Source organism: Marinobacter sp., assembly GCF_048269445.1.
Taxonomy (GTDB): Bacteria; Pseudomonadota; Gammaproteobacteria; order Pseudomonadales; family Oleiphilaceae; genus Marinobacter.
The window spans coordinates 57,672-115,342 of sequence record NZ_JBLXIQ010000010.1; the positions used below are offsets into that span (position 1 = coordinate 57,672).

47 protein-coding genes and 1 riboswitch (2 of these 48 cut by a window edge) are annotated in these 57,671 nt (G+C 56.7%); of the genes, 18 read left to right on the plus strand and 29 right to left on the minus strand.

What is annotated here, in order from left to right; genetic code table 11:
* The 9 genes from gltB to ACN0XM_RS18170 form a co-directional block, all read right to left on the minus strand.
* A protein-coding gene (gene gltB / locus ACN0XM_RS18130; RefSeq protein ID WP_417568340.1) for a glutamate synthase large subunit crosses the window boundary here: on the minus strand, window positions 1-1,964 show its 5' portion. 2,485 nt of this gene lie to the left of the window's left edge; only the first 1,964 of its 4,449 coding nucleotides appear in the window; its start codon is at window positions 1,962-1,964; its stop codon lies off the left edge, out of view.
* Window positions 1,965-2,172: 208 nt separating this feature from the next.
* Window positions 2,173-3,603, minus strand: coding sequence for an SPOR domain-containing protein (locus ACN0XM_RS18135; protein WP_417568341.1), 1,431 nt, complete (start codon window positions 3,601-3,603; stop codon window positions 2,173-2,175).
* 67 nt (window positions 3,604-3,670) lie between these two features.
* On the minus strand, window positions 3,671-4,765 hold the full coding sequence (gene aroB, locus ACN0XM_RS18140; protein WP_417568342.1) for a 3-dehydroquinate synthase: 1,095 nt from the start codon (window positions 4,763-4,765) through the stop codon (window positions 3,671-3,673).
* Window positions 4,758-5,324, minus strand: coding sequence for a shikimate kinase AroK (gene aroK, locus ACN0XM_RS18145; protein WP_417568343.1), 567 nt, complete (start codon window positions 5,322-5,324; stop codon window positions 4,758-4,760). Before aroK ends, aroB begins: the two co-directional genes overlap by 8 nt.
* Before the next feature lie 138 nt (window positions 5,325-5,462).
* Window positions 5,463-7,532, minus strand: a complete 2,070-nt coding sequence (gene pilQ / locus ACN0XM_RS18150) for a type IV pilus secretin PilQ (protein WP_417568344.1) — start codon at window positions 7,530-7,532, stop codon at window positions 5,463-5,465.
* Between the two features lie 65 nt (window positions 7,533-7,597).
* Window positions 7,598-8,146, minus strand: coding sequence for a pilus assembly protein PilP (locus tag ACN0XM_RS18155; protein ID WP_417568345.1), 549 nt, complete (start codon window positions 8,144-8,146; stop codon window positions 7,598-7,600).
* Between the two features lie 2 nt (window positions 8,147-8,148).
* Window positions 8,149-8,760 (minus strand): type 4a pilus biogenesis protein PilO, encoded by a 612-nt coding sequence (locus tag ACN0XM_RS18160; protein ID WP_417568346.1) that lies wholly within the window; start codon window positions 8,758-8,760, stop codon window positions 8,149-8,151.
* Window positions 8,760-9,323: a PilN domain-containing protein gene (locus ACN0XM_RS18165; RefSeq protein ID WP_417568347.1), complete on the minus strand. Its 564-nt coding sequence runs from the start codon at window positions 9,321-9,323 to the stop codon at window positions 8,760-8,762. Before ACN0XM_RS18165 ends, ACN0XM_RS18160 begins: the two co-directional genes overlap by 1 nt.
* Window positions 9,323-10,387 carry a pilus assembly protein PilM gene (locus ACN0XM_RS18170; protein ID WP_417568348.1) on the minus strand — a complete coding sequence of 355 codons (1,065 nt, stop codon included), beginning with the start codon at window positions 10,385-10,387 and terminating at the stop codon, window positions 9,323-9,325. Before ACN0XM_RS18170 ends, ACN0XM_RS18165 begins: the two co-directional genes overlap by 1 nt.
* Window positions 10,388-10,579: 192 nt before the next feature.
* Between ACN0XM_RS18170 and ACN0XM_RS18175 the strand changes: the two genes are divergently transcribed.
* Window positions 10,580-13,102, plus strand: a complete 2,523-nt coding sequence (locus ACN0XM_RS18175) for a penicillin-binding protein 1A (protein WP_417568349.1) — start codon at window positions 10,580-10,582, stop codon at window positions 13,100-13,102.
* 69 nt (window positions 13,103-13,171) lie between these two features.
* Here ACN0XM_RS18175 and ACN0XM_RS18180 read toward each other — a convergent pair whose 3' ends face one another.
* Together ACN0XM_RS18180 and rpmE are read right to left on the minus strand one after the other, a co-directional pair.
* Window positions 13,172-14,437 (minus strand): malic enzyme-like NAD(P)-binding protein, encoded by a 1,266-nt coding sequence (locus ACN0XM_RS18180; protein WP_417568350.1) that lies wholly within the window; start codon window positions 14,435-14,437, stop codon window positions 13,172-13,174.
* 216 nt (window positions 14,438-14,653) lie between these two features.
* Window positions 14,654-14,875 (minus strand): 50S ribosomal protein L31, encoded by a 222-nt coding sequence (rpmE, locus tag ACN0XM_RS18185; RefSeq protein ID WP_417568351.1) that lies wholly within the window; start codon window positions 14,873-14,875, stop codon window positions 14,654-14,656.
* A 275-nt stretch (window positions 14,876-15,150) separates the two neighbouring features.
* Here rpmE and ACN0XM_RS18190 point away from each other — a divergent pair, with 275 nt between their 5' ends.
* From ACN0XM_RS18190 to hslU, 6 genes are all read left to right on the plus strand, one after another.
* A complete protein-coding gene (locus tag ACN0XM_RS18190) occupies window positions 15,151-17,325 on the plus strand; it encodes a primosomal protein N' (RefSeq protein ID WP_417568352.1) in 2,175 nt (724 codons plus the stop codon).
* 203 nt (window positions 17,326-17,528) lie between these two features.
* Window positions 17,529-19,415 (plus strand): Ig-like domain-containing protein, encoded by a 1,887-nt coding sequence (locus ACN0XM_RS18195; RefSeq protein WP_417568353.1) that lies wholly within the window; start codon window positions 17,529-17,531, stop codon window positions 19,413-19,415.
* 145 nt (window positions 19,416-19,560) lie between these two features.
* Entirely contained in the window at window positions 19,561-21,246 is a 1,686-nt protein-coding gene (gene argS, locus ACN0XM_RS18200; RefSeq protein ID WP_417568354.1) for an arginine--tRNA ligase, read from the plus strand.
* Between the two features lie 6 nt (window positions 21,247-21,252).
* On the plus strand, window positions 21,253-21,894 hold the full coding sequence (locus tag ACN0XM_RS18205) for an SPOR domain-containing protein (RefSeq protein WP_417568355.1): 642 nt from the start codon (window positions 21,253-21,255) through the stop codon (window positions 21,892-21,894).
* Between the two features lie 90 nt (window positions 21,895-21,984).
* Window positions 21,985-22,515, plus strand: a complete 531-nt coding sequence (gene hslV / locus ACN0XM_RS18210) for an ATP-dependent protease subunit HslV (protein WP_008170810.1) — start codon at window positions 21,985-21,987, stop codon at window positions 22,513-22,515.
* A gap of 12 nt (window positions 22,516-22,527) precedes the next feature.
* On the plus strand, window positions 22,528-23,856 hold the full coding sequence (gene hslU / locus ACN0XM_RS18215) for an ATP-dependent protease ATPase subunit HslU (RefSeq protein ID WP_417568356.1): 1,329 nt from the start codon (window positions 22,528-22,530) through the stop codon (window positions 23,854-23,856).
* An 83-nt stretch (window positions 23,857-23,939) separates the two neighbouring features.
* Here the strand turns inward: hslU and ACN0XM_RS18220 are convergent, their stop codons facing one another.
* The 3 genes from ACN0XM_RS18220 to ACN0XM_RS18230 form a co-directional block, all read right to left on the minus strand.
* Complete coding sequence (locus ACN0XM_RS18220) at window positions 23,940-25,181, minus strand: patatin-like phospholipase family protein (RefSeq protein WP_417568357.1); 1,242 nt, start codon at window positions 25,179-25,181, stop codon at window positions 23,940-23,942.
* A gap of 119 nt (window positions 25,182-25,300) precedes the next feature.
* Complete coding sequence (ptsP, locus tag ACN0XM_RS18225; protein ID WP_417568358.1) at window positions 25,301-27,607, minus strand: phosphoenolpyruvate--protein phosphotransferase; 2,307 nt, start codon at window positions 27,605-27,607, stop codon at window positions 25,301-25,303.
* 15 nt (window positions 27,608-27,622) lie between these two features.
* Window positions 27,623-28,153 (minus strand): RNA pyrophosphohydrolase, encoded by a 531-nt coding sequence (locus ACN0XM_RS18230; protein ID WP_417568359.1) that lies wholly within the window; start codon window positions 28,151-28,153, stop codon window positions 27,623-27,625.
* A gap of 173 nt (window positions 28,154-28,326) precedes the next feature.
* On the opposite strand from ACN0XM_RS18230, the gene ACN0XM_RS18235 reads away from it, so the two are divergent.
* Entirely contained in the window at window positions 28,327-28,983 is a 657-nt protein-coding gene (locus ACN0XM_RS18235; RefSeq protein WP_417568360.1) for an HAD family hydrolase, read from the plus strand.
* Between the two features lie 8 nt (window positions 28,984-28,991).
* Here the strand turns inward: ACN0XM_RS18235 and ACN0XM_RS18240 are convergent, their stop codons facing one another.
* The 3 genes from ACN0XM_RS18240 to ACN0XM_RS18250 form a co-directional block, all read right to left on the minus strand.
* A complete protein-coding gene (locus ACN0XM_RS18240) occupies window positions 28,992-30,188 on the minus strand; it encodes a class I SAM-dependent rRNA methyltransferase (protein WP_417568361.1) in 1,197 nt (398 codons plus the stop codon).
* 194 nt (window positions 30,189-30,382) lie between these two features.
* Window positions 30,383-30,775 (minus strand): glycine cleavage system protein GcvH, encoded by a 393-nt coding sequence (gene gcvH / locus ACN0XM_RS18245; protein ID WP_417568362.1) that lies wholly within the window; start codon window positions 30,773-30,775, stop codon window positions 30,383-30,385.
* A 45-nt stretch (window positions 30,776-30,820) separates the two neighbouring features.
* Complete coding sequence (locus ACN0XM_RS18250) at window positions 30,821-31,711, minus strand: LysR family transcriptional regulator (RefSeq protein WP_417568417.1); 891 nt, start codon at window positions 31,709-31,711, stop codon at window positions 30,821-30,823.
* Window positions 31,712-31,830: 119 nt separating this feature from the next.
* On the opposite strand from ACN0XM_RS18250, the gene metE reads away from it, so the two are divergent.
* Window positions 31,831-34,116 carry a 5-methyltetrahydropteroyltriglutamate--homocysteine S-methyltransferase gene (gene metE / locus ACN0XM_RS18255; protein WP_417568363.1) on the plus strand — a complete coding sequence of 762 codons (2,286 nt, stop codon included), beginning with the start codon at window positions 31,831-31,833 and terminating at the stop codon, window positions 34,114-34,116.
* Here the strand turns inward: metE and cpdA are convergent.
* From cpdA to thiC, 4 genes are all read right to left on the minus strand, one after another.
* The gene (cpdA, locus tag ACN0XM_RS18260) at window positions 34,110-34,916 is read right to left on the minus strand and encodes a 3',5'-cyclic-AMP phosphodiesterase (RefSeq protein ID WP_417568364.1); all 807 of its coding nucleotides are present in this window, start codon (window positions 34,914-34,916) and stop codon (window positions 34,110-34,112) included. The genes metE and cpdA overlap by 7 nt on opposite strands.
* A 204-nt stretch (window positions 34,917-35,120) precedes the next feature.
* Entirely contained in the window at window positions 35,121-35,606 is a 486-nt protein-coding gene (locus ACN0XM_RS18265) for a DUF1249 domain-containing protein (RefSeq protein ID WP_417568365.1), read from the minus strand.
* Window positions 35,606-36,223, minus strand: coding sequence for an NUDIX domain-containing protein (locus ACN0XM_RS18270; RefSeq protein ID WP_417568366.1), 618 nt, complete (start codon window positions 36,221-36,223; stop codon window positions 35,606-35,608). The genes ACN0XM_RS18265 and ACN0XM_RS18270 overlap by 1 nt, the downstream gene beginning before the upstream one ends.
* A 433-nt stretch (window positions 36,224-36,656) precedes the next feature.
* A complete protein-coding gene (gene thiC, locus ACN0XM_RS18275) occupies window positions 36,657-38,534 on the minus strand; it encodes a phosphomethylpyrimidine synthase ThiC (RefSeq protein ID WP_417568418.1) in 1,878 nt (625 codons plus the stop codon).
* An 87-nt stretch (window positions 38,535-38,621) separates the two neighbouring features.
* Window positions 38,622-38,743: riboswitch (TPP riboswitch) on the minus strand.
* A 183-nt stretch (window positions 38,744-38,926) separates the two neighbouring features.
* On the opposite strand from thiC, the gene ACN0XM_RS18280 reads away from it, so the two are divergent.
* Entirely contained in the window at window positions 38,927-40,285 is a 1,359-nt protein-coding gene (locus ACN0XM_RS18280; RefSeq protein WP_417568367.1) for a TolC family outer membrane protein, read from the plus strand.
* Between the two features lie 48 nt (window positions 40,286-40,333).
* On the opposite strand, the gene waaA is transcribed toward ACN0XM_RS18280, so the two are convergent.
* Window positions 40,334-41,587 (minus strand): lipid IV(A) 3-deoxy-D-manno-octulosonic acid transferase, encoded by a 1,254-nt coding sequence (gene waaA / locus ACN0XM_RS18285; RefSeq protein ID WP_417568368.1) that lies wholly within the window; start codon window positions 41,585-41,587, stop codon window positions 40,334-40,336.
* 122 nt (window positions 41,588-41,709) lie between these two features.
* Between waaA and lpxL the strand changes: the two genes are divergently transcribed.
* From lpxL to ACN0XM_RS18305, 4 genes are all read left to right on the plus strand, one after another.
* On the plus strand, window positions 41,710-42,657 hold the full coding sequence (gene lpxL, locus ACN0XM_RS18290) for an LpxL/LpxP family Kdo(2)-lipid IV(A) lauroyl/palmitoleoyl acyltransferase (protein WP_417568369.1): 948 nt from the start codon (window positions 41,710-41,712) through the stop codon (window positions 42,655-42,657).
* A 50-nt stretch (window positions 42,658-42,707) separates the two neighbouring features.
* Window positions 42,708-43,700: a mitochondrial fission ELM1 family protein gene (locus ACN0XM_RS18295; protein WP_417568370.1), complete on the plus strand. Its 993-nt coding sequence runs from the start codon at window positions 42,708-42,710 to the stop codon at window positions 43,698-43,700.
* On the plus strand, window positions 43,697-44,812 hold the full coding sequence (locus ACN0XM_RS18300; RefSeq protein WP_417568371.1) for a glycosyltransferase family 4 protein: 1,116 nt from the start codon (window positions 43,697-43,699) through the stop codon (window positions 44,810-44,812). The genes ACN0XM_RS18295 and ACN0XM_RS18300 overlap by 4 nt, the downstream gene beginning before the upstream one ends.
* A gap of 62 nt (window positions 44,813-44,874) precedes the next feature.
* Window positions 44,875-45,864, plus strand: coding sequence for a glycosyltransferase (locus ACN0XM_RS18305; protein WP_417568372.1), 990 nt, complete (start codon window positions 44,875-44,877; stop codon window positions 45,862-45,864).
* A gap of 28 nt (window positions 45,865-45,892) precedes the next feature.
* On the opposite strand, the gene ACN0XM_RS18310 is transcribed toward ACN0XM_RS18305, so the two are convergent.
* Window positions 45,893-46,690: a glycosyltransferase family 2 protein gene (locus ACN0XM_RS18310; RefSeq protein ID WP_417568373.1), complete on the minus strand. Its 798-nt coding sequence runs from the start codon at window positions 46,688-46,690 to the stop codon at window positions 45,893-45,895.
* A gap of 135 nt (window positions 46,691-46,825) precedes the next feature.
* Here ACN0XM_RS18310 and ACN0XM_RS18315 point away from each other — a divergent pair, with 135 nt between their 5' ends.
* From ACN0XM_RS18315 to ACN0XM_RS18325, 3 genes are read left to right on the plus strand one after another with little or no spacing between them, the layout of a single operon-like run.
* On the plus strand, window positions 46,826-48,247 hold the full coding sequence (locus ACN0XM_RS18315) for a mannose-1-phosphate guanylyltransferase/mannose-6-phosphate isomerase (RefSeq protein ID WP_417568374.1): 1,422 nt from the start codon (window positions 46,826-46,828) through the stop codon (window positions 48,245-48,247).
* The gene (locus ACN0XM_RS18320) at window positions 48,244-49,149 is read left to right on the plus strand and encodes a lysophospholipid acyltransferase family protein (RefSeq protein WP_417568375.1); all 906 of its coding nucleotides are present in this window, start codon (window positions 48,244-48,246) and stop codon (window positions 49,147-49,149) included. Before ACN0XM_RS18315 ends, ACN0XM_RS18320 begins: the two co-directional genes overlap by 4 nt.
* A gap of 44 nt (window positions 49,150-49,193) precedes the next feature.
* Window positions 49,194-51,218, plus strand: coding sequence for an O-antigen ligase family protein (locus ACN0XM_RS18325; RefSeq protein WP_417568376.1), 2,025 nt, complete (start codon window positions 49,194-49,196; stop codon window positions 51,216-51,218).
* Here the strand turns inward: ACN0XM_RS18325 and ACN0XM_RS18330 are convergent.
* From ACN0XM_RS18330 to ACN0XM_RS18345, 4 genes are read right to left on the minus strand one after another with little or no spacing between them, the layout of a single operon-like run.
* Window positions 51,210-52,208, minus strand: a complete 999-nt coding sequence (locus ACN0XM_RS18330) for a hypothetical protein (protein ID WP_417568377.1) — start codon at window positions 52,206-52,208, stop codon at window positions 51,210-51,212. The two genes, ACN0XM_RS18325 and ACN0XM_RS18330, sit on opposite strands and share 9 nt — an antisense overlap.
* Window positions 52,205-53,281: a CDP-glycerol glycerophosphotransferase family protein gene (locus ACN0XM_RS18335; protein ID WP_417568378.1), complete on the minus strand. Its 1,077-nt coding sequence runs from the start codon at window positions 53,279-53,281 to the stop codon at window positions 52,205-52,207. Before ACN0XM_RS18335 ends, ACN0XM_RS18330 begins: the two co-directional genes overlap by 4 nt.
* Window positions 53,282-54,400, minus strand: coding sequence for a glycosyltransferase family 4 protein (locus ACN0XM_RS18340; protein WP_417568379.1), 1,119 nt, complete (start codon window positions 54,398-54,400; stop codon window positions 53,282-53,284). It abuts the gene before it with no gap.
* Complete coding sequence (locus tag ACN0XM_RS18345) at window positions 54,397-55,113, minus strand: 3-deoxy-D-manno-octulosonic acid kinase (protein WP_417568380.1); 717 nt, start codon at window positions 55,111-55,113, stop codon at window positions 54,397-54,399. The genes ACN0XM_RS18340 and ACN0XM_RS18345 overlap by 4 nt, the downstream gene beginning before the upstream one ends.
* A gap of 158 nt (window positions 55,114-55,271) precedes the next feature.
* Here ACN0XM_RS18345 and ACN0XM_RS18350 point away from each other — a divergent pair, with 158 nt between their 5' ends.
* Window positions 55,272-56,336 carry a glycosyltransferase family 9 protein gene (locus ACN0XM_RS18350; protein ID WP_417568381.1) on the plus strand — a complete coding sequence of 355 codons (1,065 nt, stop codon included), beginning with the start codon at window positions 55,272-55,274 and terminating at the stop codon, window positions 56,334-56,336.
* Window positions 56,337-56,403: 67 nt separating this feature from the next.
* On the opposite strand, the gene ACN0XM_RS18355 is transcribed toward ACN0XM_RS18350, so the two are convergent.
* The gene (locus ACN0XM_RS18355; RefSeq protein WP_417568382.1) at window positions 56,404-56,811 is read right to left on the minus strand and encodes a DUF6165 family protein; all 408 of its coding nucleotides are present in this window, start codon (window positions 56,809-56,811) and stop codon (window positions 56,404-56,406) included.
* Window positions 56,812-56,896: 85 nt separating this feature from the next.
* On the minus strand, window positions 56,897-57,671 hold the 3' portion of the coding sequence (locus tag ACN0XM_RS18360; protein WP_417568383.1) for a branched-chain amino acid transaminase. The gene runs 152 nt beyond the window's last position; only the last 775 of its 927 coding nucleotides appear in the window; its start codon lies beyond the right edge, outside the window; it ends in the stop codon at window positions 56,897-56,899.

Sequence of the window (57,671 nt, forward strand, 5' to 3'; positions counted from 1 at the left end):
CAGCCGGTTTCCACTATGATGTTGGAATCACAGCGCAAACCCTGTTTGACCAGATGATGGTGAACCGCACCGGTCGCCATCATGGCATTGACCGGCAACTCACCTTCCTTCAAATCCTTGTCGGTCAGAATCAGCAGAACCTTTCCATCACGAACTGCCTGCTCGGCTTGGTCGCACACCTGACGGACAGCCTGCTCAAGGCCCTGCTCCGGGCGGTAGCTCATGGAGATGCGGGCGACTTCAAAGCCAGGCCGATCATTATTGGCAATCTTGAGGAATTTCGCCGGCGACAGGACCGGGGTGGTCAGAATGATCCGATCTGCGTGGTCTGCGGTTTCCTCGAATACATTTCGCTCGGCTCCGAGGCAGGTCTCCAGTGACATAACGATCGCCTCTCGCAGAGGGTCAATCGCCGGGTTGGTGACCTGGGCAAACTTCTGGCGGAAGTAGTCCGCCACGTGGCGGACTCGGCTGGACAGAACCGCCATCGGAGTGTCGTCACCCATGGAGCCGACCGCCTCCTGGCCATTCTCGGCCAGCGGACGCAGAATCTGATCACGCTCCTCAAAGGACACCATGAACATTTTCTGATGCACCAGCAGTTCATCAGCATCCATCAGCCTGAAGTCAGGTGTGTCCTGGTTCAGAGTGGTTTCAACCCGCAGTGCATTCTCACGAAGCCAGCGCTTGTAGGGTTGCGCGGTCTTGAGGCGCTGATCGATGTCCCGGGTATGCAGGACCTCACCGGACTCAGTGTCTATGGCAAGCATCTGGCCCGGGCCGACACGACCCTTGGCAACCACATCATCAGGCTGATAGCCGTAGGTACCGATCTCGGAAGCCAGAGTGATGAAGTCGTCCTTGGTGATCACCCAGCGTGCAGGGCGCAGACCGTTGCGGTCCAACATACAGACGGCGTAGCGACCATCGGACATAACCAGGCCAGCGGGACCATCCCAGGGCTCCATGTGCATGGAGTTGTATTCGTAGAACGCCCGAAGCTCTGAATCCATGCTGTCCACATTCTGCCAGGCCGGCGGAATCATCATCCGGACGGCTCGGAACAGGTCCACACCACCGGCGAGCAGCACTTCCAGCATGTTGTCCATGCTGGAAGAGTCAGAACCGGTAAGGTTAACCAGCGGCTGAAGGGTCTGCAGGTCCGGAAGCTCCGGGGAACTGAACTTGGCGGCGCGGGCTATGGCCCAGTTACGGTTACCATCGATGGTATTGATCTCACCATTATGGGCCAGGTACCGGAACGGCTGGGCCAACGGCCAACGGGGCATGGTGTTGGTGGAAAAACGCTGGTGGAAAACACAGATCGCCGTTTCCAGATCAGGGTCGCCCAGATCCTTGTAGAAATTGGCAAGATCCGCCGGCATCATCAGGCCCTTATAGGCCAGAGTCCGGTGGGAGAGGCTGCAGATATAGAACTCCGGATCATCCGCCATATCGCCTTCGGCGTGGCGGCGACCAACAAACAGGCTGATCGCAAACTCACGCTCCTCCTTGCCGGCCGGAACGACGAACACCTGTTCGATCCGGGGCAGGCAATCAAGAGCCATGGGCCCGAGGCAGCTGTCATCCACCGGCACTTCACGCCAGCCGAGAACCTCCAGCCCCTGGTCCGTCAGCCGCTTTTCAAGAGCTTCTCGACCAGCGGCGGCCCTGGCCTCATCCGGGTTCAGGAACACCTGGCCCACGGCAAAGAGGTCGCCTGGCTCCTTGCCAAAAGCTTCCTTGGCGGCTTTCTTCAAGAAGCCGTCCGGGCTCTGGATCAGCAGACCACAACCATCGCCGGTCTTTCCGTCTGCAGCGATACCACCGCGGTGGGTCATGCAGGTCAGAGACTCGATGGCAGTTTGCAACAACTTGTGGCTGGCCTCGCCCTTCATGTGGGCGATCAGACCGAACCCGCAGTTGTCCCTGAATTCGTCGGGATGATACAAACCTGTCATCATAAGCGTTCTCTCACGTAGAAATGCTTTCCAATCAAAGGGTTAATTGGCACTAGGCCACACAACCGCCCTTTGACGCTGAAAATGGGGGCTGGCTATTTTACACACGTAGAAATACGTACTCAAATCTGAGTTGAATTATTGTGGGAAGCCAAAAACGGAATTACCAGTCGACAGGTTATGGAACAATGAGTTAGCGCCGGACAAGATCCTACTGCAAACTGTCGATAGATCGAACCCATGGCGACCGGGAGACCAGTTCCTGGGGTAAATCTGATACCGCCTCATTCGCCGCCTCTCGGGTGGGGAACTCACCATAGAATACCATAAACCAGGGCTGCCCCTGTCTTTCGCCAAGCGTGTAAACAATCTCACCAAGCTGAGAGTGGCGCTCTACGATGCTAAGTGCCGTTTGTTCCAGGTTGCCGGCCACAAGCTGAATCGTCCATCCTTCGCGGGTCCTCACCTGCTCAAGCGGTACAAAATACTCAGGATTTTCAGGTGTGAATGCTGGCTCAGCGTTGGCCAGAGCCTCAGCCAGAGTCTCAGCCAGAGTCTCAGCCTCTGGCTCTGGCTCTGGCTCTGGCTCTGGCTCTGGCTCTGGCTCTGGCTCTGGCTCCATTACAACCTCTGTCAACGGGGGCTCAGGTTCTGAAAGTGGCTCCGCCAACGGTCGATCCACATTCCCGGTTTCTGGGCCAATGGTGACGCTCTTGCGAACCGGCTCAGGCGCCTTCACTGACTCCTCAGCAATCGACTCATCGTACTGGCGGGAAACAAACCACCACGAGCCTGCGAGAAGCAACAGGGCGAACGCCGGCCAGCCGACCTGTTTCCAGGGCAGCTTCTGGGAACGCGTCGAAGGAGAAGTAGCTACCATATCCAGCCAGACCCCCGGCGTTACCCGCTTGAGCCTTGCAAAGCTGCCCTGGCTCAGCGCGTGAATTTTCGCCACCCGTGCGGGACTGAGCAGCTCACTGGCCTTACCCCCCGCCGCATGAACTCTCGGCTCAAGATAGGCAAGCACTTCGTCTTGTGTCAGCGGGCGCAGGTGAATCTGGTGTACGGAGGTCGAAGCGTCATCCAGAGCTAACATTTCCACCAGAGTATCGCTTCCCGAGAAAACTGGAACCGCTGAAGACCCGCGTTCCGACGCCAGATAGGCCGCAAGAACGAGCCTGAGCAACTCCTCTGGCGCCCGGTCGGCATCGTCAATCAACAACACCATTCGCTGGCCTTTGCGGACCCGGGATTCCGACCATTTGAAAAAGCGGTAGACCAGTTGCTGGGGGCTCCCATCTGAACCCATTCCGGACCGGGCAACCGTTTTCAGGTCCCTGGCAAGGGCCTGCGTACTGGTCAACGCTGACGCGGGGATCCTGTGAAAGTCGAGACGGGACGATTCGCTCCGCACCAGCTCCGCCAGAATTCGGCTCTTGCCGGATCCTGTCGCACCGGTGAGCAAAAGCGCCATGTCTCCGAACCCACAGAGATGGCGTAATGTCTCCAGCGCATGATGACGCATGGCATCCGGAAAAAATGGCGTCTCCATGTCCAGCGGATTGGCGCGAAGGCCATAGCGTTGCTGCAGCCTGGGAAACAGGCCGCCGCCATCAAGACTGCTCAAGCTTTCTTCGATCATGGATCTTCCCTGTCTGGCATTCCTTGATCACAAGCCACCCAAAATCATTGAAGCCAATGGCCTGATCTCACATCGGCCTGCAAAAGCGGGCCAAGGTTAATGCCAGATTTTCCGGGCTTGCCTCCGAGGTTACGACAGCATCACCAACGGAGCGGAGCAAAACAAGCCGGAGCTCGCCGTCGACATTTTTTTTATCGACCGCCATCAGATTCGTGAAATCATCCGCGGTCATCCCGGCCGGCGGCTTGCCGGACAACCCCGCCCTCAGAATGAGGCGGGATATCCGGTCGCAATCGGCCCGGGAAATCATACCTTCGAGAACCGAAAGCTCTGCCGCCATAACCATGCCGGTCCCAACCGCTTCGCCATGGAGCCAGTTGCCATAGCCGGCAAAGGTCTCTATGGCATGACCAAAGGTGTGACCAAGGTTCAGTATCGCCCTCAGGCCACCTTCACGCTCGTCCAGGGCAACAACTTCCGCCTTGCAGGCACAGGACCGATAAATTGCTTCTGCAAGCGCATCGGGATCTAGGGCAACGAGCGCATCCACCCTGTTTTCAAGCCAGGCAAGAAAATCCAGATCCCGGATGAGCCCATACTTGATCACCTCAGCCAGGCCGGCCGACACTTCACGTGGAGGCAGGGTCTGAAGGCTTCCGGTATCAATCAACACCGCCTGCGGTTGGTGGAAAGCACCGATCATGTTCTTGCCCAAGGGGTGATTGATTCCGGTTTTACCACCGACAGAAGAGTCCACTTGTGACAAAAGCGTGGTCGGTATCTGGATAAACGGAACCCCCCGTTGATAGCAGGCCGCAGCGAAGCCTGCCATGTCACCGACCACACCTCCTCCTAGCGCGACAAGGGTCGTTTTCCGGGTATGCCGGCGCTCAAGAAGGCCGTCGAAGATCCGGTTAAGGGTTTGCCAGTCTTTGAATTTCTCACCATCAGGAAGCACAACCGTATCGATTCGCTTCCCGGGAAAGCAGCCCTTCGCTCTCTCAAGATACAGCGGTGCAACGGTTTCGTTGGTCACAAGCATGACTTGGGAGCCGCCGACAAAACGCGACAGGTCGAAGGTACCGAGCAGATTCTGGCCGATAAAAATAGGGTAGCTGCGATCCCCCAGTTCGACCGAGAGCTCACGAATCAGGTTAGACATGATTACGACCTTCCTTCCGGATCTGCCTTTTGTGACGGGGAGTTCTGGGATTAAGCCGGTTAACCAGCTGGCGAACCACAAGCCTTGGACTTTTGCGATCTGTGTACATGATGATGTCGGCCAGGCGTGAATACAGCGGATCCCGGATCGAGAAAAGGTTTCTCAGGACGGCTTCCGGGTCATCGTTCTGCAGCAATGGCCGGTTACGGTCTTTCCGCGTTCGCTCAACCTGCTGCTCAATCGACGTTTTCAGGTAAATCACCATCGCGTCCCTTTTTAGCAGGGGGTGATTCTCGGGCCGCATCACCGCACCACCCCCGGTGGCAAGAACGGTATTGTCCTCATTCGCCAATTCGTCAAGCATCGCAGTTTCCCGCTGGCGGAATCCATCCTCACCTTCGACATCAAAAATCCACGGTATGTTGGCCCCGCAACGCTGTTCAATGATGCGATCCGAGTCGAGAAAACGATAGCCCAGCTCCTTGGCGAGCATCCGACCAATCGTGCTTTTCCCGGCCCCCATGGGGCCAATGAGGACAACGCGTTTTGGCAAAGACATAACTTCCGCTCAGTTTCGTTCAGGCGGGTGAGAATATCACAGGGCCGGGGCTTGCATAAGTTCCGCACCTAACCTGTGGGAAATTCGGGCACAAAAAAAGCCGCCGGTTCGACGCGGCGGCTTTTTTCGGGGCCTCTGTTACCGGACAAGATCGCTCTTGATGATCTTGGGCGTTATAAAAATCAACAGTTCACTGCGCTCATCAATTTTCTCGGTACGCTTGAAGAGACGACCCAGGTAGGGAATATCCCCAAGGAACGGGGTCTTAGTGGTCTGGGTTGCGACCTCGGACTGGAAGATACCGCCCAGCACCACCGTCTCGCCATTGCCAACCAGAACCTGGGTGGTTACCTGGTTGGTATTGATCGAAGGGATACCGGCAGTAACTTCGCCACGGGAGTCCTGGTTAACCACCAGATCCATAATGATCTTATCATCCGGGGTGATTTGCGGAGTCACTTCCAGGGATAGCACCGCTTCCTTGAAAGATACCGATGTCGCACCGCTGGAAGACGCTTCCTGATAAGGAATTTCCTCACCGGATTTGATGGAAGCTGTCTGGCGGTCGGCAGTCACAACGCGCGGCTGAGAAACCACTTCGGCCTGACCGTCACTCTCCAGAGCCGACAGCTCCAAGTCAACCAGGAAGTCATCGCTGCCCCAGCCAATGGCGAAGGATGACGCCCCTTCGCCGGTTACGCCCAGATCCACAGCGAGGGCACCGGGGAACGTAATGGTGTTATTGCTCCCACCGGCAGCCTGGCGAGCTTCCTCAACCGCGCTCTGAGAACCACCGATGGCGAATACGTTGTCGCCACTGACGTCGTAGGCCGCACCACCCCAGCGAATACCAAGGTTTTCCGCCACATTGGTCTGGGCCCGGACAATTCGTGCCTCGATGGACACCTGGCGCACCGGCACATCCCATGTGGACACGAGCCGACGAATTTCCTCAAGTTTTTCCGCGGTTTCACGAACACTGATGGTATTGGTACGAACGTCCGAGGAGATAAATCCGCGGTCTGAAATCAGCTCCTCATCTTCCTTGATCAGAGCAACAATGTCTGCGGCCTTGGCGTAGTTGACCTGAACAATATCAAGCCGTACCGGCGCCAGCTCCGCAATCTGCTTATTGGTTTCCAACTCCAGCTTTTCACGGGCAGCAATCTCATCTGCTGGAGCGACCAGCAACACGTTACCGATCTGCCGTTTGTCGAGACCCTTGGTCTTGAGAATCAGATCCAAAGCCTGGTCCCAGGGAACATTCTGCAAACGCAGGGTAATGCTGCCACCTACCGTGTCACTGGCAACCAGATTCAGGCCAGTGAAGTCCGCAATCAGCTGAAGCACTGAACGAACCTCGATATCCTGGAAGTTCAGGGAGAGCTTCTCACCGGTGTACGGGAACTTCTCTTCACGGCGCGACTCTGCCTCTTGTTCAGTAAGCTTTTCCACACTGACCGTGAACTGACTGCCGGACTGGTAGGCAATGTAATCGTAACTCCCTTCCGGGCTGATCTCGACCACGGCATTACCACCCTCGACAAAGGTATCGATGCGGGTAACCGGCGTTGCAAAATCAGTAACGTCCAGCCGGCGACGCAGGTTGGCAGGAACAGAAAGGCCATCCATCGTCAGCCGGATCTTGCCGGCCTGTTCCGACAGGTCAACGGATGTGCTGGCGCTGCCCAGATCGACGAGAACCCGGCCTTCGCCATCTTTGCCTCGACGGAAATCCACACCGGCAAGGGCATTGGCCGAAGAAGAGCTCGATGCTACCGAGCTACTCTGGGAGGACGAAGCAGGGGCGGTAGCCACGGCGCTCTGAGCCGCGCCACCAATGGTCATAACCAGCGAATCACCGCGGCGAACCGTGTCGTATGGAACCAGCTCAACGAGATTGAAAATCAGCCTCGTTCGATCCTTGGTCTCCACCACCGTCATACTCTGGGCGTTTCCAGACCCCAGAGGAATGCTGCGACTGTCCAGACCACTGGTCGTGTCCCGCAGGTCGACAGCGATGCGAGCAGGACGCTCAATGGTGTAACCGGTGGGTTCCGGCGGTGGCCCATCAAATTCCAGTGTCACTTCAAGCCGTTCGCCCGGTAGCGACGAAAACGACACGTCTTCCAGCGTGACCGCGTTGGCCAGGCCGGAGAACAACCCAAAAGCAATCACGCTGACGTATACATTGAGTTTTCTGAACATCGCTAGCCTCGACCCTAAACTTTTTTGTACGTGCATGTTTCTTTCAACTTTCATCCAGCCGCTCCTTAGCCTGCGCCTTCTTCGAGGGTCAGGGAGCGGGGACGCTCGACCCAGCCACCCCGGCCATTGGGAACGATTTCAATCAGTTCGATACGGGTTTCACTGATGCCGACGATACGGCCATAGTTCTGCCCCATATAGTTTCCGGCACGCACCCGGTGGATTCCGCCAGTGTCATCTTCGACAAGGGCGAACAGATTACCTGATGCGCCCTGAAGTGTACCGACCATCTGAAGGGACTTGAGATCAAAGTTCTCAAGTACCTCTCTCGGCCGATCCAAATCGGGCTCGACATCACTGACCGGCTTCTCATCCACCATGGTCAGCTGAACGTCGATCGGCGGCTCAAACGGTGCCCGTCTGTCTGCAGCCGAATAACTGAATGCTTCATAGGCCTTGAACTCCGGCAGAGGCTCCACGTATCCCCGTGGCTTTGCCCTCGTTTCGGCCATGAACTTGTCAAGGTCTGAAAACCCGCTGCCCTGGGAGCAGGCCGTCAGGAGAGAGACCAGGCACACACCCATCCAGGCTTTTACCGCATGCTTCGCTGCCATGCTCATTCTCCAGCCCGGTAGCGGTAAGTACGAGCCACAACCTGCATATCAAGCCGCTCTCCGTCTCCGCCAGTTGGTTTGATGGTCAAGTCGTGCAGTGTCACGATCCGAGGAAGACTTGCGACACTGCTGACAAAGGACGCCAGCTCATGATAGGAACCAGACACCCGGATATTGATCGGCAATTCGGAATAGAAATCCCTGCGCTGCTCCGGCTGAAGCGCCACTTCCTGGAGCGCCAGACCACTGCCCAGCGCAGTATTGGTGATGTCTTCCAGCAAGCCCGGCACTTCCGTCTCACTGGGCAACTGCCGCACCAGAGCCCCGAAGGTTTCTTCCATCTCCGCCATCTGGGCCTTGAAGACTTCAAGATTCGCCACTTGGTAGGCCTTCTCTTCGTATTTCTTCCGAAGTTCCAGCTCTGTTTTCTCGACGCGCTCAAGCTGGGCGTACTGATCCTTGATAAAGAACCAGTATCCGCCGCCGACGATGAGCCCGAAGATGATCAGCACCACAATGGCTTTGATCGGTGCCGGCCAGATACCCGCGTTATTCACGTCGAGATCATTGATATCAAATTCGTTAAGGCTTTTTAGTGAGTCCGCGAGGCTCATTACTTATCCTCCCCTTCGGGCTCAGGTGTTTTTTGTTGTACCGAGAGGTTGAACTGGCTGTAACCGGCCCGGCGACTATCAGCTGCAGAAACGTTGGACAGATTGGGACTCGTGAACCAGTCGGACTCTTCAAACTGACGCATCAGCGTCGAGACCCGGCTGTTGGACTCTGCCATACCTACGATATCGAGGCGGTCTCCGGCGCGCTTGAGATCGGTGTAGAAAAGCCCGTCAGGCAAGGTTCTGACCAACTCATCAAAAACGCGAACAATGACCGGGCGCTTACCCTGAAGGTCCTGAATGACCTGCATTCGCGCCAGCAGCTCATCTCTTTTGCGCTTGAGGTTCTCGATCTCCTTGATCTGCTGGTCCAGCTTCTTGGCCGCTGTTTCAATATAAGCGTTCCGCGATTGCTGGTAAGCGATCCGGCTGTCCATATCGGACTTCCAGAGGAATACCAGGCCACCGGCAATAATCGCCGCACCAAGGATCATCACTACGAATTGTTTCTGCTTTTCGGCACGAAGTTCTTCACGCCAGGGTCGGAGGTTAATCTTTGCCATCAGTCGAAGCTCCTCATTGCCAGGCCGCAGGCAATCATCAGAGAGGGAGCATCATTACTCAGCGCCGATGCATTAACCCGTGATCCCACTGCCATGTCGGCAAACGGGTTTGCCACCAGCGTCGGTGTTCCTGTTTTTTCTTCGACCATTTCCGTCAGCCCCTGGATAGAGGCAGTACCTCCGGCCAGAACCACGTAGTCGACAGCGTTGTACTGGCTGGCACCGAAGAAGAACTGAAGCGCGCGGGCAACCTGCTGCACCACAGCTTCACGGAAGGGCGTCAGAACCTCTGACTCATAGTCATCGGGCAACCCGCCCTGTTTCTTGGCAAGCCCTGCCTCTTCAAGAGACAACCCGTATCGCCGCTGGATTTCTTCAGTCAGCTGTTTGCCACCGAAAATCTGCTCGCGGGTATACACGGTCTTGCCGCCGGCAAGTACACTGAGCGTTGTCATGGTTGCACCAATGTCAACAATCGCGACCACAAGCTCTTCACCCTGTGAATCCAGCTGCGACTCGATCAGCGCGTAGGCCCGCTCCAGGGAGTAGGCTTCGACATCAACAACTTTGGTTGTCAGTGAGGCAATCTCGAGAGCGTCTTCCCGTATGTCGACGTTTTCCTTCCTGCATGCAGCCAGAAGCACATCAACCTGATCGGGATTGCTTTCGGAAGGGCCTTGGACTTCAAAGTCGATGGCCACCTCATCCAGCGGGTATGGTATGTACTGATCAGCCTCAAGGGCGATCTGATCTTCCATCTCAAATTCGTTGAGGCCACCATCCATCTGGATGACCTTGGTGATAACCGCCGAGCCGGAGACTGCGACCGCAACCTGCTTCACGCCGGTACGGGACTTGGAGGCAACGCGCTTCAGCACTTCGCCGACCGCCTCGACATCCGTGATATTTTTCTCAACCACAGCGTTCGCCGGTAACGGCTCCACTGCGTAGCTTTCGACCTTGTACCGGTCGCCCTGCTTCGACAGTTCCAGAAGTTTGACCGAGCTGGAGCTTATATCCACGCCCAGCACTGCACTGGATTTCTTTCCTAACAATCCGAACACGCGCTCACCCTATACCTGGTCAGATGCACCGGGTTACGTAACTTATGTGTTTTTTATTTAAGAGAATTTCTTCAGCATTCCGTCTACAATGCGTGTTCTTCGTTAAATTGAGAACCATTGCAGCGGTGAAGCGACCCTTCCTAAAGCAATTTCTCAAATGATAGACCTATATCCAACAGTTGTCAGAAAAAAATGTCTCATTTGTTGCGTACATCTCGCCTTCTTGCCTGGCTGTTTCTTACCGGCCTGAGTGCCGCCGTTATCGTAACCTCAGGCTTCTATCTGTATCTTCGCCCCGGACTTCCACCGGTTGCGCAGCTGCTGGAAATAAAACTCCAGACACCTCTGCGGGTGTACTCCGAAGACAAGAGATTAATAGCAGAATTCGGTGAAAAGAGAAGGGCACCGATCACAATAGAACAGATCCCAACAATTCAGTTACAAGCCTTTATGGCCGCTGAAGACTCGCGCTTTTACGAGCACTTCGGGGTCGACATCAAAGGCCTGGCGCGGGCTGCCATCGAACTGATCTCAACCGGGGAGATCCAGTCAGGGGGCAGTACCATCACAATGCAGGTTGCAAAAAATTACTTTTTGTCACGCGACAGAACCTTTATACGGAAGTTCAACGAGATACTTCTGGCTCTTCAGATAGAACGTGAACTCGATAAAAACCGGATTCTAGAGCTCTATCTGAACAAGATCTATCTCGGCAACCGCGCTTACGGGATTGCCGCCGCAGCCCAGGTTTATTACAACAAGCCCGTCGCCCAGCTTTCGCTCGCCCAGATGGCCATGCTCGCGGGCCTTCCAAAAGCTCCGTCTGCCTTCAACCCGCTGGCCAACCCCGAGCGCGCAATGATTCGCCGGAACTGGATCTTGGGCCGGATGAAGGATCTGGGATACATCACCCCGGACGCCCATGAGCTTGCACTTTCAGCCCCGCTCACGGCCAGCTACAACAGTACTGACACGGAAGTTGACGCTGATTATGTTGCCGAAATGGCCCGCTCCGAACTGGTTCGTCGCTTTGGCGAAGACGCCTATACAGATGGCTACACCGTCACACTCACCGTTGACAGCAAGAAGCAGCAGGCTGCCACGGAAGCTCTCAGGGATGGCCTGGAGGCTTACGATCGGCGCCATGGATTCCGGGGCCCGATCGGTCAGATTGATCCGGAGACTCTGACCGAGGCCAACCTGTCGGAGCTTGTGCAGAACTACCCCCGGGTGGAATCCCTGATTCCTGCCATCGTTACCAGCGTTGACGACAAGACCCAAAATGTCCGGGTACACGCTCGGATGCTGGGCTCCGCCATCATGCCTTTCGAAACCATGACATGGGCAAGGCGATATAAAACCGAAGACCTCACTGGCCCAGAGCCGGAAAAGCCCTCAGATGTGATCGCAGCGGGGGACGTTGTCTACGTGCGAACTCAGGCGCCGAGGCCCATGGCGACAACTTCCGAAAAGCAAGAAGACAGCAGCGGGAACGCAGAGAATGCGCAGCCGGCCGGACCGGCAATCGTATCACTGGCGCAAATACCCCGGGTTGAAGGCGCACTTATCTCTCTGGACGCCCAAACCGGGGCCATTCAGGCCCTCACTGGGGGCTACAGCTTCGGCCAGAGCAAATACAACCGGGCCATCCAGGCGCAACGACAACCCGGCTCCACCTTCAAGCCCTTTCTTTACCTCAGCGCACTTGAAAGCGGCATGACACCAGCCACTATCTATAATGACGCGCCGATTGTGTTTGATGATTCCGAACTCGAGTCCGCCTGGCGCCCCCAGAATTCATCCGGGCAATTTTATGGGCCAACCCGACTTCGTGAAGCCCTTTATCGCTCGCGGAACCTGGTTTCCATCCGGCTACTGCGTGACCTTGGCATCGAGAATACAATTAATTTTCTCGCAGAGCTGGAAATTCCCGTCGAAAACATGCCAAACAACCTCTCTCTGGCACTCGGCAGCGGCTTGCTCACCCCCATGGAGCTTGCCAGAGGCATGGCTATCATTGCCAATGGCGGATATGACGTTCAACCTTACCTGATCGAAACCATTAAGGACGTCCGCGGCGAGACCATCTACCAAGCTCCGAAAACCGTCCTGTGCGACCAGAACTGCGACAAGATCGCGGAGAAGAACGAAACCAGTAGAACGAGCACGGAAGCAGAGCCTGCTTCGGAAGATACCGATAACACACAGCAGGTGCGAGTGATGCGCCGGCTCGCGGATGAACGCTCAGTATTCATTCTTCACTCGATGATGCGGGATGTCATCCGCCTTGGCACAGGTCGCCGGGCCCGGGCCTTGGGACGCGATGACATTGCAGGCAAGACAGGCACTACCAACGAGCAAAAAGACACCTGGTTTGCAGGCTTCAATCATGAACTGGCCACAACAACGTGGGTTGGACTTGATCAACCGGCACCCCTGGGCAGAGGCGAGTTTGGCGCGAGCACGGCATTACCCGTCTGGCTGGACTATATGAAAGTCGCCCTTGACGGCGAGCCACCGTCCTTCATGCCCCGACCCAATGGCATCGTGAACATCCGGATCAACCCGGAGACCGGACAGCGGGCAAGACCGGGAGAAGACGGTGTATTTGAAGTCTTTCGGGAAGAGGATGCACCACCGCCACTGTTGTCCGAAGAAGAGAGCGACCGCAATGGGAGCTCCGGAGAAAACGATCTTTCGCGCAGAATTTTCTGATTAAAGCAGCACAGATATAAAAAAACCGGCGGGATCACCGCCGGTTTTTTTATTGCCTAGAACAACGTATCAGATGATGTCGTCCATGGACTTGAGCGGGTAATGCGCAGGGTAAGGGTTACGAGCAACCCCGGAATCCACGGCGGCCCGGGCAACCGCCGCAGGCACTACCTCAAGCAAACGGACATCCATCGGCTTGGGAATGATGTATTCCTTGCCGAACTCAAAGCTCTCGACACCGTAAGCCTCACAGATCTCCTGCGGCACCGGCTCCTTGGCCAGTTCGCGAATTGCGTTTACGGCTGCCACTTTCATCTCTTCGTTGATCACCGTGGCGCGAACGTCCAGCGCTCCGCGGAAGATGAACGGGAAGCCCAACACATTGTTGACCTGGTTCGGATAATCGGAACGGCCGGTCGCCATGATCAGATCACTGCGAGCTGCCCGAGCAACTTCCGGATTGATTTCCGGATCAGGATTAGAGCATGCGAACACGATCGGGTTCGGAGCCATTTTCTTGAGCTGGTCGCCGGTCAGAAGGTCCGGGCCGGAAAGGCCAAGGAATACATCCGCACCGTCGATGGCATCATCAAGCGTACGCTTGTCCGTATCATTGGCGAACATCGCCTTGTACTGATTCAGATCATCGCGACCAGAGTGGATCACACCCTTACGATCAAGCATGAAGATGTTCTCAGAGCGAATACCGCAGCTGATCAGTAGCTTCATGCAAGCAATGGCGGCTGCACCGGCACCCAGGCAAACCACCTTCGCCTCTTCAATCTTTTTGCCCTGCAGTTCGAGGGCATTGATCATGCCGGCTGCAGTGACGATAGCGGTTCCGTGCTGGTCATCATGAAAGACGGGCACGTTGCATTTTTCAATCAGAGCGCGCTCAATTTCAAAGCACTCCGGCGCTTTGATATCTTCTAGATTGATACCACCGAAGGTATCCGCAATACGCTCGACCGTTTCAATAAACGCCTGCGGGCTTTCGGAATTGACTTCAATGTCGAAGACATCAATTCCGGCAAAGCGCTTGAACAGTACGCCTTTGCCTTCCATAACCGGCTTGCTCGCCAGCGGACCCAGGTTGCCCAAGCCAAGAATCGCAGTACCGTCAGAGATGACAGCCACCAGGTTGCCCTTGGCGGTGTACTTGTATGCATTCTCCGGGTCCTTAGCGATCTCTCGGACCGGCTCGGCAACCCCGGGGCTATACGCCAGGGAAAGGTCGCGGGAAGTCTTGGTTGGCTTGGTGATTTCAACACTCAGCTTACCAGGCCGCGGCTTGGCGTGATATTCAAGGGCTGCTTCTTTCAGATCTTGAGACATTGCCACTGTTCCGTTTGTCACGTTTAAAGGTAATAAGCCGCCGGAGCTTGCCCAACGGAGCGCGACATTATGGCCCGCCAGACCCAAAACGACAAGTGGCTGGTGAACATTTTGCAAACAGTCAATAGGGCTAATTGCGTATGCACTCTTAAGCTACACACATTACCAAAGGCCACAAAAAAAGCGCCCGGAGGCGCCTTATCGAATCTGCAGCAATCAGTCTTTCTTGCCACTGATACGTCCGCCGAAACGCTTCTGGAAACGGTCGATACGGCCACCGGTGTCCATGACTTTCTGCTTACCGGTGTAGAATGGGTGACACTGTGAACACACATCCAACTGCAAATCGTTCGTGTAGGTAGAACGTGTCTTGAAGGTGTTACCGCAGGAACAGGTAACGGAAATATCTTCGTACTTGGGGTGGATACCTTCTTTCATGGCGAACCTCGTTAGGTCATGCCGCTACCTGATCACGGGGTATCTGATCTACCCTGGCGCCAGGCACCGCATGTTTGAATCAATTGAGAAGACGGGGCACAATCATGCCCTGCCGGAAACAGACCGCGAATCTTACTTGCAATTACCGCGGCAGGCAAGTACCAGCCTGATTTCCGGACCCGCCGAACAGTGATTTCGCGGCAGGCCGCCGATTACTAGCCGATCACTACAGGATAGGGAAAAACCGTGACACTCGTTTTCCAGTGGAGCATTCAGTGCCGTTGATTGCACGCATTGCCCTTAACCGTCCTCTGCGCCGGCTCTTCGACTATATTATTCCTGAAGACATCCAGCTTGTCGCCGGGCAGCGGGTACGAATTCCTTTTGGCCGCCAACAGACAACAGGCCTTATTGTACAAACGGGGGTGGAGCCCCCTTCGGGAGTCCGCCTTAAACCTGTGTTCGCGGCTATGGAGGACTGGCCGGCATTGCCGGAGGAGACCGTCAACCTTCTCAGCTGGGCCAGCGACTACTATCAGCATCCTCTGGGCGAGTGCCTGTTCACTGCCCTGCCCCCCGCCCTAAGGCGAGGACGCAAAGCGGAAGAGAAGTCTGTGGAGTGGTGGGTGGCCAGCGACCACGGCGATTTCCTTCCAGCCAACGCCCACCGCCAAAAAGAATTGCTTGAATGGCTCAGCCAGCAAACCCGGGGCGCAGCCGGCAGCGACATCATCAGGGCCGGATTTACCCGCGCCCAATTGAGGGCCCTCAACGACAAACAGTTGATCAGAACCATCTCACCACCCATTTCGGGCTCGAAGCCCGAGGCACCTGAACTACTGGCGAGGAGACCAACCCTCTCCGCTGCCCAGGCGGCCGCGGCCGAAGAGCTGGCCGCCCCCGGAGAAGGATTCACTGCCTCCCTTTTATACGGAATTACCGGCAGCGGAAAAACGGAAATCTACCTGCACTACCTGAAACAGCAACTTGGGGCAGGCGACCAGGCTCTTGTACTGGTTCCGGAAATCAACCTTACCCCACAGACCGTCGCCCGCTTCAGGCAATATTTTGGTACGCGCATTGTAGTGTGGCATTCCGCGCTTAATGATAGCGAGCGCCTGACCACCTGGTTGAAGATTCGCGAAGGCGAGCCCATCATCCTGATCGGCACACGGTCGGCTGTTCTGCTGCCGTTTACCGGGTTACGCACAATCATTGTTGATGAAGAGCATGACAGCTCCTATAAACAAGGCGAGGGCTTCCGGTATTCCGGCCGCGACGTGGCGGTTTACCGCGCGCACCTGAACCGCTGCCCGGTCATCCTCGGATCGGCCACGCCGTCACTTGAATCCGTTTACAACGCGGAACAGGGCAAATACCGCCTTGTAAAACTCGAAGAGCGCGCGGGCAATGCGGCCCCACCGATCATCAGCCTGCTGGACATTCGCAGCCGCCCCCTGGAAGGCGGGCTTTCCCGGCCTGCCCTGAACGCCATTGAACAAACGCTCGCCCGGGGTGAACAGGCATTGGTTTTTGTCAATCGCCGCGGCTTTGCGCCGGTCATGATGTGCTTTGACTGCGGCCACATGGTCGAGTGCCCCCGCTGCGACACCCGGCTTACCTATCACCGCCGGGACCGGGCCATGAGATGCCACCACTGCGACTACCAGACGGCAGCCACCGACCATTGTCCGAAATGCCAGAGTGAGGCCTTCAAACCCGTTGGCCAGGGCACTGAAAGAACCGAGGACATTCTGGCATCGGCCTTCCCGGATATTCCCGTTGTGCGGGTCGATCGCGACAGCACTCAGCGCAAGGGCAGCATCCAGAGCATCCTGAGCCAGGTTAACAGTGGCAAACCATGCGTACTCGTTGGCACGCAAATGCTGGCCAAAGGCCACGATTTCCCCAACGTCACTCTCGTGGTGGTGGTCAACGCCGATGGCGGTCTGTTCAGTGTCGACTTCCGGGCGCCTGAGCAGCTCATTCAGACCCTGCTGCAGGTCAGCGGCCGCGCTGGCCGAGGCACGAAACCGGGAAAGGTGCTGGTGCAAACCTGCCACAGCGACCATCCATTGTTGAGAACCCTCTGCGAGGGGCATTATCTGGACATCGCCGAACAGCTCCTCAGCGAACGCAAGGAAAGCCAGTTCCCGCCATTCCGCGCCATGGCCATTTTTCGGGCAGAAGCCGACACCATGGAAAAGAGCCTGCAAGTTCTGGACGCCATCAAACCGCTCACCAACGCCCCCGGCATTGAAACCTGGGGCCCACTACCCGCAATGATTGCCCGACGCGCCGACAAACACCGCGCGCAACTGATCCTGAATGCCCAAAACCGAAAGCGACTGAACACCCTTTTGACCGGAGTGTGCCAGGAACTGGACCAGAGAAAGCTACCGGCTGGCGTGAGGTGGATGATTGATGTTGATCCTCAGGAAACAGGGTAAACGTGGACCCGCCCACATATCTGCAAACCGTTACAAAGTTTTTCAGAAATGAATACCAATCAGCCTTGCTGTGATAGATCCTATGCTATGATTTTCAGCAAACTAACAACGAAACCTGAAAACATACCTGAGCTTGCGTTTCTCGTGCAGGGAATGCGCATTTAAAAGGCTTTTGCTGTAAACGAAGACTGGAGAAAAATATAATGTCCGGGAATATATTTGCGCGTGTCGCAGCACTTATCCTGACCCTGGCTCTCGCCGCCTGCGGTGGGGACAGTGGGTCAAGCTCTTTATCGGGCGTGGGAGATAGTAATACCGGAGGAACAGACACCCCATCCGAGACCGTTTCCGTAGGTTCAATTCAGCTGGTTAATGAATCTCCTCAGATTTCCACGAACGGCAGCGACAACTCTCGCATCACTGCATTTATCAAAGACAGCAATGGTCGGGTTCTCGAAAACGTAAACGTATCCTTTGCCGCGAACAACAATGGCACCGTCCTTGTTGAAAACGCCATAACCGGCGCAAACGGAGAAGCTACCGCTCTGGTCTCCGCAGAGGGTGACGCTCAAAACAGAACGATTACAGTGACTGCTTCCGCCGGGAGCATATCTCAGACAACAACCGTGACCGTTACCGGCACATCCATCTCGGTAACCGGCCCTTCTTCCATTGTGGCCGGCGCGTCTGCAACCTACACCGCGAGACTCCTTGACGCTGACGGGCGCCCAATAACAGGCGAAAACGTATCGGTGTCAACAGCCCTTGGCAACCAGATAACAAATGCTGCGTCTTTCTCAACTGCAGCCGACGGCACCGTAACATTTGATCTGGTTGCACAATCCGGCGGCTCCGAAGTCATCACTGTTAACGCATACAGCGGGGCTGGCTTGGTAACAGCAGAGAAGTCGATTTCCATTTCTCCCGATGCGTTCAGTTTCTCGTTACCAGGTAGCAACGCCGAGATCGAACTGAACACAACCCAGCAGATTGAGATCGAATGGCTGTCTAGCGGCACCCCAGTTGCAGACGGGACCGGCGTTGTCTTCGAAACCACACGAGGAACTTTTTCGCAAAGCGCCTCCAGCACAGCGACTGTTACAACGTCCGGAGGCACAGCGACTGTAGACATTTCTTCAACAAACGTGGGTCCCGCATCGGTCACCGCCCGGAGTCAAGCAGCCGGAGGTCCCTCAGCGCAACGTACTTTTGAGTTCGTTTCGACAACCCCTGCGCAACTAAACCTTCAGGCTGACAAGACACAAATTGGTCAAAACGAATCGGCAGTAATCCTGGCTACCGTGCGTGACAGCAATAACAATCTTGTAAAAAATGCTACCGTTAACTTCACCCTTGACGATATCACCGGCGGCTCGCTTTCCGCAGGTTCAGGTGAAACTGACAGCCAGGGACAAACCCAGGTTACCTATACGTCGAGCTCAATCTCCAGCTCTCTGGACGGGGTCACCATAACGGCAACCGTGCCGACCACAGCTATCTCGCAAAACTTGTCTCTCACAGTGGGCGGGCAAGCCCTGCGCATCAATATCGGCACAGGTAACGAGATCGTCGAATCCGGCTTAACCCTATACAAACAACCTTGGACAGCCATTGTAACCGACGCCAACGGTAACGCCTCGGCGAACCGTTCCGTACAGGTTAGCGTTATTCCAGTGCGTTATTTTAAAGGCTTCTACACCAGGCTGACTGATGCCGACCCATGGGTACCAACCTACACAGTAGCCGACGGTTGCGCGTCCGAAGATGTCAACAACAATGGTATCCTGGACGACGCTGATATTGATGCGAACAACAACGGCTCACTGGAGCCCGACCCATCAGCGACGGTACCAAGAAATCTCACTACTGGAACCGACGGGACGGTAACCTTCGACCTGACCTATCTGAAGAGCGAATGTTCCTGGATCGAAGTTGATCTTATTGCTACAACGAGCGTCCAGGGTACTGAATCTCAGGCACGCCAAAGATTCACCCTATCCTGCACAGCAGACGACCTGGATTCGGATGCTCCTCCAGGAAGTGGTGACAGCCCTTACGGAATCGCGACCAGCTGCGCGGATCCTGATTAACCAAATCAAGGGAGGGGCACCTTACCCCTCCCTTGATTTCATTGTTTGAGTCTCCCCTACCTTTCCGCGATAATACTCGCCTTCTATTTCTGACGGGCGCCCTGCCCCAACACCAATTCTCCTGTAAACCGAGTCACCTGACAGCATGAAAGAAACCGTTTCCGACCTGCTCCAGTCTGCACTGGCTGCGCTGCAATCCGAAGGCACATTGCCTGCCGACCAAACCTTTACGCCGCAAGTGGGCAATACCAAGGACAAGTCCCACGGGGATTACGCCTGTAACATTGCCTTGGTAGCGTCCAAAGCAGCCGGATGCCCGCCCCGTCAGTTGGCGGAAGCGCTGATTGGTAAACTGCCAAAGAGTAAGGCAGTGGAGAAGGTGGAGATTGCCGGACCAGGCTTTATCAACTTCTTCATGAGCACCGCCAGTGCCTTCGAAGTCGTTAACACCATCCTGGATGAGGGCGAAAGCTTCGGCCGCAACGATCAGGGCAAGGCCGAGAAAGTACAGGTTGAGTTTGTATCCGCCAACCCTACCGGCCCTCTGCATGTCGGCCATGGGCGCGGAGCGGCGATCGGCGACTGCCTGAGTCGATTGCTGGAAGCCAACGGCTACGACGTCACCCGGGAGTTTTACTACAATGACGCCGGCGCCCAGATCAACAACCTGGCGCTCTCGGTCCAGGCACGCGTGAAAGGCCTTACACCGGAAGACGAGAGCTGGCCGGCCGATGGCTACCGTGGTGATTACATAGTCGATGTCGCCAAGGCGTATCTGGCCGGTGAGACAGTGACAGCGGATGACCGGGAAGTCACGGCCAAGGCGGATCCGGAAGACCGCGACGCCATCCTGGAGTTTGCCGTGGCCTACCTGCGCCGGGAGCAGGATCTGGACCTGAGAGCCTTCGGTGTTGAGTTTGATGTCTACTTCCTGGAATCTTCCCTCTATAAGGAAGGCAAGGTTGAGGCAACGGTGAAGCGCCTGCAGGAAAGCGGCTACACCTACGAGCAGGACGGCGCCCTGTGGCTCAAAACCACAGAGTTTGGTGATGACAAGGACCGTGTCATGCGCAAGAAGGACGGTGGCTACACCTACTTCCTGCCGGACGTGGCCTACCACCTGGACAAATGGCAACGGGGCTTTACCACCGTTATAAACGAACAGGGTGCTGACCATCACTCCACCGTTACCCGCGTTCGCGCTGGCCTGCAGGCCCTGAACGCCGGCATTCCGAAAGGCTGGCCGGATTATGTTCTACACCAGATGGTAATGGTCACCCGCTCCGGCCAGGAGGTAAAGATCTCCAAACGGGCCGGTAGCTATGTCACCATCCGGGACCTGATTGATGAAGTTGGCCGCGACGCCACCCGTTTTTTTCTGGCCGCCCGGAGAGTCGACTCCCAGTTGACCTTCGACATTGATCTTGCCCGGTCCCAGACCAATGAAAATCCGGTGTATTACATCCAGTACGCCCATGCGCGGATCTGCAGCGTACTTCGGAAGCTTGCCGAGGAAGGCGTGCAGCGTGGCCGGAACGAATGTGTAGGCGATTTGGAGCTACTGACTCTGGACGAGGAAAAAGAGCTGGCCAATCAATTAGCAAAATATCCGGAGCTGATCATCAACTCCGCCGCCCAGCGTGAGCCGCACCACCTGACCCACTACCTGCGAGACCTCGCGGGGCAGTTTCACACTTATTACAACGCCCATAAGGTATTAATCGAAGACACAGCCACCCGCGATGCCCGTGTCAGCCTTTACCTTGCAATCAGGCAGGTCATCGAAAACGGTCTGGATCTGCTGGGCGTCAGCGCCCCGGAAGAGATGTAGAACCCAATGTCCCGAGATTACGCCCGTAAAGACAGGTCACCCAAGGGTTCAGCCACTCCGCGCCGCGAGCCTGTGAAACAGGCCAGGGCGAAGGCGGCCAGAGCAAAACCGGCGGCAACAGCCCGCTTGCAGCAAGGAGGGCTGTCGTTGAAATGGATTTTGTCTCTGGCAACCGTCGGCGGGTTCATCGGGTTTATTGTCTACCTGAACTCCCTGCCGCCCGGACAGGGCGGCAATGTTCAGCCGGGGACTGAAAAGGCGGCCCAACAAACAGCCAGGAAACCGGCGGAAACGGCCCGCCAAGAAGACAAGAAACCGGCATTTCGTTTTTATGACATGTTGCCGGAATCCGAGGTCGTGCCTCCAAAGGTTGACGAATACACGCCTGGCCCAACCCAACAGAACTTCAACTACCTGGTGCAGTCAGGCTCATTCCGCAGCAAGGAAGACGCCGAACGCCAGCGGGCCCAAATTGCCTTCCAGGGCCTGCGTGCCAGCATCCAGCGGATTGATCTGGACAGTGGCTCCATCTGGTACCGGGTCAACGTTGGGCCGTTCACCTCCCGCAGCCAGATGAATTCCGCAATCGACAAGCTGGTCTCGCTCAACATTCAGCCTTTGGTTCGAAAAATCCCCAAAGAAGGTTGATCTTCAGGGCTCGGGGCAAGCACCTTGAATTCCGATCATGCGCCTCCATAACTTGCGGATACCAAGTTTAACCAGGCAATTGGAGCCCCAATGACTACCATTCTTTCCGTCAGACGCGATGACGAAGTTGCCATGGGTGGCGACGGCCAGGTTTCCCTGGGCAATACCGTAATGAAAGGGAATGCCCGAAAGGTTCGCCGCCTCTACAATGGCCAAGTGATCGCCGGTTTTGCCGGCGGCACGGCCGATGCCTTCACGCTGTTCGAGCGATTCGAGGCCCAGCTTGAAAAACATCAGGGCAACCTGACGAGGGCCGCCGTGGAGCTGGCAAAAGATTGGCGAACCGACCGGGCTCTGCGCCGACTGGAGGCCTTGCTGGCGGTAGCTGATAAAACCGCCTCGCTGATTATTACCGGCAACGGTGATGTTATTGAGCCGGAACAGGGGTTGATTGCCATCGGCTCAGGCGGTCCTTTTGCCCAGGCCTCGGCTCGGGCACTGCTCGAGAACACCGATTTGTCAGCCCACGAGATTGTCGAGAAGGGCCTGGATATCGCCGCCGATATCTGCATCTATACCAATCACAATCGCACCCTTGAAGTGCTCTCCAAAAACGACTGATCCGGAGCAACCATGTCTGCAATGACACCCCGTGAGATTGTCCACGAACTCAACAAGCACATCGTGGGCCAGCAAGAAGCCAAGCGGGCGGTAGCGATCGCCCTGAGAAACCGCTGGCGCCGGATGCAGCTGGACAGCAGCCTGCGCGATGAGATCACCCCCAAGAACATTCTTATGATCGGCCCCACCGGCGTCGGTAAGACCGAGATTGCCCGGCGCCTGGCCAAGCTGGCCGATGCACCGTTCCTGAAAGTCGAAGCCACCAAATTCACTGAGGTGGGTTATGTCGGCCGTGACGTCGAATCCATTATCCGGGATCTGGCGGATATGGCTGTGAAAATGCTGCGTGAAGCCGAGATGAAGCGCCATGAAAGCCAGGCCCTGGATGCCGCGGAGGACCGGATTCTGGACGCGCTCATTCCGCCACCGAGGGATTTAAGTGAAGACAGCCAGCGCAGCTCGGACTCATCCACCCGCCAGCTGTTCCGGAAAAAGCTTCGGGAAGGCGAGCTGGATGACAAGGAAATTGAAATCGACTTGCGCAGCTCCAGTGCCGGGGTGGAGATCATGGCACCTCCGGGCATGGAGGAGATGACCAATCAGCTGCAAAGCATGTTCTCCAACCTTTCCTCAGACAAGCGCAAGACCCGCAAGATGAAGGTCGCGGATGCGCTGAAGCGGGTCAAGGAAGAGGAGGCCGCCAAGCTTGTGAACGAAGAGGAGATCAAGCAGAAGGCAGTGCTGGCAGTGGAACAGAACGGCATCGTGTTCATTGATGAAATTGACAAGGTGGCCAAGCGCTCGGAGAACACCTCATCGGATGTGTCTCGCGAGGGTGTCCAGCGTGACCTGTTGCCGCTGATCGAGGGCAGCACGGTAAGCACCAAATACGGTACAGTGCGCACCGATCACATCCTGTTCATCGCCTCCGGCGCGTTCCATCTGTCCAAGCCTTCGGACCTTATTCCGGAACTTCAGGGCAGACTGCCAATTCGGGTGGAGCTGCAGGCTCTCAGCCCTGAAGACTTCAAGCGTATCCTGACCGAACCTGATGCATCGCTGGTTCAGCAGTACGAGGCGCTGTTGTTAACCGAAGGCGTAGAACTGACGTTCCGCGAAGACGCCATCGCCCGCATTGCCGAGATTGCCTGGAAAGTTAACGAGAACACCGAAAACATTGGTGCTCGGCGGCTTCATACGGTGCTTGAACGGTTGCTTGAGACCCTGTCCTTCGATGCCGGTGACAAGGTCACCGATGGCTTTGAGGTTACGGCCGAGTATGTGGATGAACGACTTGGAGAACTGGCTGAGGACGAGGATCTGAGCCGGTACATCCTCTGAATGCAATGCCATGTCAAAAGGGCCCAGATGGATCATCATCTGGGCCCTTTTTATTGGCTTGTCCGAAAGGTGCTCCCGGAGCCTTACTCGGCTTTCGAGAAAAGATGGGTGACATTTCCCAATCCTGCTACCAACTTTCCCTTGTCCGCTTTCTTCTTTCTGCCCTTGGCGACATACAGAGGCAGCATCTCGCCGTAAAGGCTGGTACTGATCGTGCGTTGTTCGTCTTCCAGACGATCCCGCCGCAGTTTGATGCCGTATTTTGCCAGCTTGGGCTCCAGCTGGTCTGCGCGGTTCAGGAGATCCCGTCGGGTCATCTGGTAGGCATGTTCACAGACCATACGCCGGGACTGGAAGCTGAACACATTGGAGAAGAAAAGCTTGGCATCGTCACGGGTAGGCTCGAACAGCAGAATGTCCTTGTCCGGGTAGTCTCGGGCGTATTGAGCAATTCCGGACTGCATTCGTGAGTAAACCATGGTCCGGAACATTTGCGACAACAGGTTGGGCATACCGGAACGTGTCAGCTCACCCGGCTTCATTGATCCGGCACGGACCGCAGCACTGGCATCAATAGGCACTTGGGGATTCACGGCAAACACAAGGTCCGCGCCATCCTCAAAAGCAACGGATGCGTGCAAACCCTTGCGCAGGGTACCATCCACGTAATAGCGGCCATCAATCTCCACGGGCACATACAGACCAGGCGAAGAAGTGCTTGCCTGAATTGCCTTGGAAATGGGCACATGATCAAACCCTGGAGCGCCAAAACAGACCGCCTCCGTACTCTCGACATCTGCCGCCACAATATAAAGACTGCGTTTCAACTGACGGAAATCGTTAGTTCGCCCCAGCATGGTAAAGGCACGCTTGAGGTACTCATGCAGGCCTTCATTATCAAACAATCCCGCTGGAGCCGCCTGCGCCAAAATGGTCATGGCTTCCAGCAGACTCTGATCGTAGGGGTTATTGACAAACCGCCGGACTGCAGTTGAAACCAGCCCGGGCACCGCCAGCAAACGGCTGCCAATTTCCCGGAACGCAGGACGGAAAAATACTTCCGGATGAAAAGGATGAACTTCCGCCTCATTGCGCACAAAAATACGACACAGTTGTGCGGTGGTCATCTGGTTGGCCAGATTCGCCGCCACAAAAGAACCGGCATTTACCCCGACATAAACATCGATATTGTTGAAGTCGAGGCCGTCCAGAGCTTCGTCCAGGGCGCGCAATGCTCCAATCTCGTATATTCCGCCCAAAGGGCCACCACCGCCCAGGGCAAGCCCGATGCGTGGAGCGGATTTGAGATCAGCTGGCGCCTTCATAGCCTTTCCTTTTCCGGAGAAAGAATGCGAGTCCGTGTTCTGAACCGCTGGATACTGCCGATATTAAGTTAACAACCGGTTTTAGAATTCACACCCTATATTCGCCAAAAATTCCGTTCTCAAGACACGGCTGCTTCAGAAACCGCCATGGCGCCTGACTTGCCGGGCCTCAGGTATCGGCCAAAGCCAGCGTTTCTCAGAGCTAGATCCACACAACTCTTGATGACATGGGGAGAATCCAGCAGCAACACATCTTCCAGCAGCTGTACGGCCCATTCCCGGCTGACACTTCGAATCACCGATTTGACCTTGGGCAGACTGGCTGCGTTCATTGAAAGGGAGTCGTAACCCATGGCCATGAGCAACAGCGCGCCTCCGGGATCACCAGCCAGCTCTCCGCAGATACCCACTGGCTTACCAACCGAGTGAGCGTCCTGGGCAATCCGGACCAGCGCCTGAAGCACTGCCGGGTGATAGGAATGATAAAGCTGGGCAACCCTCGGGTTGTTGCGATCTACTGCCAGCAGGTACTGGGTCAGGTCGTTGGAGCCCACCGACAGAAAGTCCACCCGGTCTGCAAACTCACGGATTTGATAGACGGCGGCGGGGATCTCAACCATCACACCTACTTTGGGCATATGAATGTCGTAGCCCTCTTCACGAACCTCGTGATACACCCGGTAAATCAGGTGCAGGGACTCTTCCACCTCCGAAATGTTCGAAATCATGGGCAGCATGATCTGCAGGTTGTTCAGGCCCTCGCTGGCCTTGAGCATTGCCCGCACCTGAACCAGGAAAATCTCAGGATGGTCCAGTGTTACCCGGATACCGCGCCACCCAAGGAACGGGTTTTCTTCCTGGATCGGGAAATAGGTCAACGCCTTGTCGCCGCCGATGTCCAGGGTACGCATGGTTACCGGGCTCGGCGCAAAGGCCTCAAGCTGCTCCCGGTAATACTCACGCTGCTCCTGCTCGGAGGGGAACCGATCCTTGATCATAAAGGGGACTTCGGTCCGGTATAGGCCTATGCCTTCAGCACCGTTGGACAACGAGCGGACAACGTCGGTCATCAGCCCGGTGTTTACCAACAGGGAAACCCGATGATGATCGGTGGTTTCGCAGGGCTTGTCCTTGAGTACTTCCAGCCCCCGGATAAGTTCATCTTCTTCCTCACAGATCGCCTGATAGAATGACCTCAGGTCCGAGGATGGTGACGCAAATATCTGGCCCTCAAAACCGTCAACGATCAGTTCCCTGCCGTCGAGTTGGTTGACTGGAATATCCACCAGCCCCATGACCGTGGGCACGCCCATGGCCCGGGCAAGAATCGCAACGTGGGAGTTGCTGGAGCCTTTGACCGACACCAGGCCGACCAGCTGTCCCTTGGGCACCTCTCCCAGCATGGCTGGCGTCAGCTCCTCACTCACCAAAACGGTCCGCTCGGGGTAATTTAGATGCTTCTGCTCCCCCTCCTGGAGATGGGACAGCAGACGGCGGCCCAGATCCCGGATATCAACAGCACGCTCCTGGAGGTAGTGGTCTTCCATCATCTCGAAGTGACGAATGTATTGCTGAACCACCTGTTTCAGCGCACCCTGAGCCCAGACCCCTTCACGGATCTTGTTTGCGACCTCGCCGGGCATGGCATCGTCACCCAGCATTCTCAGGTAGACATCGAACAACGCCTGTTCTTCCGGGCGCAGCTGCGAGGCGAGTCGTTTGGCAACGCGTTCGATGTCTTCACGGACCGCCTTCACCGCAGCCCGAAACAGTTCCAGCTCCCCATCAATATCCTCGGTGGGTTTTTCGGGAACCACGTCCAGATCGGCCGACGGGTAAACCACAACACCAGTACCGATAGCCACACCGGGAGCGCCGGGTACGCCACTGAAGCTGACATCACGAGCCTCCTCACCGGTCAGCGACAGGCCACTGATAGCGCCGGTGGCCTCGCTGTGGGCAATGACGCCCGCCAGCTGGGCCGATACGGTTACCAGAAAAGCCTCTTCACCTTCGTCGAAACACCTGGAACTTTCCCGCTGCTGAACGACCAGCACGCCCAGAACACGGCGGTGGTGGATGATGGGAACACCAAGGAAGGATCGGAACCGCTCCTCCCCGGTTTCCGGAAAGTAGCGATAGCGCGGATGGGATGGCGCATCCTCCAGGTTGATGGGCTCTTCACGGGCGCCCACCAGACCTACAAGGCCTTCGGAATACGCGAGACTCACCTGCCCCACCGCTTTCCGGTAGAGACCTTCAGTGGCCATCAGAATATAACGGTTGGTAGCAGGATCAAGCAGGTAGACGGAACAGACCTCCGTTCCCATGGCCTTCTGCACTCGCGATACGATGATATCCAGCGCCTCCTGCAAATCGCGGGCGCTGTTTACCTCTTGTACTAGACTTCGCAAAATGCTCAGCATGGCGGTCTCAGTCCGTCATTTCTGTTGTTCCTTTAAACGCCGATTCAGCTCTGCCCGATGCCACTGCTCCATGTTGTAGAACAGTCGCGGCGCAAGCTCTCTCAGCGCACGTCGATACACTTCACGCTTAAATGAAACCACCTGGCCCAAAGGATACCAGTAGCTTACCCACTGCCAGCCATCGAACTCCGGTGAATCCGTACCATCCACGCAAACCTGCGCGTCCGGCGATAACATCCTCAGCAGGAACCATTTCTGTTTTTGACCCACACAAACGGGGAGCGAGTTGTGGCGTACCATTCTCCTCGGGAGTCGATACCTCAGCCAGCCCCGGGTGCAACTGATGATTTCAACATCGCTCGCACAAAGGCCGATTTCCTCTCCAAGCTCCCGGTACAGTGCATCCTCGGCTGACTCATCATGCTTGATGCCACCCTGCGGAAACTGCCAGGAGTCCTGCCCTATTCGCCTTGCCCAGAGAACTTCTCCCCTGTGGTTGGCCAGAATGATTCCGACGTTGGGTCTGAAACCGTCTGAATCGATCACGGCACAGTCCTCTTAAAAGTCGGTAGACCGGCACAAAAATTCACCGGTCGGATTTGTCCAAGTTGCTCTCATTCTTACAGAATCCCAAGGGTTCGGCAAACGGAGCTGTTGAGGACAGGTCGTGTTAGACTTGGCCCTTTCCTGCAAGCCCTGTGAACAACGGAGGTAACCGCTTGACGCTCGCAATTTTTGATCTGGACAACACCCTTCTGGCCGGCGACAGCGACCATGCCTGGGGTGAATTTCTGGTAGAGGAAGGCATTGTGGATGCCGATGAATACCGCCTTGCCAACGACCGCTTCTATCAGGAATACCTGAACGGCGAGCTGGATATCCTGCACTACCTCGGTTTCGCTCTTCAGCCCCTGGCCAGCCACAACATGAGCGAGCTAATGGTATGGCGGGAAGCCTTCATGGAGAAAAAGGTGCGCCCCATGATGCAGGCCAGCGCCGACGACCTCCTGAACAACCACCGGGAGCAGGGCCACACCCTGATGATCATTACCGCCACCAACCGTTTCGTGACCGAGCCCATTGCCGAAGCGCTCGGCATCGAGCATCTGATTGCCACCGAACCTGAACTGGTCAACGGCCGCTACACCGGTGAAGTGGCGGGAACCCCGAGCTTCCAGGACGGCAAGGTAAAACGCCTGAACGACTGGCTGGAAGCCCACGGCAAGACACTTGAAGGTGCCTGGTTCTACAGCGACTCCCACAACGACCTGCCGCTACTGAAGAAAGTGGATAACCCGGTTGCCGTTGACCCGGACCCTACCCTGGAGGCGTTCGCCAGGGAGAGCGGCTGGAAAGTGATGTCACTGCGAAACTGAAGTAGTGGTCAAAAGAATCCGGTGAGAGAGCGGACAAAGCAGGATTTGATGTAATCAGTCTCAGGAATCCCCGGAATCACCGGATGATCCGGGGCCTGATGCCCCTGCTCCAGCAACTGGACAAAGCGGTCAATTTTGCGACCGCTGCCCCGAATGATATCCACCAGCTTCTCCTGTGAAAGGTGCATCGAACAGGACGCCGAAACCAGCACGCCATCCCGCTCCAGCAATCGCAGCCCCAACTGGTTCAGCCGCGCATAGGCCTGCTCCCCTGCCTTCTGGTCCCTGCGCCGGGGAATCAATGCCGGTGGATCCAGCACCACGATATCGAACTTTTCTTTCTCATCCGCCAATGCCTTGAGCGCCTCAAAGGCATCACCTTCGATCGTCTCCACATTGTCCAGACCATTAAGCCGGGCATTATGGTGCACCGATTCAATCGCTCCGGCCGAACTGTCCACACAGGTCACCTGAGTAGCTCCGGCACTGGCCGCCTGAATCCCCCAGCCACCGACATAACTGAACACATCCAGAACCCGCTTGCCAGGTGCATAGGCCTGCAGGCGCTGACGATTCATCCGGTGATCATAGAACCAGCCAGTCTTCTGACCACCCTCCAACGGCACCTCAAAACGGACACCGTTCTCCTCAACCTGCAGCAGACTGACATCCGGGCCATGGGCCTGCTCCACATAGGTATCCAGCCCCTCGACCTTACGCATCTTACCGTCGTTCTTGAGGATGATCGCCTCCGGATGCACCAGGCGCTGAACAGCCCGGATAATCGCCTCTTTCATCAGCTCCATACCCGCAGTGGAGATCTGCACCACGACCGTGCTGTCAAACCGGTCAATCACCAATCCGGACAGCCCGTCACTGTCCCCGAAAACCCAACGGTAAAACGGCTTATCAAACAGCCGATTCCGTAACTCCAGCGCCGCTTCCATTCGCTGGGTAAGGCGTTGCGGCGTCATTCCATGGCCAGGATCCCGGCTGATCAAACGCCCACATATCAGTGCATGGGGATTTACAAACAGCGTACCCAGCGGCTTGTCGTTCGCCGCCCGAAGCTCCGCCTGAACACCAGCCTCAAAATCCGTCAGCGGACTGCGGCGGGTGTCCACCTCGTTGCTGTAAACCCAAAGATGGCCAGCACGGAGACGGCGTTCTGCGCCTTTTCGTAAATAAAGAACCGGAAAACTCATAGTGACCACCTGAAAGAAAGGACGAGAAAATAAGCAAGGAAGAGTGGAGACTGGCACAGCTGCACGACGGTCTGACGGGGCGAGCCTTCCAAAACTGTGCGGAGCCAGGGATGGCGGAGCCAAGCGTACAGGGACGTATTCACAGCGTGTTCTGGAAGACTCGCCCCGTCAGACCAGCCCCCCAAATTAAGCACTCACTCTTCGGCCGCAACATGCTCCGCATAAGCCGTAGAATCCATGAGGCCATCCAGCTCACCGGCATCTGCCAGCTTCACCTTGTACAGCCAGCCATCGCCATAAGGATCCTCATTTACCTTCTCCGGCTCATCCTCAAGGCTCTCATTCACCTCGATAACCTCGCCGGTAACCGGGCTAAACACATCCGAAGCTGACTTCACAGACTCTGCCACGCCGGCCTCTTCACCGCCATTGACCGTCGTACCCAAATCCGGAACGCCGATATAAACCACATCACCCAGCTGCTCCTGGGCAAAATCCGTAATACCAACAGTCGCCGTGCCGTCGTCAGACACGCGAACCCACTGGTGCGTCTCAATGTATTTCAGGTCTGCGGGTATTTCACTCATAGTCTGATTTCCTGAACAAATTTTTGCGCAGTTTAACTGAAGTCACTAGCTCCAGCTAACCTCTCTTGCCAGCGTCATGAACGAATTCAGATAATCCACCTCGCGATCCCGCTCGCGAAGGCCCAGAAAGATCTGTTTGGGAATACCCTCCTTGCCGAGTTGCACCGCTTTTACCGGGATCCGCTCCCCGTAATCGTCCACCAGCCATCGAGGCAAGGCTGCCACGCCCCGGCCTGCCGCAACCATCTGCAACATGATGTCCGTGGTTTCAATGGTTTTATGGCGCGCCGGGCTGGTGTGGGCCGGCAGGAGAAAGCGCGTGTAGATATCCAGCCGTTCAATCTCCACTGGGTAGGTAATCAGAGTCTCGCTTTCCAGATCTTCCGGCTCCGCCCAGGACCTGCCCGCCAGCGGATGATTAGCCCCCACCACCAAAACCTGTTCGTAATCGAACACCGGCTCAAAGACCAGACCTGACCGGTGCAACGGGTCCGGTGTTACCAGCAGGTCGATCTCATGACCAAACAGGGCACCAATGCCACCGAACTGGAATTTCTGCTTTACATCCACATCCACGCCTGGCCAACGCCCCAGGTAGGGCCCCACCACTTTGAGAAGCCACTGGTAACAAGGGTGGCACTCCATACCGATGCGGAGCGTACCTCGCAGGCCCTTGGCGAACTGACCAATCATCATCTCCGCGTGCTCAATCTGCGGTAAGAGCCTGCTGGCCAGTGATAGTAAATACTCACCTGACTGAGTCAACCGGAGATGCCGCCCCTCCCGCACCCAGATGTCCGTGCCAAGCCGCTGCTCCAGCTTTCGAACCGAATGACTCAGGGCAGACTGGGTCAGATGCAGCCCCTCGGCCGCCGCGGTCAGGGAACCCTGCTGATCGACCGCCCTGAGAATCTCCAGATGGCCACGCTCAATCATTCCACCCTCCATATGAGTAGATTTCATCGATACCTGAAATCTTACCATTATTTTTCATCTAACCAGAGGTATAACCTGCCATCTCTTCCAAACGACACGATTCGGCAGAGGACAACACCATGGTGACCACACACAATCTCGGCTTCCCTCGCATTGGCGCCCGCCGGGAACTGAAATTTGCCCAGGAGGCCTTCTGGAAAGGGCAACTCAGCGAAGAGGAACTACAGATCACTGGCGCCGATCTGCGCCGAAAGCACTGGCACATCCAGCAAAATCTCGACAGGGTGCCGGTGGGCGATTTCTCACTTTACGATCAGGTTCTGGATATGAGCTTCACCCTCGGCAACCTGCCCGAGCGCGCAAGCAAGCCGGAAGGCAGCGACCTGCAAAGGTACTTCCGGGTGGCCCGGGGCCAGTCCGGGCACGAGCATTCCTCTTCCTGCCGCAATTTACAGGCCGGGGAAATGACTAAGTGGTTTGACACCAACTACCACTACATCGTGCCGGAATTCCACCGGCACACCCGTTTCCGGCTGAACGCCGACCGACTGATTGCACAGATCACCGAAGCCCGCACCCAGGGCCTGTCACCAAAACCCGTCATTATTGGCCCAGTGACCTATCTCTGGCTGGGCAAAGCCAAAGACGACAGTGACCGGCTGGCCCTGCTCGACGCCCTTCTACCTGTGTACTCGGAACTTCTGGATCTGATGTCGAATCATGGAATCGACTGGGTTCAGGTAGACGAACCCGCCCTGGTCACCGATTTGGATGCGGACTGGCGCCATGCCTTCCGTCTGGCCTACCACCATCTCAAGACCAGCAGCCAGAAATTGTTGGTAACCACTTACTTCGGGGAGTTGCGGGAAAACCTGCAACTGGCTTGCGAGTTGCCGGTTGCCGGCCTGCACCTGGACGCAGTCAGCGCGCCACAGGAAGTAGCCCGGGTAGTGGACTGGCTGCCACCCCACAAGCAACTTTCCCTTGGGATTATCAACGGCCGGAACATCTGGCGGACCGACCTTGGTAAAACTCTGGACTGGCTGGAGCCGGTCCATGAAAAACTGGGCGATCGTCTGTGGCTGGCGCCGTCCTGCTCGCTACTACATGTGCCGGTAGACCTCAGCAGCGAAGTCAAACTGGACCCGGAAATACACAGCTGGCTGGCGTTCGCTCTTCAGAAACTGGACGAACTGGACATTCTGGCCACTGCCCTGAATCAGGGCAGAAGCGTCGTCCACAAGGAGCTCGCTGAATCCACTGCCGCGACCGCCAGCCGGAAAACGTCCAAAAGAGTCCGTAATCCCTCAATCGAGGCCCGAATCCAGGCAATCAGCCCGGACCTCGGTCACCGGCATAACCCTTACTCAGAGCGCATCACAACCCAACAGCAGAGACTGGGCCTGCCCCTGTTTCCAACCACGACCATTGGGTCCTTCCCCCAGACACGGGGAATCCGCCAGGCTCGCCTGCAATTCCGGAAGGGAGAGCTTAAAGAAGCCGCCTACAGGCAACAAATTCGCGAGGAAGTAAGTCGCTGCATTGACGAGCAGGAAGCCTTGGGCCTGGATGTTCTGGTGCATGGCGAGGCTGAGCGCAACGACATGGTTGAATACTTCGGGGAACAGCTTGACGGTTATGCCTTCAGCCAGTTTGGCTGGGTCCAGTCTTACGGCTCCCGGTGCGTCAAGCCACCCATTCTGTTCGGCGACATTTCCCGCCCGCGAGCCATGACCGTGGAATGGATTTGCTATGCCCAGTCACTGACCGACAAGCCTGTAAAAGGAATGCTGACCGGCCCCGTGACGATTCTTAACTGGTCCTTCGTACGGGACGACCAGCCCCGCAGGGATACCTGCCTGCAGCTGGCGCTGGCGATTCGCGAAGAAGTGCTTGATCTGGAAGCCGCCGGTGTTGGTATTATCCAGATTGACGAAGCCGCCCTCAGAGAAGGTCTCCCCCTCCGGAAATCGGATTGGACGGGCTATCTGAACTGGGCCATCGAGGCGTTTCGCATCGCGGCCAACGGTGTCAGCGATGGAACCCAGATCCATACCCACATGTGCTATTCAGAATTTAACGACATCATCAAAGCCATCGCGCGCATGGATGCAGACGTGATCACCATTGAGACATCCCGGTCGGATATGGAGCTTCTCGATGCGTTCCGCGGCTTTGAGTACCCGAACGATATTGGCCCCGGCGTTTACGACATCCACTCTCCCAACATTCCAGCCAAGGAGCAGATAAAGGCATTGATGGCGAAAGCGTCTGAGAGGATTCCGGCCCAACGGCTATGGGTAAACCCTGACTGTGGACTCAAAACCCGTCAATGGGAGGAGGTGATTCCGGCCTTGAAAAGCATGGTGGCCGCAGCCCGGGAATTGCGGGAGGGGGATCAGTAACCGGTGCTGGTCTGGTCCAGGTCGAACTGGAAATCCGTGGCCCGGCCGACTTCCGTAGTGAAGTCGCCGGTGTCATGGAATTCAAACCAGCGATAGCCAGGCGGCAAGTCCTCAACTGCGAACTTGCTGGAGCCGGAGGTGAACTGAATGCAGGTAGATGGCGTGGCCATCAGTTGCACACCCTGGCGTTCACCTTCATGTTCCTGATGTATATGCCCCCACAACACAATTTTTACCTGAGGGAACCTGTCCACAACACGCCAAAAAGCCTCCCGGTTGGTCAGGCCGATTTTCTCCATCCAGTCTGCCCCTATATCCACAGGATGGTGATGTAACGCGACCACCGCTGGCAGATGCGGATGCTCCTCCAGCGTATTCGCCAGGAAATCCAGCTCAGAGTCAGCCAAGGCACCAAAGACCTTGCCGGGTACGGATGAATCCAACATGACAAACTGCCAGCCGCCCTGGATCACATGGCGGCGGTTCGCATCGAACTCGGCTGCCACTCTTTCCAGGTTTTCGCCTTGGTCGTGGTTACCCGCAATCCACGTGGAGGGGCAGGAAAACACCTGAAGGCTCTTTCCAAACACGCGGTAGGCATCCAACGAACCGTCCTGAGCGAGATCCCCGGTTGCCAGGATAAGGTCTGGCTGGCCGTGAACCCTGAGGACTTCACTGATCACGGCCTGCAGGCTCTCCCGGGTTTTAACCCCCAACAGATCCCCGTCGGCACGCGCCATCAGGTGCGGGTCGGTCAGCTGCAGTACCCGGAGTGGCCGGGTTTTTTCCTTGATGGTCATGGCGTTCTGGATCTACTCTCTGCGCAACACTTGGTCTGAACTCAAGTGTACGACGTGAGTTCCGGGATTTATCACTTGTGAACCGAACAAACGTCACATTCTGGCCAGGCTCTGACAACATATTGCAATTCTTGACAACTATGGCACATCAGTCAGCCACAGCCACACCACTTTAGTACTGCCTTCCGCGCTATGAACGTCGTTTCAGTCGACGCCCTCACCGGCAGACCAGGCGGCGTGTTCCATGGGAAGGTGGCCAAACCGCAGACAATAATCCAGCCAGTCGGCCAGGAAGCCGTTGACCTGGACCTTCTCATCCGGGTGGTGCATATAACGGTTGGGATAGTCATTCACAGGTGCAATCTGACGGTCACGGTAGCAACTAATAACCTCAGCCATGGAGGCATCGTGATAAACCCGGACCGTCATTTGCGGATTATTGAGCCAGCGCCCCGAGTTGTGCACCTGTTCAAGCAGCAGGGTTTCGGTAAACCGGGCGGTTTGCAGAGCCTGGATGCGGACGCGCCCCAGATAATGGTTCTCCCGGTGCAACTCGAACTCGCACACCGGCTTGCCATCCACTTCCAGTTGACGCAGCTTCTGCAGTCTCCGGTAGTTGCCATCACACAGGGCACCGAGCTGGCGCAGGTCCGGAACATACCGCTTGGGTTTCATGGTCCACTCACCCATTACTGCCACCCTTGTCTCAAACGGGCCCGATTGAGTTCGAGCCACTGCAGAGCAATAATGGCGGCGGCATTGTTGATTCGACCATCGTGGATCATCGCTATGGCATCTTCCGCAGACACCACATGGGCACGGATATCCTCGTGTTCATGCTCCATGCCATAAAGTCCGCCGGCCTCTTCGGTGCTGACGCAACCGCAGTAGAGGTGGATCATCTCGGTGCTGCCACCAGGGGAAACCAGGTAATCGCAGATCTTTTCCAGGGGCTCAAATGTCAGCCCAGCCTCTTCCTGCCCTTCCCGCTGGGCAACTTCTTCCGGGCTTTCGCCGTCTTCGTTCATGCCGGCGACCAGCTCGAGCAACCAGGGAGAATGATTACGGCCCAGGGCGCCGAGTCGAAACTGTTCCAGCAGCACGACTTCATCCCGTTCCGGGTCATAGGGAAGCACGCAGGTGGCATCGCCCCGGATAAACAGTTCCCGGGTAAACACGGGCATTTCCCGGCCATCAAAACGCGCGTGTGTCAGCCAGATCTTATCCATGCGGAAGAAGCCCTGGAAGACGGTTTCGCGTTTTTCGACTTTGACGTCGCTGGCTTTGAACTGGAACGGTTCGGTCATCTTTTATCCGGTTGCTGAATCGACTTTGAACGATAGCTGTTGGCTGTCTCTTATTGCAAGCCCCTTGCTCCGGGCTCAGGTGCAAGGCCAGTGCTGGGGGCGGCTTCCCAAAACACGCTCCTTGCGGCACCCCTCCGGGGTCCAGCCTGCAATCATAGATTGCAGTCGTTCGGCTGTCGCATGAAGCTTCGCTTCATAAACGCTCAGCCTCACCCATGTGACGCTTGGGCTCCGCCATCCCTGGCTCCGCACAGTTTTGGGAAGCCGCCCCCAACACTGGCCCCAAAATGCAGAGGAGCCTTCAACTAAGTTAAATATCACAGTAATAGGTGAATTTTGTAATGTGTCAGATTGATTCAGGCGATATCACCAAAATCAGACAGGGGCACCAGCCCGGCTCACGGCACCTATCTGTCAGGCTAGATACAGTTCCTCAGACCTTGTCATAAAGCTTACCACCAGACTCGACAAACTCTTTGGACTTCTCCTGCATGCCCGCATCGATCGCGGACACTTCGTCCAAACCATGCTCCTTGGCATAATCCCGAACTTCCTGGGAAATCTGCATGGAACAGAATTTCGGACCACACATGGAGCAGAAGTGGGCCACCTTGGCGGAATCCTTCGGCAAGGTCTCATCATGGAAGGCGCGGGCCGTGTCCGGATCCAGACCGAGGTTGAACTGGTCCTCCCAGCGGAACTCAAAACGGGCCTTGGAAAGGGCGTTGTCGCGTATCTGGGCGCCCGGATGACCTTTGGCCAGGTCGGCGGCGTGGGCGGCGATCTTGTAGGTGATGATGCCGGTTTTCACGTCGTCCTTGTTCGGCAGGCCCAGGTGCTCTTTGGGGGTGACGTAGCAGAGCATGGCGCAGCCATACCAGCCGATCATGGCGGCGCCGATGCCGGAGGTGATGTGGTCATAGCCCGGAGCAATGTCGGTGATCAGCGGGCCGAGGGTGTAGAACGGGGCTTCGTCGCAGCACTCAAGCTGCTTGTCCATGTTCTCCTTCACCAGGTGCATCGGCACGTGACCGGGGCCTTCGATCATGCACTGGACGTCGTGCTTCCAGGCGATTTTGGTGAGTTCGCCCAGGGTTTCCAGTTCGCCGAACTGAGCGGCGTCGTTGGCGTCGGCGATGGAGCCGGGGCGCAGGCCGTCACCGAGACTGAAGGAGACATCGTAAGCTTTCATGACCTCGCAGATATCTTCGAAATGTTCGTACAGGAAGCTTTCCTGGTGGTGCGCCAGGCACCACTTGGCCATGATCGAGCCGCCCCGGGAAACGATGCCTGTAGTACGTTTAGCAGTAAGCGGCACATGGTGCAGGCGTACGCCCGCATGGATGGTGAAGTAATCCACGCCCTGCTCGGCCTGCTCGATCAAGGTGTCCCGGAAGATTTCCCAGGTCAGGTCTTCAGCGACTCCGCCGACTTTTTCAAGGGCCTGGTAAATGGGTACGGTACCGATCGGAACCGGGGAGTTGCGGATAATCCAGTCCCGGGTCTCGTGGATGTTCTTGCCGGTGGACAGATCCATGATGGTATCCGCGCCCCAGCGTATGCCCCAGGTCAGTTTCTCGACCTCTTCCTCGATGGAGGAACTGACCGCGGAGTTACCGATGTTGCCGTTTATCTTTACCAGGAAGTTTCGTCCGATGATCATCGGCTCGGATTCCGGGTGGTTGATGTTGGCCGGGATAATCGCGCGGCCGCGGGCCACTTCGTCCCGTACAAACTCAGGGGTGATTTCAGCCGGCAGGCTGGCGCCGAAAGACTGGCCGGGGTGCTGGTCTTTCAGCAGCCCCTGTTCCCTGGCCTCCTGTAGTTTCAGGTTTTCCCGGATGGCGATGTACTCCATCTCCGGGGTCACAATGCCCCGGCGGGCGTAATGCATTTGTGAGACATTGTGGCCTGGCTTGGCCCGAAGCGGCTTGCGCTCGTCAATGAACCGGAGCGGATCGAGCTGGGGATCCTTCATGCGGCGTCGGGTAAATTCAGAGGAGTATCCGGGCAGTTGTTCGACATCGTGCCGCTCGGAAATCCAGGCGGCACGAAGTGGCTTCAGGCCCTTACGCAGATCAATAGTGGCTTCAGGGTCTGTATAGGGGCCGGAGGTGTCGTACACCATAACCGGCGGATTCTTTTCGCCGCCCATCTCTGTTGGCGTGTCCTGCACGGTAATTTCCCGCATAGGCACCCGCAGATCGGGTCGGCTACCCTCTACGTAGATCTTGCGTGAACTCGGCAAAGGCTTGATGGCGGCGGAATCCACCTGGGCGGAATCACTGAGGTAATCAGGTAAGGTTGTCATCATTCGCTCCCGGAACAGTTCATTGGTTTTCGGGTCGCGTATGACGGAGCTTCGGCACGGATTCCAGTTCAGAGAATACTGGCCAGCCAGCACTTTTGTCTTAAATCCCTACGCCGGTATTATCCGGATCAGGTCGCGGGTTCTGCGTTGCAATCTCAGCCGGCTGCCCCTATTTCAAAAAAGGCAGACCAGCACCCCGTCAAGACGCGAATCTGTATAGCATGACACTCGAAATGAGTGCTGTTTGCAAGTGTAGAGGTGCGGGCAATAATTGTCCATAATGGCCGACCAGACCCCGGCGGCGCAGGAAAACAAGGCCGCCCAGCGTGGGGTGTTGCCCGAAACACCCCCTTAAAACGGGTGCAGAGGCGTAAATGTATTCAGGAGACATAATGAAGAAACGACTGCTTTCCGGACTTATTGGCCTCATAGCAGCCCAGCCTGCCCTTTCCATGGATCTGGTCGAGACCTATGAGAAAGCACTTTCTTACGACTCCGGCATTGCCGCGGCCCGCGCGAGCTTTGAGGCCCAGCAGGCCGCCAGTGACGTCAGCCAGAGCGCCCTGCTGCCCCAGATAGGCGCCTTCGGCGAAGCCAACCACACAGATCTTGACGGGGAAACCCAGAACACTTCCTATAAGTCCACGAGTTACGGAGTGCAGTTGAGCCAGCCGCTGTTCCGCGCCGACGCCTGGTTCCGCTACGACGCCAGCCAATTCCAGACTGATTCGGCCAGAGCCCAGTACAACCTGGCCCAGCAGCAGTTGATCCTGGACGTTGCAACGGCTTACTTCAACGTACTCAGGGCCCGGGACACAGTGACCACCGCGCTGGCCACCGAGGCTGCCATCCAGCGCCAGTACGAGCAGGCGCAAGAGCGATTTGATGTCGGCCTGATCGCCATTACCGAAGTTTATGAAGCGCGTGCCAGTTACGACGATGCCAAGAGCCTGCGAATTGCAGCGGAAAATCAGCTCAATATTGCCAGAGAGCAGTTGGCACGGTTGACTGGCGACTACCCGGAAGATGTCGAAAATCTGCGCCGGAGCTTCCCACTTGACCGGCCTGACCCCATGGACCCAGCCGCTTGGGAGCTCACGGCACTGGAGCAGAACTGGTCCATTCAGTCTGCCATTTATCAACTGGATGCCAGCGAAGCAAACCTGAAAGTGGCCAAAGCCGGGCATTACCCGACCCTGGATCTGACCGCCTCCTATGGCGACACCCAGATTGATGGTGGCAGGACGAACCAGTTCGAGGGCACCCAGGGCGTCATTGGCTTGACCCTGAACGTGCCACTGTATTCCGGTGGTGGCACCCAGGCATCCGTGCGCCAACAGCGCTCTCTGGTGACCGTGACTGAGCAGCAGCTGAATACAGTACGCAGGGATGTCCGGGTCAATACCCGGAGCCTGTTCCTGACAGTGAACAACAACATCGAGACGGCTTCGGCCCTGGCCCAGACCATTATTTCCAGACGCAGCGCCCTGGACGCAACCCGTGCCGGGTATCAGGTGGGAACACGGAATATCGTTGAGGTACTGGATGCCGAGCGAGCCTACTACGTGGCACTGAGAGATTATGCCAACGCCCGCTACGACTACGTGATTAACTCACTTCAGCTCAAACAGGCGGCCGGAACTCTCAGCCCGCAGGATCTGCTCGAACTGAACAAATGGCTGAGTGAGACCGCTCCGGGCATTGAGGCATTGGCAAACGAGGAAGAAACTCTCGACAACCCGACCCAATAATCGATAGGCGGGTGAGCCGGTTCACCCGCCTATCGGCCCTGCCTCGATTCAGACCCGCTCAATGATGCCATCGACGACCTTGTCCAGGGCTCCACGATTTTTGTTAACCACATCCAGAGCCCTGCGACCAATGGCCTCACGCTCTAGCTCATCACTGAACAGCAATGACACATGGGCAGCCAGATCATCTGAATCGGCAACCAGCTTGACGCCTTTGTCATCAAGCAAACGCTGGTATATGGTCTCGAAGTTGAAGATATGAGGTCCTGAAAAGACCGGAATGCCCCAGCCTGCGGGCTCCAGGGGGTTATGCCCCCCACGCTCAATCAACGAACCACCGACAAAAGCCAGATCACTGGCACCATAGAGCATCATCAGCTCGCCCATGGTGTCGCCCAGGTACACCTGCGCGCTGGCAGGGTCTTCACCCAATGACCGCCGGGCCAGGCTGAGCCCCTCCCGCGTGACTTGCCCGGCCACGGACTCAAAGCGGTCCGGATGCCGGGGAACCAGAATCAGCAGGGCCCCTGGATGAGCCTGCAGCACGGCCCGGTGCGCCGCCAGCAGCTGTTCGTCCTCGCCGCCATGCGTACTGCCGGCAATCCAGACCGGCCGGCCCGCCAGGTTTTGCCTGAGCGCAGTGGAAGCCGTACGAACGTCATCCGGAATATCAACATCAAACTTGACGCTGCCCGTCACAGCCACCTTCTCTGGAGCAACACCTATGCGTCGGAACCGTTCGGCATCTTTCTCCGCCTGGGCGGCAACCCAGCTGATACTGCGCATAACGGGTGCTGCAAGGCTTCGAATTCGTTCGTATCCGCGCGCAGACCGCTCGGACAAACGAGCATTGATGAGAAAAACAGGAATTCGACGCGCCCGGCACTGGCGAATCATGTTTGGCCAGATTTCGGTTTCCATGATAACCAATATCCGGGGATTGGCCCGATCGATAAACCGCCGAATAGAGCCCGGAGTATCGTAAGGCGCATAGGCATAATGCACTTGATCACCAAACATCTTCTGAGCCTGGGCCAGTCCGGTATCGGTCATGGCTGTCATCAGGATAGTGACACCCGGGCTTCGGGAAAGAAGGCGTCGGATCATGGGTGCTGCAGCAATGGTTTCGCCCACAGAAACAGCGTGAACCCAGACCACGGTTCCACTCATAACTGGCACCAGCCCGAGGCGTTGATGCCAGTTACGCCTGAGGTCCGGTGCGCGGCGACCATGCCACCACAGCCGCAGCAAAATGAATGGCAACATGAGCCTTATCAATTGGGAATAGATAAATTGCAGCACAGAGGACTCCGGGCAAAACAGTGCGCTATCATAGCGCAAAAGCTATTGATTTGCTTCCGATTGACCGACCTGTCCAGTGGACTGAGGACGATCAAGACACGACCTGGAAGGACCCGCCAAACGTGAACAGGAAATACCGAAAACAACCGCGAAACACCGACTATTCGGCTTACCTACACCCCCGTTGGTGGCCAACATGGCTGGGAATTCTGCTGATGTGGTGTGTTTCCCATCTGCCGATCCGTGTCCAGTGGTGGCTTGGCAAGCTCGCCGGACTGCTGGCGTTCCACCTTGCTCGCAGTCGCCGGCACATTGCCGAGGTCAATATCCGGCTATGCTTTCCCGAGCTTACCGCTGCGCAGCGATCTGCGCTCGTGCGCAACGCCTTTATCGCCAATGGTATCGGACTGCTGGAACTGGGCATTGCCTGGTTCCGGAATCCAGCCGGTTTGACTGATATTACCCGGGTTCATGGCCTGGAGCATCTTGAGAAAGCCCTGTCCGACGGCAAAGGCGCTCTGCTACTCGGAGGCCATTACAGCACTCTGGACCTCGGTGGCAGCCTGGTCACCGAATTCATTGAGGCCGATGTAATGCAGCGCGATCACAACAACCCGCTGATGAACGCAGTGATGACTCGGGCTCGCGAACGCCGGTATGGCACCGTTCTGGGCGCCAGAGATTTGCGCGGCCTGTTCCGCAGCCTGAAGAAAAACCGTGCAGTGTGGTACGCCACAGATCAGGATTACGGCCGCAAGGACATTGTGTTCGCGCCCTTCTTTGGCGTTCCCGCAGGCACCATCACCGCAACCTCACGCATTGCCGAACGCAGCGGGTGCAAGGTAGTGCCTTTCAGTCACTTCCGCCGGGAAGACCGCCCCGGTTACGATATCTATTTCCACCCAGCCCTGGAGTACTTTCCAAGCGGGAACGACCTTCGGGATGCAACATTGATCAACGAGACGATCGAAAGAGAAGTCCGGCGCGCCCCGGACCAGTATCTGTGGATGCACCGGCGCTTCAAGACTCGTCCAGACCCGGACGATCCCGGCTTTTATGGCCGTCGCTGAACCCTATAGCCCCCGGCAACAAGGAGGCAGGCATTCAGTGCCTGACAACCATGCCAAAGCCCAGTGAACTGGACTCGGCCGCACCAGTGGTGTGGCTTCTGACCGACAACAAGCCGGGTCACCGGAACCAGCTGAAAGGTCTTGGCAATCGACTTCGCGTGCTCGCCGGGGCAAGTCTTTACTGGATCGATGCCACCACGATAAAGGTCCCGTTCTGGCGAACCCTGCTGGCCGCTGCACCACGCATGGAGCCGGACCTGCCCCACCCCGATCTTGTGATCGCAGCAGGATCCGGCACACACCGGCTGTTACTTTCCCTGCGAAAGCTCCGGGGAACCAGGACACTGGTCATAATGAAGCCCGGCTTCCCGTTATCGCTGGTCAGCGGCGCCCTGATTCCGGCCCATGACCGTATCCAGCCCGATTCCCGAATATTCGTTACCAAGGGTGTGGTGAATACCATAACGCCTCTGGCAAGGATCACCGATAAGCGGGAAGCTCTGTTACTGATTGGCGGACCCTCACCTCATTTTGACTGGGAGGATGATGTCATCTTCGGCCAGGTGTCCGACCTGATTGGGCAATATCCGGACTGGCACTGGACTATCAGCGGTTCCAGGCGAACCCCGGAAGCACTTCAGGATCGACTGGACGAGCTCGCCGGACTTAGGATTACCGTTGTTCGCCCGCAGCAGACTCACGAGGATTGGCTCAGTCACCAGCTTTCTGCCTCACGTGCAGTCTGGGTGACGCCGGACAGCATGTCCATGGTGTGCGAAGCCGCGACTTCCGGTGTTCCGACTGGACTCTTCGAGTTATCGGCCAGACCCGGCAGCCGGGTGGCTGAGGGCGTAGACCGGCTGGTCCGGGAGGGATACATTGGCCAGTGGCGCAACCACGCCAGTGTCATGGCCGGCAACGTCAGCCATGATCACACCCTTTGGGAAGCCGATCGTGCCGCTCGCTGGGTACTGGACCAGGGATTTCTATTGCACCAGAAGCAAAAAAGTAACCAACGCCAGCACAAGGAGACCAAGCGTTGAGAATTCTCCAGGCACTGCCTGCGCTATACAGCGGTGGAGTGGAAAGAGGAACTGTGGAGTTCGCCGCAGACCTGGTCAAACGTGGCCACGAATCGTTTGTCGTTTCAAAAGGCGGCCCGATGGCAGAGCAGCTCCGCGGCCAGGGCTCGAAACACATATTCATGCCCATACACCGCAAGACACCTGCGTCTTTCGGGCAGATCCTTCCCATGCGAAAACTGCTGATGGACCTGAAACCGGACATTGTGCATGTCCGCTCCCGGATGCCAGCCTGGATCATTTTCCTGGCCCTGAAAAGCATTCCGGCCCATGAACGCCCTGCGATCGTGTCCACCTTTCATGGCATGTACTCGGTCAATCCCTACAGCGCGATCATGACCCGGGCTGACCATATTATCGCCGTGTCCCAGTGCGTGCAGGACTATGTTCTTAACAACTATCCCGTGCCGGAAGACAAACTGACGGTCATCCAGCGCGGCGTAGATGTGGATGCCTTCCGCCAGCGGGAGCTCAGTTCACAATGGCTGGACCGCTGGTTCCGGCAATACCCCCAGTTAGCCGACCAGAAAATCATCATGATGCCCGGTCGCATCTCACGCTGGAAAGGCCAACTGGATTTCCTGGCCATGATGGCGCAGCTGGTAAGGGAGCGGCCGGATTGCCATGGCATCATCGTGGGCGGCGCCGAACCCGGCAAGGAACATTTCCTGGACGAACTGGAGAAGGAGCGCGCCCGCCTGGGCCTGACCGACAAGGTAAGCTTCCTCGGCCAGCGCAATGACATGACTACCCTGTATCTGCTGGCAGATGTCGTATGCCATATGAGCACCAAACCGGAACCCTTCGGCAGGACGGTTACCGAGGCCCTGGCTTCCGGTACACCCGTTGTCGCCTATAATCGGGGCGGCGCAGCTGAAACCTTGCAGGCCTGCTTCAAGGAAGGACTGGTGCCACCGGACAATATTGAGGAATTCGCCCAGACCGTCTCCCGACTTCTGGATTCCGAGCCGCCGGCCATCGACATTCCCTATAGATTCCGTCTTGAGGCGCAAACGGAGGCGACGTTGCAGGTTTACGAGAAAGTACTAAAGCAGCCCGCCCATCGAACATGAATCCATCGAGACGATTAACCATCGCATATCTCCTCGCAACGCCCGGAACAACCTGGGGCGGGATGGAGCAACACACAGCTGATTTGGCGGGCGCTCTGGCGGATCGCGGCCACAGGATCCATGTCCTTGGCCACCGGGCTTACCGCGAGAAATTTCCGGCCAATATCGGATTTCATCCGCTACCCGTCCATCTGGGGCGCCGCAACCTGTGGCTGCAACTCGCCCTCCGCAGATGCCTGCGTCGGCTGTCGCCGGATATTCTCCACGCTCAAGGCAACAAGGCCGCGCAACTTGCCGGCAAAACTGGAAAATTGGCAGGCATGCGGGTGGGCACGGTTCACGGCATCAAATCCAGCCACAAAGCCTTTACTCATCTTGACCGGGTCATCACTGTCAGCCCACAGATCTTCAGGGCTCTACAGCACCCCCACAAGCACCTGATCTACAACGGTGTGGACGTCACGCGCCGCCCGCAAAATCCCGAAGCCGGACCGGCACTGCAAACAGGTATCACCAATGTCATTGCCGTCGGAAGACTAGAGTCGGTAAAGGGCTTCGATGTCCTTATCAGAGCCTGGTCGAGGCTTGGAGCATTAACAGGATCGTGTCACCTGACCATCTTCGGTGAGGGCCGCGAGCGACAGCCGCTTGAAGACCTCATCCGCCAATCCGGCCAGGAACAACAGGTCACCCTTCCGGGATTCTGCAAGAATCTGGCACCGGCTTATGAGCAGGCACAGCTGACGGTAATCAGCTCCGAGCGGGAAGGATTCCCCTACGTCCTGGTGGAGTCGCTGCTATACGGGTGTCCGGTGGTATCAACACCAGTGTCCGGGCCCCGGGATATTCTTCCAGCCACAGCGATCAGCAAAGGGCACAGCGATCAGGACCTAGCAGACCTGCTGTCCAGAGCGTTAGCCGACCTGAATGCCCTGCATGAAGCGGAAAAGCCGGCAATGGCGTTTGCCCGGGAAAAGCTGACTCTCGAGGCCATGGTGGCGCAGACTGAGACGCTCTATCTTGAGGCGATGGCCTCCAAATCCGGAAGCTGACACAGGGGGAGTGATCGCTCGAACTTGATTAGTCGGACCTGCGATCTTTTTCTAAGGCCGCCAGCATCTGCAATTCCCTGGCCTTGGCCAGCCGCATGAAATTCCTGTTGGCGGCGGTGATTGCGACACTCAGGCCAAACCAGCCATTGAGAATTTGCCGGTGCACCAGATAGTATTTCAGAAACTTCACAGGAAACTCCACAAACAGCCGGGCGCTCGAGATCTTCCTGCCCTTCTCTGCCAGAAAGCGGGCCTGTTCCGTCGACAACTGACAGTATTTGCGCTCCATCTGCTCTAACGAAATCAGGGTGCGATGCAGGACATCGCCTTTCAGATCCAGAACCCGACCGTTTTTTACCTGCGGCCGGTCATTGTTGCTGTCTTTTTCCGCCTCGATTGCAGCTTTGGTGCGGTTGTAGAGTCTCAGGATCTTTTTTGATTTGTCGTGCCGGAACGGGTGCCTGGGGTCGGGCTGGGAAAGCACCCAGCGCATTCTGAAACCAGCAATGTCAGACTCCACGGGCTTTGAAAAAAGCTCCTTGATATTGCTTACCAACTCGTCGGAAAGGACTTCATCGGCATCCAGGTCCAGCACCCAGTCGTTCCGGCACAAACTGGCGGCGAAGGCTTTCTGGCAGGCGAACCCTTGCCAGTCATTGTGAACAAACCGGGCGCCTGCGGCTTCTGCGATTTCACGGGTTCTGTCAGTACTCCCGGAATCGACTACGATGATTTCATCGGCCCAGCCGGAAACCTTTGCCAGGGACTCCGGCAGTCGCAGTTCTTCGTCCTGGGTGATGTAATAAACGGATAACGGTAGTTTCATCACAAATCCTGGTGGCTGGCCTGTCAGTTTACCGATCGGTCAGAACAATATCATGGTTGCCTTATGATAAGATGGCGCGCCTGATTCTTTGATGTTTTTCCAAGGCATTCTCAAACTCAAGCCCGGAGTGTACTCATGATTCACCCCGTCATTATGGCTGGCGGCACCGGCTCACGGCTCTGGCCGATGTCCCGGCAGCTGAACCCGAAACAGTTCCTGAAACTGACCAACGGCCCGCTGTCGATGCTGCAGGCCACTGTTGCGCGGCTTGAGGGCATGGACGCAGCGAATCCGCTTCTTATCTGCAACGAAGAACACCGGTTTCTGGCAGCAGAACAGATGCGCCAATCAGGCCACGAAGATACCCGAATTATTCTTGAACCGTGCGGACGCAATACCGCCCCGGCCATTGCACTGGCGGCCCTCCAGTTGTGTGAATCGGTGGAAAACGGCACTGACGATCCCCTGATGCTGGTACTGGCAGCTGATCATCTGATCAAGGATGTCTCTGCCTTTCAGGAAGGAGTGAAAAAGGCCATTCCCCTCGCCCGGGAAGGCAAACTGGTCACCTTCGGCATCGTTCCCCACCATCCGGAAACCGGCTATGGCTACATCCACCGGGGCACCGAACTGGGGCCGGACAGCTACGCCGTCGACAGGTTCGTTGAAAAACCTGACCAGGCAACCGCGAACCGCTACCTGGACTCCGGAGAGTATCTCTGGAACAGCGGCATGTTCCTGTTCGGTGCCCGCCAGTATCTTGAGGAGCTTGAGGCTTATCGCCCCGATATCCTCGCCGCCTGCCGCGCCGCCATTGCCGATGCCGCTGACGATCTTCACTTTACCCGGGTTAGTGCCCAGCGCTTTGCCGACTGTCCCTCCGATTCCGTTGACTATGCGGTAATGGAGAAGACCGACAAGGCCGCCGTGGTCGCCCTGGATGCCGGCTGGAGCGATATTGGCTCATGGTCGGCGCTCTGGGAGGTCAGCGACAAGGACCCGGGCGGCAACAGCCTGACCGGAGATGTGATTACCCATAATACCTCCAACACCCTCGTGCGCGCAGACAGCCGCCTGGTGGCGACCCTTGGCGTGGACAACCTGGTGGTCATCGAGACCAAGGACGCGCTGCTGGTGGCCCACAAGGACCGCGTTCAGGACGTGAAAGCAATCGTCGAGCAGATCAAGAACGATGGCCGGCATGAACACATGAACCACCGGGAAGTGTATCGGCCATGGGGCGTCTATGACTCCATCGATAACGGTGCCCGCTACCAGGTGAAGCGCATCACGGTAAAACCCGGCGCCAAGTTGTCTGTGCAAATGCACCATCACCGCGCCGAGCACTGGATTGTGGTCAGTGGCACTGCAAGGGTTACCAACGGTGACAAGACGTATCTGGTGACCGAGAATCAGTCCACCTACATTCCTATTGGCCAGGTCCACTCTCTGGAAAACCCCGGCGTGATAGACCTGGAACTTATTGAGGTTCAGTCAGGCTCTTACCTGGGCGAGGACGACATTGTTCGCTACGAGGACCGGTACGGCCGAAAATGAGCAAGTTCAAGTATTTCATTATCGCCGGCCTGCTCAGGATTGCCGGCTGGCTTTCTCTTGCCGGCGCCCAGCGGGCTGGCCGATTCGTTGGCTATCTGGCGTGGCGGCTGCCAACGAAGTCCCGTCAGGTGACCGACATCAACCTGTCAATCTGCCTGCCTGAGCTTTCGGCGCCCGAGCGCGCAGCCATGTCAAAAGCCTCCCTGGCCCAGACCGGCATGACCATGCTGGAAGTCCCGTTGATGTGGGAATGGCCGGTGGAGAAATGTCTTGGCCTGATTCGGGAAACCGAAGGCCTAGAACTGATTGACCAGGCCATGGCAGGTAACAAGGGGCTGATCCTGCTGGCACCGCACCTCGGTAACTGGGAGCTAGCCGGCCTGTTCTTTTCCTCGCGCTACAAGATGGCGGCACTGTACAGCCCCCCGAATGTGCCCGAATTCGAGGACTACATGATCAAGGTTCGGGGTCGGCTTGGCTCTGAACTGGTTCGGGGCGACCGACGCGGCCTGGCCCGGCTGGCCTCCATCCTGCGGGAAGGCGGAGTCGCCGGCATCCTGCCAGATCAGTCACCCCGGGGCAAAGGCAATGCTTTTGCGCCCTTCTTCGGCATGGAAGTGAAGACAATGACTCTCGTTTCCAAGCTCATTCAGCGTACCGGAGCCAATGTTTTGATCACTTATGCAGAACGTCTGCCAAACGCCGGCGGGTTCCGAATCGTCGTTCGGGAAACCGGCTCCGGCCTGGGCGACAGTGATCCGATTGCCGCCACCACTGCCATGAATCACGCCATCGAACAGTGCGTCCGGGAGATTCCGGCACAGTATCAATGGGAGTACAAGCGGATGCGTCATCGGCCGCCAGGAGCGATGAACCCCTACAACCCCGATCGTGTATGTTAACCACGCCACAAAACACCAGACCGAGCTATGCGGAAAATATCACAATGACCTCGCACTCCAGATTGCTTCTCAGCGCACTTCTTATGGCAGGGTTGGGAGGCGCCCTTCTGTCCTCAAGCATTCTTGCCGGTGCCACCCTGCTAATCGCCATTGCGGGCATGGTATTCAGCGTTCGCAAGTCTCTGTACAAAGCGGGCTGGGACAAGCCCAAAGAATTGCGGTTGCTGCATTTTGCTTTCTGGTTTTTTGTGCTGGCCAGTTTTTTGTCCTGGACGCTGGAAGGATTCGATTACGAGGGCGGAAAAACGCTGGGCACCCATGCCCGCTTCATCCTGTTCTGGCCGTTAATCGTTGCCGTGACCTATGCCCGGATTGGCGCCCGAACTATGTTTGCCGCCATTGGCCTGATCGCCGTGTCCGTAATTGCGATTTTCCTGGCGACCATAGCAGCCCGCCAGGGTGCCTTTAATCAGCTATTGAACTCTCGCTTTGGTGGCGGGATCAACCCGATCAGTTTTGGCAATCTAGCACTTCTGGGCGGCATGTTAACCATTGTTGCTGCTATCTTCTTCACTCGCGAAAAACGCAGGATCGTGGGCACACTTTTATTCCTGGCCGGAACCGCAGCCATCGTAATTTCCATGCTTTCAGAGACCCGCAGTAACATGGTTGCGTTGCCGTTTCTTCTGGTCGCGCTTATTCCGCTCCTCGGCAAACGGCTGCGCACCGCCGGCCTGGTTGCAATTCCCCTTCTCGTGGCCGGCGCAATCGTAACCAGTGACCGTATGTCCCATTCGCTGAACGGTCTGCTCCATGACGGTAACCTGGACACTGGAATGGAAGTCCGGATAGAAGTCTGGGGGCAAGCCTGGAGCATGTTCCGGGAAAACCCCTGGACCGGAGTCGGCCTGGGCGGTTACACCCATCGCATTGAGTCGGAGGTTGAGGCCGGAAACCTGCCAAAGCACTTTATAGACTGCTGTACCGGCCACGCCCACAACGATTTGCTGAATAATGCTGCAACCAGCGGCATTCCAGGCATTCTCAGCTGGGCGTTGCTAATTTTCATCCCGCTCGCCATTTTTGCGCGACACCTATTCAGCCGTCATGTTCCGACGGCGCACCTGGCGACAGCCGGCACCATGGTCTGTGCCGGCTACTTTTTCTTCGGGCTGACCGAAGCAACCTTCAACCGGACCCTGTTTCTGACCTTCTACCTGCTCGCGGTTGCCTCCCTCGCCTCCGCAATGTTTACGGAACTGAGTGGGTCCTACGTTCGTAACAGGGCTCGTAGGGTCTCTGCGACGGTCATCACGAAAAACGAAGAAGACCATATTGCCGACTGTCTGACATCGGCACGACTGGTTGCGGACGAGATCATTGTCCTGGACAGCGGCAGCACCGACAGAACGGTCGAGATTGCCAGGGGGTTGGCCGATGTCGTGGAGGTGACAGACTGGCCAGGGTTCGGAGTCCAGAAACAGCGAGCACTCGAGAAAGCCAAGGGTGAATGGGTATTGTCGCTGGATGCGGATGAACGCATCACCCCGGAGCTTGCCAGGGAAATCAATCATCACCTGGCGGACCCGGATGCAGACGCCTACAAGCTTCCGTGGGCGGTCACCATCTATGGCAGCCGCCTTGATTTCGGGCGCAGTGGCCGGGCTCCCCTCAGACTGTTCCGCCGGGAAGGTGTGAGCTTTTCCGACGCGCTCGTCCACGAGCGGATACTGATCCCGTCCGGTCGGAAGGTCAAAACCTTGCGAGGACGGCTGACTCACTACACTCACCGGGACTTCGGCCATTCCCTGGAAAAAAGTGCCAAATATGCCTGGCTCGGTTCACTGGAAAAGCACCGCAAGGGCAAGAAAACCCGCACCATGTTTTATCCGACAGTGAGAGGGGTTATGACCTTCATGCAGGTGTACTTCATCCGCTTTGGCTTCCTGGACGGCGCCGTTGGTTACCTGACGGCGGTTACCTATGCCCAAGTAACTTTCAACAAGTACGCAGGGTTGTGGACGCTGGACCGACATGGGCGCCCCAAACACCATGGCGATTCACAGTGATGTCGTTTCTACGCCAACGCTGTTGAACATACCCACTATCTCGCCGTAATAGGGCAACTTTGCACTCAAGGCAGAGTCATCAATCTGAAACATCTGAATTTCCGGGAAGATTTTCTTGAGCGTGAACAAGGCAGTAGAGGCAAAACTGTAAAAGGCGATGTAGGTCTCTCCTGACAGCGCCACTTCAACTTCAATCGGGCGGCCCGCCTGTCGGATGTCAACCGGGAATCCGGCCAGCGCTCGCTCCAGATCCGCCCTGCTCTCTTTCCGGTGCATAAAATAGACTATTGGGCTCTCAGGGTGACGCTCCACCACATGCTGGATCTGGAGCCTCAGCTGCCGGAGGCGATCCTCTCCCCCGAATGGCTGCCCGAGGAACCCAACCAGAGGCGTGAGATCGCTGTCCCGGACCGAGGTTTTAAAGGTACCCCGGAACACCGGGAAGTCGTGAACCTGAACCTCGACAAGGTTAGAGCTTTGCAGGGGAAAGCAGGTAAAAAACGCAATGACATCTGGAACAATTCGGTGGATCCGGATTCCCATGGCACTCAGCAGGCGCTTTTTGCCAGACGAAATCCGGGATGCAATTCCTTCGTCGTGGATGGCGTGGTAATACCTCACCGTAGCCAGACCATCATCCACGAAAATCAGTTGCTCGCTGTCGAAGCCCCGATAAAACACCTCATGAATCCAACTGGATTTGTTCCCTATGAACAGTCGGTTTATTGTCCGCCTTGCCAGGTTTCGTGCAACAGTAGCAAGGCGCAGGTAGAACGAACGTTTCTTCAGATAGATTGTTTCAATTCCATGCCAGCCCAGTGCCTCCGCGAGAAGCGCCATTTGCTCCTCTGTTTCACGGTTGTCTGGCCGAGCGATAATTAAAAGCGTGGCTTCCCGGCTGCAGCCATAGAAGTGAAGCGCCTCGGAACAACTGATCAATTGTAGGGGGGTGCTGGCAACAAACACATTGAGCGGTGGGGCGTTTTTCACGAACTCTCCGGAGACATACTTGCCAGTTCTTTGCGGAGCCGACGTCTGACCTTAAGTTTTCTCAGCAAATTCAGCGGCTTGCTTTTTAAAGTGCTTTGCCTGTTGAGCAGAAAGTCTTCAACGGCGTCGAGAACTCTGCCACTGGACTGACCGTCCCTGAAGCTGTGCAGCTCGTCGCAGAGCGCCCGGGTTTCATTCATCAACTCCTCGGGATAGCCAACGGCCTTCTCCAGGGCAGACTCAACGTCGTCGACGTTCTGTACATCAATAAGATAGGGCCCAGGCATTTTCGTCCGAAGGGTCACAACCGGGCGGTCGAGGAACATGAATTCGAACATGATTGATGAAGTATCACACAACATAACATCGGCCTGGGGCAGCAACGGCAACAGGTCTTCGTCACTCTCGACAAAGCGGAGGTTCTCACCGTCCAGCTTCCGATATTTCGCAACCACAGAAGGGTCCATCTTCGGATGCAAAGTGACGATAAACTTCCAGCGACCACTATGGGCAAGCTCGCCAATCTTTTCCACCAGATCCGGCGCGGACGTTACCGAACGGCTGAAGGTCGATGCATAGAACACCACGGGCAACTCACCTTCCGAACGCGGTCGTTGCCCCCGAACCGGCTGGGATAATAACGGATCAAGCTTGGGCCACCCGGTATGGGAGACTGCGAAATGCTGATACTGATGTGCCAGTTCCTGAAACTTCTCCGTGTCCTTCATCGCGTGGGTGCAGTAAAGATCGAACCAGCCCCGAATCCGGTAATGATCACTGTCATCTTCGCTGCTATGGCCACGCTTGTTTCGAGCCATACCGTGAAACACTTCAACCTTGATACCCGGAAAGAAATAGGGAACCCAGTCCCCGGGCACAAAAGTGGCATCAGCCTTGTAGGCCATCACCTCTTTAACCGTCGCAAGGTGCCGCTCATCAGGCAGAAGCGGCGCTGTCGAGCAGCCGGCGACAAACCACGCTGCCTCATCGCCCCGTCGGCGAATTTCGTCCTGAAGCGGGCGGAGGATTGAGTAGGAATAGGGTTGATTGACAAAAAACAGATACCGGCGCATTCAGCCCCTGCCCGTCAATGCTTTGTAGAGCTCACCCGTCTCCCTGACGGTTTGTGAGGTGTGGAAATCCCGACCGATCCTTTCTCTCGCGGCTTGCCCAAGCCTCGACGCCAACTCTCTGTCACGATAAAGGCGTTCAATGGCGGCCGACAATTCGCCGGAGTTATTGGGGGCAACCACCAGGCCACTGACCCCGTCTTCAACTAGCTCCGGCATGCCACCAACATTAGTCACCACAGGCGTCACCCCATAGGCCATGGCTTCGATAACGGCCCTGGGCAGCCCCTCACGTTCTTTTGATGGCAGGACAAACACATTACTGGCAGAGGCAATAGCAGGTGCATCATTTCGGAACCCGGTAAAGTGAATGCGTTCCGGATGAGAAGACCCGGCTGCCAGGGCCTGAAGTTCATCACTGTTGATCATATCCCCGACCAGCAGCAGGTGGGCATCGACATCGGCTGGAAGCTCATCCATGGCATCGATCAGGACATCAAACCCCTTCCGGGGGCTATTGCGTCCAGTACAGCACACGACGAAAGCATCTTCCGGTACGCCAAACTGCGCCAGGTCTGCTGGTGACGCCTGATACCACGCCAGGTCATGACCCTTGTAGATTCGTTGGAGCTTTCTGTCGGGAATGTGCATCCACAGAAAACGCAGACTCGCCAGGTAATCCCTGATCGCATCTGCAACGCACACGATCTTGCTGACCCGTGGATGCAAAAAGGTAATCCAGGACTCCGGATTAAGAAAACTGATGTTTCCGATTACCCCACGGTAAGCCACCACTTTGATATCCATGCCTCGGGAGGCCCGAAGCCCGCAAGCCAGCGCCCTCGGATTGTAGGCGTGAATCACCTCATAACTCTTTTTGGCAAGCTGCTCACGGATGGCCGATATCCCTTCCTTATCAAACCGGCTTTTCAAGGCCATGGGCTGGGCAACCATCCCTTCGTCCAGCAGGCGCTGATAATTCCTGCCTTTGGGGTTGCACATGACATCGACATCAAAGCCGGCCCTTTTAAGGCCGATAAAAAGCTCGCTCTCCGGACGATCACACGCATCCGTGAGGCAAAGGATCGACGGTAGTGACCCGCCTTGCTGTGGATTGGTCAAGTAGCCATTCCCCTGTTGTATCCGTTCATAAATGAATCCCAGACCTGCTCCCGGACCTGCTGCCCGGCGACCTTTGCCAGGGATCTGGAAAAGCGTTCAAGATTGGCTGCCTTCCAGCGAGCGGAGGCGCCGTCTTTCATGAGTCGGCTCTTGTCGAAATCGATAAGAAAATATTCTCCGCTCCGGACAAGCACATTGAAACAGTTGAGATCCGCATGCATAACGCCGGCATCGTGAAAACGGCGAATGGTTGTTCCGAGCGACTCCCAGGCCTCGCTGTCCAGTGTCAAAATCAGCTCTGCCAGAGGCACTGTATCCTCTAGTTGCTCGATCATGATGGCAGCCCGATATTGTACCGGAGAGAGCTTTCGGTACCAGGCTGCGACAGGGCGAGGCACCGGAAGCCCCAATGTCACCAGCGTGTTCAGCAGACGGAACTCGGCAAAAGAGCGTACGTCGGATTCACCCACGTACGCGTAGGCGTATTGCGCCACCCTGGCCATCAAACCACCACGGCGATACTCCCGAAGGACCAGCCTGTCCTCCCCGGCCCGCACAAACCAGGCGCCGCCCCGGCCACCACTATTCACCGGCTGGGCCTTATCGCCCCAATAGCTGGCATCAAACCAGTCGGCAGTAACCCGCCCTCGGTAACCGGGATGAATCAGCATGGCGGAGCCGCTTTCCCGAATACAGATTTCAGACTCCACCATGTTGGCACCCGATTATCGAAACAGAACAAGAGGACTAGTCGAACCCCCGCGCGCTGGGACGCACAAGCGCGAGTACGATAGAATGGCCGCCAGTTTACCAATGATTGCCGACAAAGCTCCACAGCACCGGGCACCAACCTGAAATGGATCAAGTTTTGATGAATTCCATCTGCATTCTTCGCCTTTCCGCCATTGGCGACGTTACTCACGTGATACCCGTTGTTCTGAGCCTTCAGGAACAGGTTCCCGGCGTGAAGATCACTTGGGTAATTGGCAAGATCGAAGCCAAGCTGGTAGCTGACCTGCCCGGTGTCGAATTCATCATTTTCGACAAAAAGGCCGGGCGGAGGGGCTATTCGGATCTTCGCAGGCAGATGAAGGGCCGGAAATTCGATGCCCTGCTTCACATGCAGGTGGCTTTTCGCGCCAATCTGGCAGCGGCGTGCATCCCCGCCAAGGTCAGGATCGGTTATGACAAGGCCCGCAGCAAGGATCTGCACAGTCTGTTCATCAATCGCCGGATCAATCCCGCGCCACAACAGCACGTCCGTGATTGCCTGGCCAGTTTCCTTGAACCACTGGGGCTGACGGCAGCACCCCCACGCTGGCAACTGCCCCTAAGCGAGAATGACCATGGCTTTGCCAGAGCTCAGCTGGCAAGCGACCGAAGGAATCTTGTCATCAGCCCCTGCGCCAGCCACACCCTCCGCAACTGGCCGGCCGGGCGCTATGCGCAGCTCGCCGACTATGCCATCCGGGAACACGGAATGAAGGTCATTCTGGTTGGCAGTCCCGCCCCGTTCGAGGGGGAGTACTGCGCCGCCATCGAATCTTCGATGGCGGAAAAGGCCCACAACATCTGCGGCAAGGACACCCTGAAACAGCTGGCTGCTTTGATGAGTCACGCCGATCTGGTGGTGGCGCCCGATACCGGGCCGGCCCATATTGCCAGCGCAGTTGGCACCGATGTGATTGGCCTGTATGCGGCAAGCAACCCTTATCGCTCGGGGCCCTATAACTCACTGCAGTGGTGTGTAAACCGTTACCCCGAAGCGCTGGAGAAGTTTACCGGGAAAACCGTCGAGCAGGCGCGCTGGGGGGCCAAGGCAGAGTTTGACGGGGCAATGGAATTGATTACCGTGGAGGATTCGATAGCCATGCTGGATCGGTGGTTAGAGGCTCAGCAGGTGGCGGAATCGAAAACGGCGCCCGATTCGGAATAAACGGGCGCCGTTTTTTGTCACTGTCAGATTGCGCTGCGCTAATCCGACCTTCATCTGACCGCACATTTCACTTGCGGGCCGTGTAGTCCTGGTAGGACTTTTCTTCCACGAAACGGGAGCCCAGAGCCAAATTCACGTCTTTCTTGATGGCGGCGCGCTTGTCGTTAGTGACGTATACCGCACGCGCCAACTCAATGAACCTTGGACCAAAGTCCTGGGCCGCTTCCTGGTCGCGGATGTCGTCTTCGATCTCCCACAGATCCTCATTAACGGTCTTAAGCTGCTTGCGTAGGCTGGCTATTTCGGAGGCCTTGTCCTTTACCGCGTCCTCCCAGGTAGCACTCAGTTCGTCCAGCTCAAGCCGAACGTTTCTGAGCTTCGTCTCATCCTTGATGCGCTCGGATTTGATTTCGAGAATGGTGATTTTGTCCAGCACCTCGCCAAATGATACCGGCACCCTGATTACGTCTGCCATTTGCTCGCCCCACAGGTAAATAAAGTTTCTAAAAACAAAGCCGCCGGGCTGAAACAGTCAACGGCGGCTTGCGAATCCTCTGAACTCAGCCTTTTACGTGGGTCAGCCAGCCATTGTGCTGGGCCAGTTTGCCCTTCACTGCGTCAAAGTACATCGCCTGAAGTTTCTCGGTTATCGGTCCTCGCTTGCCAGCGCCAATGATACGGCCGTCCAACTCACGGATCGGAAGCACTTCTGCCGCCGTGCCAGTGAAGAAGGCCTCATCGGCGATGTAAACCTCATCACGGGTAATCCGGCGCTCTTTAACCGGAATATTCAGATCCCGGGCAAAATCGAGGATCGTGGCACGGGTAATCCCTTCCAGGCAGGAGGTCAGTTCCGGTGTGTGCAGCACGCCGTCGCGCATGATAAAGATGTTCTCGCCGGAACCCTCAGCCACATAACCTTCGTTATCCAGCAGCAGAGCCTCCTCGGCACCACCGGAGATGGCTTCGTTCAGAGCCAGCATCGAATTGATGTAGTTACCGTTGGCTTTGGCCTTACACATCGTGATGTTGACATGGTGGCGAGTGTAGGACGATGTGCGCACTTTGATCCCCATCTCTTTGGCTTCCGGAGACATATAGGACGGCCAGCTCCAGGCAGCAACCATTACGTGCACCTTGAGGTTATCGGCGCGCAGGCCCATACCCTCGGAACCCAGAAACGCCATCGGACGGATATAGGCTTCGTCCAGATTGTTTTCACGTACTGCCGCACACTGGGCTGCGTTCAATTCATCTTTGCTGAACGGCATCTTCATGTTCAGGATGTGAGCGGAACGGAACAGGCGATCGGTATGCTCTTTCAATCGAAAAATA

Excerpts from the sequence above, each read along its gene's own strand:
- ACN0XM_RS18280 (WP_417568367.1), top strand. The coding sequence starts at position 38,927 with ATGAAGAAACGACTGCTTTCCGGACTTATTGGCCTCATAGCAGCCCAG.
- ACN0XM_RS18155 (WP_417568345.1), bottom strand. The coding sequence starts at position 8,146 with ATGGCAGCGAAGCATGCGGTAAAAGCCTGGATGGGTGTGTGCCTGGTC.
- ACN0XM_RS18355 (WP_417568382.1), bottom strand. The coding sequence starts at position 56,811 with ATGGCAGACGTAATCAGGGTGCCGGTATCATTTGGCGAGGTGCTGGAC.
- ACN0XM_RS18180 (WP_417568350.1), bottom strand. The coding sequence starts at position 14,437 with ATGTCTCAAGATCTGAAAGAAGCAGCCCTTGAATATCACGCCAAGCCG.
- aroK (WP_417568343.1), bottom strand. The coding sequence starts at position 5,324 with ATGTCTTTGCCAAAACGCGTTGTCCTCATTGGCCCCATGGGGGCCGGG.
- metE (WP_417568363.1), top strand. The coding sequence starts at position 31,831 with ATGGTGACCACACACAATCTCGGCTTCCCTCGCATTGGCGCCCGCCGG.
- rpmE (WP_417568351.1), bottom strand. The coding sequence starts at position 14,875 with ATGAAAGAAGGTATCCACCCCAAGTACGAAGATATTTCCGTTACCTGT.
- ACN0XM_RS18220 (WP_417568357.1), bottom strand. The coding sequence starts at position 25,181 with ATGAAGGCGCCAGCTGATCTCAAATCCGCTCCACGCATCGGGCTTGCC.
- ACN0XM_RS18165 (WP_417568347.1), bottom strand. The coding sequence starts at position 9,323 with ATGGCAAAGATTAACCTCCGACCCTGGCGTGAAGAACTTCGTGCCGAA.
- ACN0XM_RS18195 (WP_417568353.1), top strand. The coding sequence starts at position 17,529 with ATGTCCGGGAATATATTTGCGCGTGTCGCAGCACTTATCCTGACCCTG.
- ACN0XM_RS18345 (WP_417568380.1), bottom strand. The coding sequence starts at position 55,113 with ATGGTGGAGTCTGAAATCTGTATTCGGGAAAGCGGCTCCGCCATGCTG.
- ACN0XM_RS18270 (WP_417568366.1), bottom strand. The coding sequence starts at position 36,223 with ATGACCGAACCGTTCCAGTTCAAAGCCAGCGACGTCAAAGTCGAAAAA.
- ACN0XM_RS18240 (WP_417568361.1), bottom strand. The coding sequence starts at position 30,188 with ATGAGTTTTCCGGTTCTTTATTTACGAAAAGGCGCAGAACGCCGTCTC.
- ACN0XM_RS18295 (WP_417568370.1), top strand. The coding sequence starts at position 42,708 with ATGCCAAAGCCCAGTGAACTGGACTCGGCCGCACCAGTGGTGTGGCTT.
- cpdA (WP_417568364.1), bottom strand. The coding sequence starts at position 34,916 with ATGACCATCAAGGAAAAAACCCGGCCACTCCGGGTACTGCAGCTGACC.
- pilQ (WP_417568344.1), bottom strand. The coding sequence starts at position 7,532 with ATGTTCAGAAAACTCAATGTATACGTCAGCGTGATTGCTTTTGGGTTG.
- ACN0XM_RS18315 (WP_417568374.1), top strand. The coding sequence starts at position 46,826 with ATGATTCACCCCGTCATTATGGCTGGCGGCACCGGCTCACGGCTCTGG.
- hslV (WP_008170810.1), top strand. The coding sequence starts at position 21,985 with ATGACTACCATTCTTTCCGTCAGACGCGATGACGAAGTTGCCATGGGT.
- ACN0XM_RS18335 (WP_417568378.1), bottom strand. The coding sequence starts at position 53,281 with ATGCGCCGGTATCTGTTTTTTGTCAATCAACCCTATTCCTACTCAATC.
- ACN0XM_RS18310 (WP_417568373.1), bottom strand. The coding sequence starts at position 46,690 with ATGAAACTACCGTTATCCGTTTATTACATCACCCAGGACGAAGAACTG.
- gcvH (WP_417568362.1), bottom strand. The coding sequence starts at position 30,775 with ATGAGTGAAATACCCGCAGACCTGAAATACATTGAGACGCACCAGTGG.
- ACN0XM_RS18265 (WP_417568365.1), bottom strand. The coding sequence starts at position 35,606 with ATGGGTGAGTGGACCATGAAACCCAAGCGGTATGTTCCGGACCTGCGC.
- ACN0XM_RS18305 (WP_417568372.1), top strand. The coding sequence starts at position 44,875 with ATGGAGCAACACACAGCTGATTTGGCGGGCGCTCTGGCGGATCGCGGC.
- hslU (WP_417568356.1), top strand. The coding sequence starts at position 22,528 with ATGTCTGCAATGACACCCCGTGAGATTGTCCACGAACTCAACAAGCAC.
- aroB (WP_417568342.1), bottom strand. The coding sequence starts at position 4,765 with ATGTCTAACCTGATTCGTGAGCTCTCGGTCGAACTGGGGGATCGCAGC.
- ACN0XM_RS18250 (WP_417568417.1), bottom strand. The coding sequence starts at position 31,711 with ATGATTGAGCGTGGCCATCTGGAGATTCTCAGGGCGGTCGATCAGCAG.
- ACN0XM_RS18205 (WP_417568355.1), top strand. The coding sequence starts at position 21,253 with ATGTCCCGAGATTACGCCCGTAAAGACAGGTCACCCAAGGGTTCAGCC.
- thiC (WP_417568418.1), bottom strand. The coding sequence starts at position 38,534 with ATGACAACCTTACCTGATTACCTCAGTGATTCCGCCCAGGTGGATTCC.
- ACN0XM_RS18135 (WP_417568341.1), bottom strand. The coding sequence starts at position 3,603 with ATGATCGAAGAAAGCTTGAGCAGTCTTGATGGCGGCGGCCTGTTTCCC.
- ACN0XM_RS18350 (WP_417568381.1), top strand. The coding sequence starts at position 55,272 with ATGAATTCCATCTGCATTCTTCGCCTTTCCGCCATTGGCGACGTTACT.
- ACN0XM_RS18325 (WP_417568376.1), top strand. The coding sequence starts at position 49,194 with ATGACCTCGCACTCCAGATTGCTTCTCAGCGCACTTCTTATGGCAGGG.
- ACN0XM_RS18320 (WP_417568375.1), top strand. The coding sequence starts at position 48,244 with ATGAGCAAGTTCAAGTATTTCATTATCGCCGGCCTGCTCAGGATTGCC.
- ACN0XM_RS18175 (WP_417568349.1), top strand. The coding sequence starts at position 10,580 with ATGTCTCATTTGTTGCGTACATCTCGCCTTCTTGCCTGGCTGTTTCTT.
- ptsP (WP_417568358.1), bottom strand. The coding sequence starts at position 27,607 with ATGCTGAGCATTTTGCGAAGTCTAGTACAAGAGGTAAACAGCGCCCGC.
- argS (WP_417568354.1), top strand. The coding sequence starts at position 19,561 with ATGAAAGAAACCGTTTCCGACCTGCTCCAGTCTGCACTGGCTGCGCTG.
- ACN0XM_RS18160 (WP_417568346.1), bottom strand. The coding sequence starts at position 8,760 with ATGAGCCTCGCGGACTCACTAAAAAGCCTTAACGAATTTGATATCAAT.